General features: G+C 60.4%; 43 protein-coding genes (1 of these 43 running past the window's edge). 22 read left to right on the top strand and 21 right to left on the bottom strand.

Annotated elements, in window-relative coordinates; genetic code table 11:
* From ABAC402_RS34665 to ABAC402_RS0120560, 3 genes are all read right to left on the bottom strand, one after another.
* Positions 1–1,033: the 5' portion of a DUF885 family protein gene (locus tag ABAC402_RS34665; RefSeq protein ID WP_023450461.1), read on the bottom strand. 794 nt of this gene lie to the left of the window's left edge; only the first 1,033 of its 1,827 coding nucleotides appear in the window; the start codon lies at positions 1,031–1,033; its stop codon lies beyond the left edge, outside the window.
* Positions 1,034–1,116: 83 nt separating this feature from the next.
* Entirely contained in the window at positions 1,117–1,434 is a 318-nt protein-coding gene (locus ABAC402_RS34660; RefSeq protein WP_023450460.1) for a DUF4031 domain-containing protein, read from the bottom strand.
* Positions 1,435–1,690: 256 nt separating this feature from the next.
* On the bottom strand, positions 1,691–3,637 hold the full coding sequence (locus ABAC402_RS0120560; RefSeq protein WP_031235825.1) for a DUF885 family protein: 1,947 nt from the start codon (positions 3,635–3,637) through the stop codon (positions 1,691–1,693).
* A gap of 151 nt (positions 3,638–3,788) precedes the next feature.
* Between ABAC402_RS0120560 and ABAC402_RS34655 the strand changes: the two genes are divergently transcribed.
* From ABAC402_RS34655 to ABAC402_RS34645, 3 genes are all read left to right on the top strand, one after another.
* The gene (locus ABAC402_RS34655) at positions 3,789–5,384 is read left to right on the top strand and encodes an FMN-binding glutamate synthase family protein (protein ID WP_082179994.1); all 1,596 of its coding nucleotides are present in this window, start codon (positions 3,789–3,791) and stop codon (positions 5,382–5,384) included.
* 112 nt (positions 5,385–5,496) lie between these two features.
* On the top strand, positions 5,497–6,033 hold the full coding sequence (locus ABAC402_RS34650; RefSeq protein ID WP_040410022.1) for a superoxide dismutase family protein: 537 nt from the start codon (positions 5,497–5,499) through the stop codon (positions 6,031–6,033).
* 279 nt (positions 6,034–6,312) lie between these two features.
* The gene (locus tag ABAC402_RS34645) at positions 6,313–6,720 is read left to right on the top strand and encodes a hypothetical protein (protein WP_023450455.1); all 408 of its coding nucleotides are present in this window, start codon (positions 6,313–6,315) and stop codon (positions 6,718–6,720) included.
* 367 nt (positions 6,721–7,087) lie between these two features.
* Here the strand turns inward: ABAC402_RS34645 and ABAC402_RS34640 are convergent, their stop codons facing one another.
* On the bottom strand, positions 7,088–8,089 hold the full coding sequence (locus tag ABAC402_RS34640) for a glycoside hydrolase family 5 protein (protein WP_023450454.1): 1,002 nt from the start codon (positions 8,087–8,089) through the stop codon (positions 7,088–7,090).
* 236 nt (positions 8,090–8,325) lie between these two features.
* Here ABAC402_RS34640 and ABAC402_RS39355 point away from each other — a divergent pair, with 236 nt between their 5' ends.
* A complete protein-coding gene (locus ABAC402_RS39355; protein ID WP_023450453.1) occupies positions 8,326–8,730 on the top strand; it encodes a hypothetical protein in 405 nt (134 codons plus the stop codon).
* On the opposite strand, the gene ABAC402_RS34635 is transcribed toward ABAC402_RS39355, so the two are convergent.
* From ABAC402_RS34635 to uvrB, 3 genes are all read right to left on the bottom strand, one after another.
* On the bottom strand, positions 8,731–9,372 hold the full coding sequence (locus ABAC402_RS34635; protein ID WP_023450452.1) for a DUF3617 family protein: 642 nt from the start codon (positions 9,370–9,372) through the stop codon (positions 8,731–8,733).
* 305 nt (positions 9,373–9,677) lie between these two features.
* Complete coding sequence (locus tag ABAC402_RS34630; RefSeq protein ID WP_235079984.1) at positions 9,678–10,049, bottom strand: hypothetical protein; 372 nt, start codon at positions 10,047–10,049, stop codon at positions 9,678–9,680.
* 331 nt (positions 10,050–10,380) lie between these two features.
* Entirely contained in the window at positions 10,381–12,540 is a 2,160-nt protein-coding gene (gene uvrB / locus ABAC402_RS34625; RefSeq protein ID WP_031235820.1) for an excinuclease ABC subunit UvrB, read from the bottom strand.
* Between the two features lie 601 nt (positions 12,541–13,141).
* Here uvrB and ABAC402_RS0120550 point away from each other — a divergent pair.
* Positions 13,142–14,332, top strand: a complete 1,191-nt coding sequence (locus tag ABAC402_RS0120550) for a cell wall hydrolase (RefSeq protein ID WP_235079983.1) — start codon at positions 13,142–13,144, stop codon at positions 14,330–14,332.
* 217 nt (positions 14,333–14,549) lie between these two features.
* On the opposite strand, the gene ABAC402_RS34620 is transcribed toward ABAC402_RS0120550, so the two are convergent.
* On the bottom strand, positions 14,550–15,314 hold the full coding sequence (locus tag ABAC402_RS34620; protein ID WP_023450448.1) for an AIM24 family protein: 765 nt from the start codon (positions 15,312–15,314) through the stop codon (positions 14,550–14,552).
* A 249-nt stretch (positions 15,315–15,563) separates the two neighbouring features.
* Between ABAC402_RS34620 and ABAC402_RS34615 the strand changes: the two genes are divergently transcribed.
* The 4 genes from ABAC402_RS34615 (at position 15,564) to ABAC402_RS34595 (ending at position 19,908) form a co-directional block, all read left to right on the top strand.
* On the top strand, positions 15,564–17,285 hold the full coding sequence (locus ABAC402_RS34615; RefSeq protein ID WP_023450447.1) for a methyl-accepting chemotaxis protein: 1,722 nt from the start codon (positions 15,564–15,566) through the stop codon (positions 17,283–17,285).
* A gap of 458 nt (positions 17,286–17,743) precedes the next feature.
* Complete coding sequence (locus ABAC402_RS34610; RefSeq protein WP_023450446.1) at positions 17,744–18,133, top strand: hypothetical protein; 390 nt, start codon at positions 17,744–17,746, stop codon at positions 18,131–18,133.
* Between the two features lie 211 nt (positions 18,134–18,344).
* On the top strand, positions 18,345–18,719 hold the full coding sequence (locus tag ABAC402_RS34605; RefSeq protein ID WP_023450445.1) for a hypothetical protein: 375 nt from the start codon (positions 18,345–18,347) through the stop codon (positions 18,717–18,719).
* Between the two features lie 655 nt (positions 18,720–19,374).
* Positions 19,375–19,908 (top strand): TIGR02281 family clan AA aspartic protease, encoded by a 534-nt coding sequence (locus ABAC402_RS34595; protein WP_023450442.1) that lies wholly within the window; start codon positions 19,375–19,377, stop codon positions 19,906–19,908.
* A gap of 118 nt (positions 19,909–20,026) precedes the next feature.
* Here the strand turns inward: ABAC402_RS34595 and dusA are convergent, their stop codons facing one another.
* The 11 genes from dusA to zwf form a co-directional block, all read right to left on the bottom strand.
* A complete protein-coding gene (dusA, locus tag ABAC402_RS34590) occupies positions 20,027–21,040 on the bottom strand; it encodes a tRNA dihydrouridine(20/20a) synthase DusA (protein ID WP_023450441.1) in 1,014 nt (337 codons plus the stop codon).
* On the bottom strand, positions 21,033–22,169 hold the full coding sequence (locus ABAC402_RS34585; RefSeq protein ID WP_023450440.1) for an FAD-dependent oxidoreductase: 1,137 nt from the start codon (positions 22,167–22,169) through the stop codon (positions 21,033–21,035). Before ABAC402_RS34585 ends, dusA begins: the two co-directional genes overlap by 8 nt.
* Positions 22,170–22,495: 326 nt before the next feature.
* Complete coding sequence (locus ABAC402_RS34575) at positions 22,496–23,329, bottom strand: 5'-methylthioadenosine/S-adenosylhomocysteine nucleosidase (RefSeq protein ID WP_023450438.1); 834 nt, start codon at positions 23,327–23,329, stop codon at positions 22,496–22,498.
* Positions 23,330–23,804: 475 nt separating this feature from the next.
* Complete coding sequence (locus ABAC402_RS34570; protein ID WP_235079982.1) at positions 23,805–25,448, bottom strand: sodium/solute symporter; 1,644 nt, start codon at positions 25,446–25,448, stop codon at positions 23,805–23,807.
* Between the two features lie 179 nt (positions 25,449–25,627).
* Positions 25,628–28,273 carry an exo 1,3/1,4-beta-D-glucan glucohydrolase gene (locus ABAC402_RS34565; protein ID WP_235079981.1) on the bottom strand — a complete coding sequence of 882 codons (2,646 nt, stop codon included), beginning with the start codon at positions 28,271–28,273 and terminating at the stop codon, positions 25,628–25,630.
* A 757-nt stretch (positions 28,274–29,030) separates the two neighbouring features.
* Positions 29,031–30,083, bottom strand: coding sequence for a LacI family DNA-binding transcriptional regulator (locus ABAC402_RS34560; protein WP_023450435.1), 1,053 nt, complete (start codon positions 30,081–30,083; stop codon positions 29,031–29,033).
* Positions 30,084–30,235: 152 nt separating this feature from the next.
* Entirely contained in the window at positions 30,236–30,886 is a 651-nt protein-coding gene (locus ABAC402_RS34555) for a bifunctional 4-hydroxy-2-oxoglutarate aldolase/2-dehydro-3-deoxy-phosphogluconate aldolase (RefSeq protein WP_031235813.1), read from the bottom strand.
* A gap of 177 nt (positions 30,887–31,063) precedes the next feature.
* A complete protein-coding gene (locus tag ABAC402_RS34550) occupies positions 31,064–32,095 on the bottom strand; it encodes a glucokinase (protein ID WP_023450433.1) in 1,032 nt (343 codons plus the stop codon).
* A 9-nt stretch (positions 32,096–32,104) separates the two neighbouring features.
* A complete protein-coding gene (gene edd, locus ABAC402_RS34545) occupies positions 32,105–33,946 on the bottom strand; it encodes a phosphogluconate dehydratase (protein ID WP_023450432.1) in 1,842 nt (613 codons plus the stop codon).
* Positions 33,947–33,956: 10 nt separating this feature from the next.
* Positions 33,957–34,727 (bottom strand): 6-phosphogluconolactonase, encoded by a 771-nt coding sequence (gene pgl / locus ABAC402_RS34540; RefSeq protein WP_023450431.1) that lies wholly within the window; start codon positions 34,725–34,727, stop codon positions 33,957–33,959.
* A complete protein-coding gene (gene zwf / locus ABAC402_RS34535) occupies positions 34,720–36,207 on the bottom strand; it encodes a glucose-6-phosphate dehydrogenase (protein WP_023450430.1) in 1,488 nt (495 codons plus the stop codon). The genes pgl and zwf overlap by 8 nt, the downstream gene beginning before the upstream one ends.
* A gap of 340 nt (positions 36,208–36,547) precedes the next feature.
* Between zwf and ABAC402_RS40725 the strand changes: the two genes are divergently transcribed.
* Entirely contained in the window at positions 36,548–36,913 is a 366-nt protein-coding gene (locus ABAC402_RS40725) for a hypothetical protein (protein WP_200862137.1), read from the top strand.
* On the opposite strand, the gene ABAC402_RS34530 is transcribed toward ABAC402_RS40725, so the two are convergent.
* Positions 36,873–37,271, bottom strand: a complete 399-nt coding sequence (locus tag ABAC402_RS34530) for a DUF6855 family protein (protein WP_200862136.1) — start codon at positions 37,269–37,271, stop codon at positions 36,873–36,875. The genes ABAC402_RS40725 and ABAC402_RS34530 overlap by 41 nt on opposite strands.
* A 719-nt stretch (positions 37,272–37,990) precedes the next feature.
* Between ABAC402_RS34530 and ABAC402_RS34525 the strand changes: the two genes are divergently transcribed.
* The 8 genes from ABAC402_RS34525 to ABAC402_RS34495 all read left to right on the top strand — a co-directional run bounded on the left by ABAC402_RS34525 (position 37,991) and on the right by ABAC402_RS34495 (position 47,721).
* Positions 37,991–39,478, top strand: a complete 1,488-nt coding sequence (locus ABAC402_RS34525; protein WP_023450427.1) for a glucoamylase family protein — start codon at positions 37,991–37,993, stop codon at positions 39,476–39,478.
* A gap of 296 nt (positions 39,479–39,774) precedes the next feature.
* Positions 39,775–40,575 (top strand): alpha/beta fold hydrolase, encoded by an 801-nt coding sequence (locus tag ABAC402_RS34520; protein WP_031235810.1) that lies wholly within the window; start codon positions 39,775–39,777, stop codon positions 40,573–40,575.
* Positions 40,576–40,590: 15 nt separating this feature from the next.
* On the top strand, positions 40,591–43,338 hold the full coding sequence (locus ABAC402_RS39350; RefSeq protein WP_023450425.1) for a PAS domain S-box protein: 2,748 nt from the start codon (positions 40,591–40,593) through the stop codon (positions 43,336–43,338).
* Positions 43,339–43,981: 643 nt separating this feature from the next.
* Complete coding sequence (locus ABAC402_RS34515) at positions 43,982–44,413, top strand: fasciclin domain-containing protein (protein ID WP_023450423.1); 432 nt, start codon at positions 43,982–43,984, stop codon at positions 44,411–44,413.
* A 16-nt stretch (positions 44,414–44,429) separates the two neighbouring features.
* Positions 44,430–44,768, top strand: a complete 339-nt coding sequence (locus tag ABAC402_RS40460) for a hypothetical protein (RefSeq protein WP_162148528.1) — start codon at positions 44,430–44,432, stop codon at positions 44,766–44,768.
* A 125-nt stretch (positions 44,769–44,893) separates the two neighbouring features.
* Complete coding sequence (locus ABAC402_RS34505; protein ID WP_023450421.1) at positions 44,894–46,381, top strand: class I SAM-dependent methyltransferase; 1,488 nt, start codon at positions 44,894–44,896, stop codon at positions 46,379–46,381.
* A 666-nt stretch (positions 46,382–47,047) separates the two neighbouring features.
* Positions 47,048–47,305, top strand: a complete 258-nt coding sequence (locus ABAC402_RS34500; protein ID WP_023450420.1) for an antitoxin — start codon at positions 47,048–47,050, stop codon at positions 47,303–47,305.
* Entirely contained in the window at positions 47,302–47,721 is a 420-nt protein-coding gene (locus ABAC402_RS34495; RefSeq protein ID WP_023450419.1) for a type II toxin-antitoxin system VapC family toxin, read from the top strand. The genes ABAC402_RS34500 and ABAC402_RS34495 overlap by 4 nt, the downstream gene beginning before the upstream one ends.
* A 119-nt stretch (positions 47,722–47,840) precedes the next feature.
* On the opposite strand, the gene ppc is transcribed toward ABAC402_RS34495, so the two are convergent.
* The gene (gene ppc, locus ABAC402_RS34490; protein WP_023450418.1) at positions 47,841–50,510 is read right to left on the bottom strand and encodes a phosphoenolpyruvate carboxylase; all 2,670 of its coding nucleotides are present in this window, start codon (positions 50,508–50,510) and stop codon (positions 47,841–47,843) included.
* A gap of 398 nt (positions 50,511–50,908) precedes the next feature.
* On the opposite strand from ppc, the gene ABAC402_RS34485 reads away from it, so the two are divergent.
* The 4 genes from ABAC402_RS34485 (at position 50,909) to ABAC402_RS34470 (ending at position 57,596) form a co-directional block, all read left to right on the top strand.
* On the top strand, positions 50,909–51,457 hold the full coding sequence (locus tag ABAC402_RS34485) for a hypothetical protein (protein ID WP_023450417.1): 549 nt from the start codon (positions 50,909–50,911) through the stop codon (positions 51,455–51,457).
* 70 nt (positions 51,458–51,527) lie between these two features.
* Positions 51,528–54,128 (top strand): aminopeptidase N, encoded by a 2,601-nt coding sequence (pepN, locus tag ABAC402_RS34480; RefSeq protein ID WP_031235806.1) that lies wholly within the window; start codon positions 51,528–51,530, stop codon positions 54,126–54,128.
* A 167-nt stretch (positions 54,129–54,295) separates the two neighbouring features.
* Positions 54,296–54,859, top strand: a complete 564-nt coding sequence (locus tag ABAC402_RS34475) for a response regulator (RefSeq protein ID WP_023450415.1) — start codon at positions 54,296–54,298, stop codon at positions 54,857–54,859.
* Between the two features lie 142 nt (positions 54,860–55,001).
* Entirely contained in the window at positions 55,002–57,596 is a 2,595-nt protein-coding gene (locus ABAC402_RS34470) for a PAS domain-containing sensor histidine kinase (RefSeq protein WP_235079980.1), read from the top strand.
* The last annotated feature ends 75 nt before the right edge of the window (positions 57,597–57,671 follow it).

The following is a 57,671-nucleotide window of genomic DNA, read 5'->3' as shown; positions in this document are numbered from 1 at the left end:
GATCGCTGCCCAGGGCGCGCATGCGTTCGCCGACCGTGCCGGTGGTGTAGCCGATTTCCTTCAGCTTGATGTCGGCCTCGGCAGTGATTTCAGCGACCAGGTCGAGGCCGATCTTGTGGATCTCGTCCGGTGTCAGGTTGGTGGTGGTGCCGCCCTTGGCACAGTGGGCGTAGTAGGCGTCGCCGTCCTTGAGGCGCCACACGCCGGCATCGTGGACAGCCTTGGGACGTTCTGCCCTGATGGCGGCGATCTGGCGTTCCAGCGCCTTGGCGACCGGCCCGTCAACCCGCTTGGAGGCTTCCGCCGCCCACGCGCCGGGAATACCGGCCTTGGCCGCCTTTTCGGCCAGAGCCTTGGTCATGCCGCTATAGGGCCCCTTGATAGCGCGCAGGGCTTCCAGCTGGGTAATGGCCTTGTCGAGTGCGAAGTCGGGCGCGATGATACCCTGGCCGGCGTCGATGTTGAACCGGCTTGTCTGCTGGTCGAGGGCGACGGCGAAGGCGTCGATACGCGCCAGGAAGGCCTCAGCATCGGCCTTGGTTTCAATCGAATGCTGGGTGGCCAGGAAGTCCGGCATACTTTGGTAGATGCCGTTCAACTGGCTGAGGATATAGGGTTGCGAACCCCAGGAACCGAACTTGAACGTGTCACCGCCTGTCTTGGCCTGGCTCAGGCTCCACAGCACCGAGTCGTAGTTGATGCGGTCCATACCGCTGAGCTGGTCGCGCGGGATGGCGGCGACGGCGGCGTGGTGGCGGGCGGTGCGCTCGGCTGAGGCCTTTTGTTCATCAAAACTGTAGTCCGATAACTGCGCCTTGGCGGCGGCCTTGTCGCCCTTGTCCAAGCCCAGCGACGTCAGGGATTCCGGAGAATGCTTCAGCCGCTCCTGGTAGATGTCGTCGAACACGACATTGAGCTTGGCGGCGACAGCCGGGTCACCGGCCCAGGCGGCGGTGTTTAAGGCGGCGGAACCCAAGGTGGCGGCGCCCGCCGTGGCGGCAGCCGAGGCGAGAAGATGGCGGCGATTGAGCATCGGGATGTCCCTCGTGAATGATTTGTAACCATGCTTCGCAGGGTAACGGCAGAATGAAAGTTAAATTCTGGTAATGTTTGCAACTATCCGGAACTGCGCAGCCACGCCCTGTACCAGGCCCGGGCTTCGTCGGGGCTTCCGCAGGTGCCTTCGACGACCTTGCGCCGGCGCATGGCGCCAGCCTCCTTGTACGTGATGGCAATGGCGCCGGCCGCGATGGCCCGGTCACGCATCGACAGGGGCACGTCATAGTGATCGCCCTGATAATGTTCGCGCTTCATGCCGATCATCACGGCGAAACGGTGCAGTTCCGGGTCGGTGTCGGCGATCAGATGCGACATATGCATGCCGCGGAACGCGCCGATGCGGTAGCGGTACATATCATCGACAAAGACGGTCATGGGGAATTCGATCGTGCCAGGTATGTCAGGCGCGGTTGCGCCAGAGCGGGATGAGTTTTGATGGAGTCAAAACCCCGCTCTAGGTTTGTTTTGACGCGCAATTTTTCCGAAAACGGGAGCGCCCGTGCGGGGGTGTCCACTTTGTCGGATTGCGCTGACGGAAAAGCCCCTCACCCGATCGCCCTCACTTCGTTCGGCTCTCGTCCTCTCCCCTCAGGAGGGGAGAGGGAAGTTTGACGCGCCTCCCCTTTCCAGCCTAGATGAGCCCCTTGGCCTTGTACAGGTCTTCCAGCACCGCCAGCGGCAATGAGCCGGCGGTCAGGCCGGTGTCATGGAAGGTCTTGTAGCTGAAGGCCCCGCCCTGCTTTTTCTTCATGGAATCGCGTAGTTTCAACCAGGTGATCTTGCCCACCATGTAGCCCAGGGCTTGACCCGGCCAGGCACAGTAGCGCTCGATCTCCAGGGTCGCGCCACCTTCGGAATCACCTGTCGCATCGACCATATAACGGATGGCCTGCTCACGGCTCCAGCCGAGATGATGCATGCCGGTATCGACGACCAGCCGCACCGCCCGGAACAGGGCGTCGTGCAGATAGCCCAGCCGGCCGTAGGGATCGTTGTCGTACATCTTCATCTCGACAGCGGCCAGTTCCTCGGAATAAAGCGCCCAGCCCTCGACATAGGCGTTATAGCTCGCGACCTTGCGAAGTTGGTGCAGCGGCGCTTCCTGCTGGATGGAGATCTGCATGTGGTGGCCCGGCACGGCTTCGTGGTAGGTCAGGGTCGGCAAACTCCATTTCGGATTGTCAGCCATGCTGTGCAGGTTGATATTGTAAACCCCGGCGCGCGAACCATCCAGCGCCGCCGGTTGGTAATAGCTGGGCTGGCCTAGCTCATTGGCCACCGGCACGCGGCGGATGCTGGCCTTGGTCCTGGCCAGGACGCCGAAATACTGCGGGATCTTGGCCGTCACGGCGTCGACCTTGCCATTGAGATCGCTCAGCAGCAGGGCGCGGCCTTCGTCGCTGTCCGGATAGACCTGCGACGGGTCTTTGCTCAGGGCCTGGTAACGGTCGGCATTGCTGCCCATAGTCATCCCCAGCGCCCGGAACCGGCTGTCGATCTCGGCCGACAGTTCGGCGACCTTCTGCAGGCCGATGGTGTGGATCTCCTTGGGCGTCAGATCGGTCGACGTGCCGACACGCGCGCAATAGGCATAATAGGCGCTGCCGTTGGGCAGGTTGCGCACGCCGGCATTGTTGGCCGCCTTGCCCAACAGGGCTTCGAGCGCCGTGATCTGACGCGTCAGGGCGGGCTGAACGGCATCGGTTACCTTTGCCGAGGCCCGGGCGGTCCAGTCACCGGCTATGCCCTTCTCTACGGTGCGTCGGGTGATCGACGTGACCATAATCGACTGATCGACAGGCGTATCGCGCAGATTGGTGATTGAGAGCGCCGCCTTTTTCAGGATGAAATCCGGCGGGATGATGCCGCGCTGGGCTTCGGCGACGAGCCGGACGGTTTCCTGGTCCAGGCCGGCGGCCAGGGCATCAAGGCGCTGGATATAGGCTTCGGCATCGGCGGTGGTGTTGATCGTGTGCTGGCCGTCGAGGAAGTCCGGCGCCACGTTCCAGAGGCCGCTGAGCTGGCTGACGATATAGGGCGTCGGCGCGTAAAAGGTAATATTCATCGGCGTGGCGTTTTCGCCGAACGTCCAGGTCTGGGCGCCTTCGAGTTGCAGCGCCAGATCCCAGCGGACAGCGTCGTAATCGATGCGATCGATGGCCGACAGCTGGCTGCGGTCGATGGCGGCCAGGGTCTGGACCGCCTTGCGCAGACGCGTGACATTGGTGTTCAGGCTGGCAGCGCTGCGATCGTCCAGGCGCGACTTGAGATAGGCGAGGTCGCCCTTGTCCAGACCGAGATTGGTGGCCGTCATTGGCGACTGTACCAGCAGGTCGCGCAAAATGCTGTCGAAAGCGGCGTCGAGCTTTGCCTTGACCTCAGGTGCGGTCACCTCGGGTACGGGCGGTGGGGGCGGCGCCTTGGGAGCTGCCTTCTTCGACGGCTTCTTGCCCTTCTTCGAGGTCGTTTTTTTCTTCCTGGCCGGCGCCTTCTTCTTTTTCTTAGTGGCTGCCAGGGCGTCGGTCGCCGTAAAGGCGAGACCCGACAGGGCGGCTAACAGAAAACGGCGATCCAGCATGGACATCTCGCGCATGTGCAAAAAAACAAACCTAGGCGGAACAAGGCCTCGGGCGCAACCGGTTGCACATGAAATTGTTGTAATCTTGGCCGCTTTATCAAACCGTCGCACATCTGTCATACCCTGAGCCCGTAACATTTAGGGGCTGATTGTGATTTCGCGTTTTTTCGTAATGCAGATGGTTTGGCTGGCGTCTCTGGCGGCGGTGGCCCTGGGCTTCTTTGTCAACCATGCGGTCTGGTGGGCCCTGGTGGTCCTGGCGCCACTCTGCGTCATCAGTCTGCTGGACCTGATCCAGACCCAGCATTCGATCCTGCGCAACTATCCCATCATCGGCCACTTCCGTTTCTGGATTGAAGCTATTCGTCCGGAAATCCGGCAATATCTGATCGAAGACGATCGAGACCCGGTGCCGTTTTCGCGCGAACAGCGCGCCCTGGTCTATCGCCGCGCCAAGAATGCGCCCGACCAACTTCCTTTCGGCACGATCCGCGACGTCAATGCCATAGGCTATGGCTGGATCTCGCATTCCATGGCGCCCCTGAAACTGTCCGATCACGATTTCCGCATCGCCATTGGCGGCAAGGCCTGTTTGAAACCCTACCAGGCCTCGGTCATGAACATATCAGGCACCAGCTTCGGGTCGCTCAGCAGCAATGCCATCCTGGCCCTGAACAAGGGCGCGCACAAAGGCGGGTTCGCCCAGAATACGGGTGAAGGCTCGATCAGCCGCTACCATGTCAAGGGTGGCGGCGACCTGATCTGGCAGATCGCGTCGGGTTATTTCGGCTGCCGGACAAAGGAGGGGCGCTTTGATCCCGACCTGTTCGCCAGGGCGGCCGGCGCCGACCAGGTCAAGATGATCGAGATCAAGCTGAGCCAGGGCGCCAAACCTGGCCATGGCGGCGTCCTGCCCAGGGCCAAGATCACCGCCGAAATCGCCCGCACGCGCCTGATCGACCGCACCCGCGACTGTGTTTCGCCCGCGCGGCACCCGGAGTTTTCGACACCGCTGGAACTGATGGCGTTCATTTCCAGACTGCGCGAATTGTCGGGCGGAAAGCCGGTCGGCCTCAAGCTGTGCGTCGGTCATCGTTTTGAGTTCCTGGCCCTGATCAAGGCGATGCTGGAAAGCGGCGTGACGCCGGACTTTATCGTTATCGATGGTGGCGAAGGCGGCACGGGCGCGGCACCGGTGGAACTGTCCAATCATGTCGGTCTGCCGCTGATTGAAGGTCTGTCCTTCGTCCATAATGCGCTCGTCGGCGCCGGGCTGCGCAGCGAAATCCGGCTGGGCGCCTCGGGCAAGGTGGTGTCGGCCTTCGACTTCTGCCGCATCCATGCCCTGGGCGCCGACTATGTCATGTCGGCGCGGGCCTTCATGTTCGCGCTCGGCTGTGTCCAGGCCCGGGCTTGCCACACCAACCACTGCCCGTCTGGCGTAGCCACCCAGGATCCCGGCCGGGCGCAGGCCCTGGTCGTGTCGGACAAGTTCAAACGGGTCTATACCTACCACCGCAACACTATGCGCGCCCTGGCCGAGATGCTGGGGGCCGCAGGCCTGAAGCACCCGTCGGACCTGAAGCCGTGGCACCTGCATATCCGCGCGGCGACCGGCGAAGTGGTGCGTGGCGATGTTGCCTACACCCACCTCGAGCCCGGCGCGCTGCTGTCAAACGAGATCGACCCCCGGCTGAAGCGCGAATGGGACCGGGCCCAGGCGCAAAGTTTCGAACCGGCCTTCTGAAAAAAAAGCCATATTGCCCTTTTATGGCGCGGAGACGACAGGTAATGCGCATCTCTCGCGTTTGATGCTTTTGAACCGGAACAAGGATCCCCGCATGCGTCTCCTCCCCACTGTGATCGCCCTCCTCGTTGCGCCGGCCCTGGCCTTAGCTCAGGCAACGCCGCCTGCCAACGCCACGACCACCCCCCAGGCACCGGCGACGCACGGCGGCAGCTTCAGGAGCCCGGACGGCGCCGATCGCGGCACCCTGACCCTGACGGCGGCACCTGACGGCGTGCTGCTGCGGATCGATGTCAAGGGGCTGACGCCCGGCTGGCACGCCCTGCACTTCCACGAAAAAGGCGCCTGCGCCGATGAGAAATTCGCCTCGGCCGGCGGCCACGTCCATGGCGCAAACCCGGTAATTCATGGCCTGTTGTCGGTAGGGCATAACGATGCCGGCGACCTCCCCAACGTCTATGTCGCCGCCGATGGCAGCGGCGCCGCCGAAGTCTATTCCAACCTGATTACCGCCCAGCTCAGGGACAAACGCCCGGCCATCTTCGACGCCGATGGCACAGCCGTCGTCATCCACGCCATGGCCGACGACTATATCAGCCAGCCGATCGGCAATGCCGGTCCCCGTGTCGCCTGCGCGGTCATTCGGTAAAGCCCCGGCCGCGACCACGTTCGTCGCTCAGCTGGCGGCTTCGCGCCTGACCGGTTGGCAAAAGTGACATCGTCAATTGCCAACCGGAGCGTCATCCGGGTCGGGCAAAATGTTGAATTTTTTATCGTTTGGGCAGAAGAACTTTTTTTGTTGACACTTATCCACAATTGGAACAAAATAGGAACATAGGTTTTTTGTTTGGCGCGCATTACTATACAAAGACGGGACCGCGCGTGCGGTACATCACCCGTTTTGGGATGCGCTTTAGGATGTTCTGTCATGGCCTTTATCTGTCAGCCGCAACTTAAGGACCTGCCGCGCGGCAGCCGGATCGACGTGACCTGCCAGACCTGCGGCAAGCACTGGCCGGAGAGTGTGCGCGACATGGTCGAGACCCGCCGCCTGGGCGCGCAGTTCGTGGATCTGCTTGAGTTCGAAACGCGTTGCAATGACGCCTTCTGCGGCGGAACGGTCGCATTTGATTATGACGGCAAGCCCGAGGTTGCGCCCTATGCCGCCAGGGTGGTGACCCTGCCCCGGCCGAAGGTCGAGCGGACACCTTTTCCGCTCAAGGCGGTCGTCCGGCCACGGCAGCACGCGCTGCCGCCGCAGTATGATTTACCGATGGCCATGCCACCGATTCGTCCGACTGTGCCTGGCGGCATCGTGTCATGCCAGCGGTCATGAAGACTGAGCTCTGGCGGGCCTTCTTCAGATTTAGACAGGGATGTGTTTTGATGGACTCAAAACGCATCTCCTCTAAATTTTTGTTTTTACGCGCATCTTATACCAAACCTCATAAAGAATGACGCTTGGTATTCGCATTTTTTCAGCTCAAACGCCGGACTAGGCGCCCCCCCATGGCTCCTCGCAAAAGCTCGGGCGGCCAGTCGGCCTTGCCAACCCGCGATGAGTCAAGAATTTCGCGGGTTGGTATTAATCCAAAAACGGGAACGCCCGAGCGGTGCGTCACACTTTTTGGGATGCGCTCTGGTTTTTTGTTTTTACGCGCATCTTGATCCAAAAAGGTGCGTCACACTTTTTGGGATGCGCTCTAGTCGCCGTTGCAGGACGTTGAGGCGTTTTTCAGGATATCACGGACCAGAAGACCCGACGGTGTCAGGTCTGTGTCAGTCCACGGTCCGGTCGCCGACGCGCCCGGCTTGAACAGAGACGCGCCCTCCTTCTTGTCGCTGACCGACCAGTTGGCCTGGCTGAGGCAATTGGCTTGCATCCAGGTCTGCCAGCGGGTGGTTTCGGCAGCATCGGCGTCGCCGTCACCATTGGCATTGACCGTGCCCCATTCGGACACAAACAACGAGGCGCCCATCTTCAGCGCCGCGTCGCCCTTATCGCGCAGGTCCTGTTTGTGACTTCCGGCATAAAAGTGCAGAGTGTAGGTGATATTGCCGCCTGTCACCGGATCAGCGGCGGCGATATCAACATCCTGGGACCAGGTCGGTGAACCGACAACGATCAAATTGTCGGGATCGATCGCACGGATGGCGTTGATGACGGTCTGCGAATACGGCTTGACCGTCGTTTTCCAGTCCGCCTCGCGCAGCGGTTCGTTATAAATCTCATAGATGACGTTAGGCGTGTGGCCATACTTTCTGGCCATGGCGGTGAAGAAGTCGACGGCCAATTGCGGATCCGTCTCGGCGTGGTGCGAATGCCAGTCGATGATGACATAGACGTCATTGGCGATTGCTGCGTCGACGATCGCTTCCGCGCGGGTCCGGCCGGCCACCGGGTCTTCCTTGTAGCCGCCGGAACCGTCGATCCCGATGGCAGCGCGGACCACCGACACGTTCCAGTCCCTGGCAAAGGTGGCGACAGCGGCTGAATTGTAGAATTTTTCCTGGCCCCAGCCCGTATTCGACCAAAAGAAACTGACGCCGTTCAGTTTCACCGGCTTGTCATGGCTGTCGACAATGCGGTTGCCTGTGACCTTCAACGCACCGTGATCGCCAACAGGGGTTGAAGCCCAGGCAGCCGTGGCAAAAAGCAGCGGAGCGGCCATGACCAGCATGGCGCGCGCGATTCGAAGGGGCATGTGGTATCCTCTCAATCCGGCTATTTTTGTGGTCAGGCTGACGTCTGATCCGTTCCGGTGCCTACCGCTACCATGTTTGCGGTGATTCGGCCTGTAACAAAGACCGTGAAATTCGCCTTCTCAGAGCAAGAACCGACACGAACGTCAAGAATCTATACCGCCGACGGATCGCTCGAGAACAGATTTTGCTTTGCAGCATGATTGCGCCGTACTAGGCTTGCGGCGAAGGAGCCCCAATGACCCAGCCCCCCGCCCAAACCAGCGAGTTGAAGACCTTCCTTGCCGACGGCCGCGGCATGGCCATGCTCATTTACAGCCTGTTGTTCTTCATGACACTGACCCTGGGTCTGACGGGTATCCTCGCGCTGATCATTGCCACTTTTGCCGACAGTGACAAAACGCCGCCCTGGATCAAGACCCACTATCAATTCCAGGTCCGGACCTTCTGGATTGGCATCGTGCCGACGTTTTTGACCTTTTTCGCCAGCCAATACCTGATCAAGGTGGTTCAGGTACAGCCAATCTACATGTTTCTGGTCGTGATGCCGGTTCTGGCCTGGGTCGCTGGCCGTTGCGCCATGGGCTTCAACCACCTGCTCTACCGCAGACCCTATCCGAACCCGAAATCCTGGCTGGTCTGATCAATCTCCCGGATGCAACGGGGCGTCGCTGGACGCCGCGCCTGAGCGCTGCATGCCGGCCATGTCGAAAAGGTTAAACTGTACACCGGCATTGATGACGTCGCCGGCGGCCTGGCCGTCGGTACAGTGTCCGTTGCGTTTGGCCGCTACGGTATAGTTGACGACACGGTTGACCTGGGGTGCGCCGACATTGGCAGTCTGGGACCGCAGTTTCATGCTGTAAGCGGTGACATAGTCGCCGGTGATCGCGCCGGAGTATTCGTTGCTGACGCCGTTACCCATGTCGCAGGCGGCCAGAATGTCCCAGCCTTCGCCGCTTTTGCCGACCGTTTTCTGGCATCGGTCACCCGACAGGTCTGTGCCCAATATGCCAAGGCGGCGATCGGTTTCGGCGTCGATGCAGATCTGCTGGACCTGGGGCGGCTCGGCACTGCCTTCCTCAGTAATGGTTAATTCCCAAAGACCAGGCGTGCGTGCCGGCAGGGGCACGGATGGACGCGGTTGCGGAGCGGGCTCGGCCTGAGTTTGGGGGGCAGGATCCGATTTTTTCCCGCAGGCCGATGCCAGACCAACCAGGCCGCCGATGAGCGCGAACGCGACGAGTCGGCCCACCCGGGCCGCCGATCTGCGGATCTGCACCATGGAAAAATCCCCTTCAAGACGCTGAAACTAGGGGAGATCGCGAGTCCGCGCCAGCATCATATTGTAACAGCCAACATATATTTTCGTGATCTGGGTCTGCTGTCCCTACCCACCAAGCCCGGCGGGGCGAGCTGTTTTGCGGACACGGCAAGGCAACGCGCCGGCCGTCATCTGCGACCAAGGGCGGCTAGAGGGGTAGGCGTTTTGATGGAATCAAAACCCCGTTCTAACTTTTTGTTTTGCCGCGCAATTTTTCCGAAAACGGGAACGCCCGTGCGGTGGTGTCCACTTTATCGGATTGCGCTCTAATTCTTCTTCGAGATCACTTGCAGGGTTTGCAGCGTACGCGGAAGTTCGTCGGACAGGCGGCGGCAGATTTCGCGGGCGCCAATAGAATAGACCTCCCCGCCGTCGGCAATTTCCAGCGCCATCTTGGCGGTGGCGTCAATCAGCAGTTCGAACTCGGAGATCTGCTCGCGTGCCAGGGCGCGGGCCTCTTCCTGCAGACGGCGTACCCGCGACGTGCGGCTTTCACGCACAACGGGGGCTTCGTCGACGGCGGTGGCCTTGTGGGGGACGTGTGCCGGCAGACTCATCACCTTGTCGCCGTCGATGACCTGACCCAGCGCGACCTCTTTCGAGACGGGCGGCACCACATTCAGTCTTGTCCTACGCATAAAATAAACCCCAGAACTTAGATTCCGTGCCTTAAGTGTCCGCGCACAAGGTTAACAACATGTTTACCTTGTTGCGTCCCGCTCAGCCCGACGGTTGCATGATTAGCATCAACGTCGCGCGATTTGAGATAAAAATCCAGTATGATTGTGGCGAAACGCACCGAAATTGTGCCGGGTGTGTGTGGAAAGAAACGCTTGTCGGTTAACGCAACGGAATTCGCGCGAAAGTCCCAACCACAATATCGCGTGAGGACACGAAAATGCTGCGCAGCAAACGCATATTCGACGCTGTTGCAGCAATTTTTTGAACTACGGATCGACAGAACAAAGCCTAGTCCCCACCGATCATATCCCTGGCGAATTCGAGATCGAGCAGCTTCAGTCGCTTGATCTCGTCGCGCAGGCGCGCCGCGGTTTCGAACTCGAGATTCCCCGCCGCCTCGCGCATCTTGTTCTCCAGGTCCTTCAGTGTTGCCTGGAAATTGGAACCGAGGAAGGGCTTGGAATCCTTTTCGGCCACGCCCATCGGAATCTGGACCCGATCGGCCTTTTCGAACGGCGAATCGAGTATGTCGGAAATGCCGCGCTTGACCGATTCCGGCGTGATGCCGTGTTCGAGGTTATAGGCCAGTTGCTTTTCGCGGCGCCTTGTCGTCTCGGCTAGGGCGCGCTCCATCGAGCCGGTGATCCGGTCAGCGTACAGAATCACCCGGCCGTCGACATTGCGCGCCGCCCGGCCGATGGTCTGGATCAGCGAGGTCTCTGACCGCAGGAAGCCTTCCTTGTCAGCGTCCAGGATCGCAACAAAGCCGCATTCCGGGATATCCAGGCCTTCGCGCAGAAGGTTAATGCCGATAAGCACATCAAACGCCCCGAGACGCAGGTCGCGGATGATTTCGATCCGCTCCAGGGTGTCGATGTCCGAATGCAGGTAACGCACCCGGATTCCCTGTTCGTGCATATAGTCGGTCAGGTTCTCGGCCATCTTCTTGGTCAGGACAGTGACCAGCGAGCGGTAGCCGTGCAGGGCGACGTCGCGGACTTCGGCGATAACGTCGTCGACCTGGCTGAAGCCATCCTTGTGCACGGGACGAATCTCGACCGGGGGGTCGATCAGGCCGGTCGGGCGGATGACCTGTTCGGCAAATACGCCGGCGGTTCGCTCCATCTCCCATTTGCCCGGTGTCGCCGAGACATAGACCGACTGGGGCCGCATGGCGTCCCACTCCTCGAACTTCAGTGGCCGGTTGTCCATGCACGACGGCAGGCGAAAGCCGTATTCGGCCAGGACGGATTTACGCGCGAAGTCGCCGCGGTACATGCCGCCGATCTGCGGCACACTGACGTGGCTTTCATCAACGAACAGCAGGGCATTGTCCGGGAGGTATTCGAAAAAGGTCGGCGGCGGCTCACCGGCGCCCCGGCCGGTCAGGTAGCGGCTGTAGTTTTCGATGCCGGCGCAGGCGCCCGTCGCCTGCATCATTTCCAGGTCAAAGGTCGTGCGCTGCTCCAGGCGCTGGGCCTCCAGAAGCTTGCCCTCGTCGTGAAGCTGGTTCAGGCGCTGTTTCAGCTCGGCCTTGATGCGGTCAATGGCCTGGTTCAGGGTCGGGCGCGGGGTGACATAGTGGCTGGCGGCATAGACCTTCAGATCGCGCAGATCGACGATCTTCCTGCCGGTCAGCGGATCGAACTCCTGGATCGACTCGATCTCGTCGCCGAACATGTTGATGCGCCAGGCACGATCTTCATAGTGGGCCGGGAAGATCTCGATGACATCACCACGACGGCGGAAGGTGCCGCGTTCGAAGGCCGCGTCGTTGCGTTTGTACTGCAGGGCGACCAGATCGGCGCGAAGCTGGCCCTCGTCGATGGACTGGCCAACCTTCAGCTCAAAGGTCATGGCCGTGTAGGTCTCGACCGAGCCGATGCCGTAGATGCACGATACCGAGGCGACGACGATGACATCGTCACGCTCGAGGATCGCCCGCGTCGCCGAGTGGCGCATACGGTCGATCTGCTCGTTCACCGACGAGTCCTTCTCTATATAGGTGTCGGTGCGCGGGACATAGGCTTCGGGCTGGTAGTAGTCGTAATAGGAGACGAAATACTCGACCGCATTGTCCGGGAAGAAGGCCCGAAACTCCGAAAAAAGCTGGGCGGCCAGGGTCTTGTTGTGCGCCAGGATCAGGGCCGGACGCTGGGTCTGCTCGATGATCTTGGCCATGGTATAGGTCTTGCCCGAGCCGGTGACGCCCAGCAGGACCTGATCATGTTCGCGCGCATTGACGCCTTGCACCAGTTCGGCGATCGCGGTTGGCTGGTCGCCGGCGGGCTCATAGGGGGCCGCCAGACGAAAGCGGCGGCCGCCATCGGATTTTTCCGGGCGCGCTGGCCGATGCGGAACCCAGCTCACGGAATGGGCTGGGTTAAAGTCGGCCACAAAGGCGCCCGAATTGTCCGAAAAGCCGGGATTTTGGGGTGAACTATTCATGAACACAACATAGGCCGGAGAAAAAAATATGAAAGGGAGCCGCAAAAACTTTTCCCTTTCGCCTGATTGGGGCGCGCAAGTGATTCTGACGCAGCGCAGCGCAAAAACTTGTCAGCGGCCGTTGTAACGCGCTGTGATTTCTATTGCGATTCCAGCCCTTTAGGGCGCCGCCCCTTCGGATCGCCTGTGCAGGTGCGGCAGAACTACCATTGAAAGCCGCCGCTAACGGATTCTTAAATTAAGTTTTTCTTCGCGAATTCGATACTATAAAGAAGAACCAAATAACAACGAGACAGCGCCCCGTATAATCTAAGTAACCAATACTCAATTTTACCAGTCAATAGACGGGGGTTTAACTTGATGTATAGAGCGTGGTCTGCTTGCGGCAAACCCATGGCTGTCGTCGTTAAACTATGGCTAACGGATCGTTAATCACATATTAACACATTTGCGCCACATTTGCCGCCTAGAAGTTCGCTCCGGCCGAGGCGACTTCGCAGAGAGTACCGGCCTATCTGACGCTGGCATCAGACGTAAAGGAACGTTACGCCGGCTGACTTCCCGGGGGGCAGACAGCCCTCGCCACAGAGGACAGATAGCTTTGAGTTCGACCCCCATCACGCGCTACCGCAAACGCGCCCTTATGGCGGCAAGTTCGGTTGGCCTGCTTATCGGTGCCTCCATCGGTTCGGCCTATCTCGGCGGCGCCCTTGTCCATGAGTCCACCGCGCGCCACACGGCGACCCGCATTACGCAACTGGCTTCGTTCAGCGAAGACGGAAAAATCGACGAGGCGGAACTGAACCGACTTGACGCGATGGCGAGCAGCGCCCCGGTCAGTCGCACAGCCATGAACATCGCCATGCGGTTTACGGACTATGCCGGTACGGGCGAAGCGCCCAACACCCTGCGGGCCCAAAACCTGACCACCATCCGCACCTTTAACGACCAGGGCTATCAAGGCGCCCAGGTGCTCCGCGCCAGTGTCGTCACCCCCGCCGAGCCGGCCGCCCCTTCAGCGGAGACGCGCGCCGCTGCGGCCTTCGGCTTCAAGGGTCACACCCAGAACGACCTCGATTGCCTGACCCAGGGCGTCTATTACGAGGCCCGCGGCGAGGGCATTGACGGCATGCGCGCCGTCGCCCAGGTCATTCTGAACCGCGTTCGCCACCCGGCCTATCCCAAGTCGGTGTGTAGTGTGGTCTATCAGGGCGCCCATCTTCGTACCTCGTGTCAGTTCAGCTTCACCTGTAACGGTGCACTGGGCCGTCCCCTTGAAAAGTGGGCCTGGCGACGGGCCGGAGAGGTCGCCCAGGCGGCCTTGGGCGGCTATGTCATGCCCGCCGTCGGCACAGCGACCAGCTTCCATACGACCGGCGTCAGGCCGCGCTGGTCTGGTACCATGGAGCGCGTCACCCAGGTTGGCACGCATATCTTTTATCAGTTCCGCGGCCGTGGATCGCGCATGGGTGGCGACGGTGTTGTCGTGCCGTCGGATTCGGCGCCCCAGATCCTCCAGGCGGGCGTCACCAACGCGCCCATGGCAAGCGATAGCCTGAACCAGGCCCAGACTGATGCAGCACAGCCGACCGATGCCCTGGCACCCAGTGTCAGCATGGCGCCGAGCACAAAGTCGCCTACCGGCGATGCCAGAACCCAGTTGATCGCGGCTGTCGCCAAGGCTTCGCCGGAGACGGCGCGCGCCGTGCCGGTCAAATCGACAGCATCCGGCAAGTCGGCTAAGGAGATCACCGCCGAGGTGGCCATGAACCCGTCCGGCGTGTCTCAGTAAAGCTGGATACGACCTCCCATGAACGAGGCCCCGCGGGCAACCGCGGGGCCTCGCCTTTTGTGGCTTCGCTAATCAGAACTTATACCACCCTGCAAAGACGCTGACACACAAGGTGCAGATTTGCCCTTTCGCAGCTCAAACGCCGCCGCATAAGCGGCCAGTCGGCCTTCCCAACCCGCAATGTGTCAAGATCAAAGTGGGCTGTCGTTAAAGGGCATCACGCCACCCGCGCCGTCGGCATCACCCAGATGCTGCCGGTGCCGCGGAACTTGTAGACCAGCCCCTCGCCCGAGCGCAGGGCGTTGCGCAGTCCCTTGACCAGCGGCCCGATCGACACTTCCAGCGACGCCGAGAACATCAGCATGAAGTCGCCGTCGACCACGGCCTCGCCGTTGTTGAGCTCGATGACATCGATTTCTTCGACCGGCACCGGGCTTTCGACGACGAAGGCGCCGCGCCCGGACAGCTTGGGCTGCATGAAGCCATTGCCCGACAGGATGCCGGTGACCGAGGTATGGCGGTGGGTGGACAGGCTGATACCACCGGTACAGGCGTAAAAGGCGCGATCGTCCAGCAGCAGGTCGTCGCCAACATCCATATTGGCCAGGATGAAGTGCTTGCGGCTGGGCTCGGCCCACAAGGTGCCCGTGCCGGTAAACTTAGTGGCGAAGGCGGACTCCCCGGTCCCGGCGGAGGCCACAGCGCGCGACAGGAAGCCCTTGCCCGGTTCGTGGCGCTGGATTTCCGACTGGATGCGGCCGTGGTGATATTGCAACGCGCCCGGCTCAAGAAGCAGGGCCCCGCCCGTTAACTCCACGCCGATCTGGTGAATATGGGTGGCTTCCGAAATCACATGGGTCAACGGCGCACTGCCTGCGGCGGCGCCAGCCGCAATGACCCGGGCCACCTGGCGTTTCTCGACAAAGCGATAGGCGGTGATCTTCACGCCATCGGCGGATACGGACTCAATGGGATGGCGCATAGCGTCCTCGTCTGGCTCAGAAATGTAACGTGCGCAGCTGTACCAACAAAGTCTGCGACCGCAAAGCCTGTGCGAGCCCGACAGCCGCAATTCGTGCGCCGCCAACAATCCCCGGCTTCGTTAGGAATTCAACAACCTTAATCTGACAGTTTGTCCCCAAAGCTCGAATTAACCATGAGTCGCGTCTGCGACCCGGGGTGTTCAGCTTCCCATAAATACAGCCACTTATCCTTAAAGTCAGGGGCCAAAATGACGAAACAAGGTACTAACAACGCCGGCGGGTTCAAGATCTCGAACTGGCCGTTCACGGTGAAATTCATGGCGCCCGCCGCCGTGGCGACCGCCATCCTGGTCGTGCTGACCCTTGGCGCCGTTCATGTTATGAACGGCCAGGGCAAGGCCATCGACGACATCAACACCAAGGCGCTGCCGCAGGTCGTGGAACTGGGCGAGATCAAGTCCGATATCAAGGAGGCCAACGGCGACCTGTTCAACGCCCTGACCAAGAAGGCAACGGATCCGACGGCCAATGCCTCGGCCGCTGTCGCCAAGGTCGTCGAGGATCTCGGCAAGACCGAAGCTCAGGTCAAGGCCAATGCCGAAAAGGCCGCCACGCCCGAGTTGAAGAAGCAGTTCGGTGACCTGGCCAAGGAAATCAAGACCTACAAGGAAGCGGTCGAATTCGCCGGCTCGGTGATGGACGTCGACTTCGCCTCGGTTGGCCCGCTGATGTCGCAATTCGACGATGGTTATGCCAAGATGTCCGAGATCACCGACCAGATGATCGAGGTCAATGTCGCCAAGGCCAAGGCCGCCGCCGCCGACGCCAAGAAGGCCCAGGCCGCCGGCATCACCATGCTGGCCGCTTTCGCCGCCGTCATGGCCGCCCTGTCGATGGGAATCGCTTTCATCTTCTCGCGCGTCACCGTCACCGGGATCAACCGCATCGCCAAGACAACCGAGGAACTGGCGACGGGAAACCTGAATGTCGACATCTCCGCCCTGGCCCGCCGCGACGAGCTGAAAAGCGTCGTCGACAGCCTGAACGTCTTCAAGGCCAATGCCGAGGAAAAGGCCCGCCTGTCGGCCATGGAAGCCGCTACCGCCAAGACCCGCGAAGAACGCGCCCGTCAAATGTCGGAACTGGCCGAACGCTTCCGCCACGAAGCCCAGGACATGCTGGACGCCCTGTCGTCGGCCGCTTCGGACCTGGATGCCAATGGCCGCACCCTGCTGACGATCGCCGGTGAAAACGAGCGCCGGTCGCAATCGGCAGTGTCGTCGATCCGTAACTCCGCCGATAACGTCCAGAATGTCGCCTCGGCGACAACCGAGCTGTCGGCCTCGATCGGCGTTATCGGTGACCAGGCCGTGCGCTCAGTGGAAATCGCCGCTGAGGCCGTTTCGGAAGCTGACCGCACCAACGCCTCGATGGCGGAACTGTCGCGCGCCGCCGACCAGATCGGCGAGGTTGTCGACCTGATCAACGCCATCGCCCAGCAGACGAACCTGCTGGCGCTGAATGCCACCATCGAATCCGCGCGAGCGGGAGAGGCCGGCAAGGGCTTCGCCGTCGTCGCCTCGGAAGTCAAGTCGCTGGCCCAGCAGACCGCCAAGGCGACCGATGAAATCCGCGACCGCATCAAGGATATCCAGTCGGCCGCGCAGAACGGCGTCAATGCTATTCGCGGCATCGGCGAGACCATCAAGCACATGAACGAGATCGCTTCGTCGATCGCCGACTCGGTGCATCAGCAAGGCGACGCCACCAACGAAATCGCCCGCAACGTCAACGAAGCCTCCGACGGTACCACCATGGCGTCCAGCTCAGTGGCGCAATTGTCGGCGTCGGCTGCCGACACCGAAAAGGCTTCGACCGAAATGCTCGGCGCGGCCAATCAACTGACCAAGCGCACCGAAGCCATGAGCGAGAACATCCGCCGCTTCCTGAGCGAACTGACAGCTGCCTAAAGGACTGCTTGTCCCGCATGGCCCTGCGGGACTTGGGACTGACCATCAACGGAGACGCTTCACGGCGTCTCCGTTTTTTTATGCCTGGCATGCGGGTACCCGGTGTCGGGAAAGGAACACGGCAACCCATCGCAAGGAAAGCGAGCGTAATACCAAGCCTCATAAAGAATGACGCTTGGTATTCGCTTTTTTTCAGCTCAAGCGCCGCATGGCTCCTCGCAAAAGCTCGGGCGCCCGAAGTACGTTCTCTGGCGCGCTTGCCAACCCACGATGAGTCAAGATTTTCGCGGGTTGGTATAAAAAGACTACATAACCCTTCGCAGGGTCATATAGATTCACATGAAATTAAATAGCCTTCAGGTAATACTGTATCTGCAACCCTACGTTAAAAGTCAGGTTCTTGCCACCCGCTCTCTCCCGCGCACCTGCCCCGTGCGTTCTTAGTGAAAGTTTGCAAAATGCAGAAAATCGTCCGCCCTCTCCGCCCCACCCTGTTTGCGGCTACCCTGCTCATCTCGGCCGGCCTGGCCGGCCATGCCCTTGCCGAATGTGAAGAAGCCGAGGAAGCCACTGCCGGCAAGGCCGTTGCCACGGCTGCAGCGGCCAAGGTCGCAACGGCTGTCGCGGTGACCGGCAAGCAGATGATCGACGTGACCGAATGCAGTCTCAACGGCGGCGGCGTGCTGGTCATCTTCAAGTACAACGTCCTCGGCGCCGACGGCCTGTACTGGATCCAGGGGAGTGCCAAGGTCAAGGGCGCTGCGGTCATCGACATGAAGGTTTTACAGATGAGCCCCAACCTGTCAGCGGCCTCGGCGGCCAAGGGCGTAAAGCTGGCTTCGAACTAAGAATTTAAGGCGGGAGATGAAAAAATCTCCCGCTATTTTTTATCTGCAACAACGAGAGCTGAGGCGTTAACCTTCGACGCCTTGCCGGCGCGCGATTACCGGGTCTGGCGTTAAACTCTGCTAACAGCCGGTAAATACCGTGTTTTACGGAATGTTTTCCATTTCGTTCTATACCTGACGTCACCCTGAAGAACCTCAAGGAGACACTCAGTTGAAAAAAACCCTCATTCTTTCGGCCATTGCGCTGACAGCCGCAATCGCCGCCCCCGCTTTTGCCGCCCCCTGCTCTGAAGACCAGGAATCCGCCGCCGGCATGCTGGCCGCGGGCGTTGGCAAGGCCACCGTTGCTAAGGTTGTCGCCGTCACCGGCAAGCAGATGGTCAATATCTCGGCCTGCGATTTCCGCGCCGGCAATTACCAGGTCGACTTCAAGTACAACTTCCTGGCGGCTGACGGCCTTTACTGGGTCGAACTGTCGTCGAAGTTCGACGGTACCGGCGGCGGCGCTGCGACCAAGGTATTGAAGTCGAGCCCGAACATGGCAGCGGCTGAAGAGAAGGCCGGCGTCAAGCTGGCATCCAACTAATCCTGGCCAGCAAGCCTAACGCCTTGTGACTTCAGGGTTGCCATCGGCGTAAACCTAAAAAAGACGGCCCTCCGCGTTGGTGGAGGGCCGTCTTCGTTTGTCGGCGAAGTTTTGCCTGTCTTCGTTCAAACGTTCGGACGTCCTGCGGCCGACTGCCTAACTTTCGCATTTTTGGCCGTTCGCTTTTCTGGCCTCTCGTTTTTTTGGCGCGGACTGGCGAACAGACCCCCGAACAGGGCAAACGAGGTCATGGCGTGAGCCTTTTTTTCTTGGTCTTGCATGGTTTGCGTCTCCTTTTCCAAATTGCAGGCGGACAAGAAGACGCGTCGCGGCTCACAGGGGGTTGGTCTGGCCGTAGAGCCTGGCCTCACCCTCACAGTCGTCGTCGCGTCGATCATCAGTATGCCGACGATTTTCTCCAAAAACAAGAACTAATCCGCATACGGAGTATAAAATTGTCACGAATTTCTCTATCTAATTGTTTTTAAACATTTTAATTGCGGTTATCAAATTCATAAAAAGACGACATTCCACTCACTTGACGATTTTCCCCAGGATTCATTTGAAATCAACCCTTCTTGTTTAGGCTTTGGTCAGGCGCAAAAGCGCTGCGTTCCGGCGGGGTGTCCGGAAACGCTCCCGGGAGCGCGTAATCATGTATAAATCGGCCATTATCGTCGGCAGCGCCGTCTTTTGCGCCGTCATGACCGGCATGGGCATCCTGTCGCTGCACGAGCAAAGCCAGCAGACTGCGCCGGCAAACGGAACCGGGTCCCGGGCCGCCGTCGTTCAGACCGCGACCTCTTCCGCAAGCTCGGCCGGGCACTCAACTGCCATCCCCAAGGCCAAGGACGGCCACTTCTGGGCCAATGCTTCGGTCAACAATACCGCCGTGCGCTTCCTGGTCGACACCGGCGCCACCCAGGTGGTGTTGACACCGTCCGACGCCCAGCGCCTGGGTTTCCTGCCCAAGGATCTGGTCTACGACAAGAAGGTGATCACCGCCAACGGCCCGTCCTATGCCGCCCTGGTCAAGCTGAAATCGGTCGGAGTCGGCACCAGCACAGTGCGCGATGTCGACGCCCTGGTGGTTCAGGACGGGCTGAATATCTCGTTGCTGGGCATGAGCTATCTCGGCCGTCTCAGCCGGTTCGAAGCGACCCCGTCGTCGATGATCCTGCACCCCTAGAGCGCAATCCGATAGAGTGGACGCCATCGCACGGGCGCTCCCGTTTTCGGATAAATTGCGCGACACAACAAAAACTTAGAGCGGGGTTTTGATTCCATCAAAACGCATACCACTCTCGTTACGAAGCGAGATACAGGTCCCGGCGCGCCGCGGCCGCGGCCGCGGCATCGCGTACGGCTTCGACGGCGCGATCAATGACGTCGAGACCGGCGCCTGGCGCGATCGAGTCCACTGTCAGAATCCGCCGAAACGCCCGCGCGCCCGGCAGGCCGTGCATCAGGCCCAGGATGTGGCGCGTCAGATGGCTCAGGGGCACACCTTCCTCCAGCCGTGCCTGGATGTAGGGGCGATAGACTTCCAGGGCCGCAAACGGGGCGACATCCTCCTCCCCTGCGAAGAACCGGCGGTCGACCTGTCCCAGGAGAGCGGGCTCATGATAGGCCGCCCGGCCCAGCATGACGCCGTCAACATGGGCCAGATGGACCTGGGCTTCATCGAGGGTGGCGACACCGCCATTGATCGAGATGAACAGGTCCGGGTAGCTGCGCTTCAGCTCATAAACCAGATCGTAGTCGAGCGGCGGGATGTCGCGATTTTCCTTGGGCGACAGGCCCTTCAGCCAGGCCTTGCGGGCATGGACGATGAAGCGGGTAACCCCGGCCTTGCGGCACGCCTCGACCAGGGCAAACAGGGCCTGGCGCGGATCCTGGTCATCGACGCCGATGCGGCATTTGACGGTTGCGGGCAGTTGGGTCGACTCGATCATGGCCTGCATGCCATCGGCGACCAGTTGCGGATCGCGCATGAGGCAGGCGCCGAAGGCGCCGGACTGGACGCGGTCCGAGGGACAGCCGCAGTTGAGATTGACTTCGTCGTAGCCCCAGTCTTCGGCGATCTTTGCGCATTGGGCCAGTTCGGCCGGATCGGAACCGCCCAGTTGCAGGGCGACAGGGTGCTCGAGGTCGGAAAAGCCGATCAACCGATCGCGATCGCCTTGAATGACGGCCTTGGTGGTGACCATTTCGCTGTACAGGAGGGCGCGTCTCGTCAGGGCGCGATGGAACGCCCGGCAATGCCGGTCGGTCCAGTCCATCATCGGAGCGACGGAAAACGTCGCGGCTGCCTTAAGCATAGATACTCTTTAACCTGTCCAGCGCTGCCTGGGCGGCAATGGAGTCCGGCGTCTCATTGTCATCGTTCCAGCCCGACATTTCGCCGCCTGTGGCCTGAACGACAATACCGTCGCGCCGCGCCAATACCAGAAGACCACTGATATACAAACCATAATGCACGTCCGCCTGCGGCACCAGCCAGACGATCTGGCCCCGCACGGGGGTGATGCTTTCGTCCCTGAAAAGGGCCCGGGCGCCATAACCGGTGCAATTGACGACCACCTTTTCCTTCAGCCGCGACAGGTCCGACGGCGTGTGGAATTCCATCGCTTCGAACCGCCCGCCGGCCGCAAGGAAGTCGCTCTCCAACTGGTGGCAATAGGAAGCGACGTTGAAGGTCATGATGGTCCCACGGCGGATCTCGCCGGCGTTAAAGGGATGCACGCCGGTATAGGCGTGGAAACGCGGCACGACATCGCGCAGACGGTCTTCGAGGTAGACAAAGCCGGGATCTTCCGGTTCGACGGCCGGAGGGAGGGACGAGGGCGCCAGTTCCGGAGCCGGCGGCTTACGCAGGACGTACTGATCCATCCATTCAACCGGATTGCCGCCCAGCCCAACGAAGCCACGATGAAGGACCAGGGACGTCCGTGCCATGCGTTCCCAGCGGTCAGCGAAACCGGCATCGACGGCAGCGGTCTTGGCGATGCGCGAATCCGGCGTCCAGCTTCCCGTGGCCCGGGCCGAGCGCACGAAGGGAAAGCGTTCCCTGGCGTAGATGGTGACGTCGGCACCGGCGCGCTGGGCGGTAATGGCGGCGGTCAGACCCAGGGCGCCAGCCCCGATGACGGCGATCTTTTCGGGCGAGGACTGCATAGCCAGCTTGACGGCGGCTTCGGCCGAGCCCCAGGACAGCGACCAGCCGCTGCCGCCGTGGCCATAGTTGTGGACAACAATCTTGCGGCCGACGACTTCGGTCTCGATACGCGGTCCGGCGGCGCGGAACGGCCGCAGACAGACCGTGGTGCGAAAGACATCGGGCGCATTGACACGGATCGGTATGATGGGGGCGTCGGCCCTGACCAGCGTGGGAAGCGCCGACAGACCCGCAGCCGCCAAACCTGTTCTGAAGAGATGCCGCCGGTCCATTCTGTGCCTCCTGATGCGGTATCAGTCTCATGACCGCAAGCCCGGCGCAAGGGTTGTTGGCCGTAAAAGTGGGACCAGAGATTACGCGGATTTCACAGATTAAGACTCTGAATAATCTGTGAAATCTGGGTAATCTGTGAATCGCGAAAACGGCGCCGATAAGGGCGATCAACAGGCCGATACCAGCGACAGGAGCCTTATGGCTTTAGGTACACTCGTTATCTCGCTCCGGGTTTTTGTTTTGTCGCGCAATTTTCCCGAAAACGGAAACGCGCGTGCGGGTGCCCTGGACGGTAAGGCCGAAACACGTGTCGAGAAACTTCAGGTCAGTTCTTTCCGGGCAGGGCCTTAACGAAGGCGACAACGACCGCCGCTGAATTCTCCGACGCCAGGGTCATGAAGGCCGTCATCTGGTTGACATCGGCATCGCCACCAGCCAGGTCCGACAGGGCGCGGAAGGCGATAAACGGCACCTTGTTCGCAAAAGCCACCTGGGCCACGGCGGCCGATTCCATGTCGGTTACCCGCGCCGAAAACGCCGTGTGCAGGTAGGTGCGGTAATCGGCGTTGTCGATGAACGCGGCGGCACTCACCCCCTCCCCACCCACGACGACTTTCGGCGCATGCTCCAGGCACAGGGTGTCCGAGACGCACTGTCTTAGCGCCATCGGTTCGAGTGTGTGGGCGATGGCGATCAGGTCCGGATCAGCCGGAAACTTGTCGTAGTCGGTAGAATCGATGCGGATCTGGCGTGGCATGAAGATCCCGAAGTTCGGTTTCTTCGCCATGCCCCACAGCCAGGCCGGTGGACGATAGCCCTCGGGGGTTTGGCGCGCCGCCAGGGTCTCCATTGGCTGGGACCAGGCGTCGGCAACGACAATATCGCCGATGTTCAGGGCGGGATCGACGCCGCCGGCTATCCCCGACATGACGATGCGCGATACCTTGTAGTGACCCAGCAGGCGCTGGGTGTTCATGGCCGCATTGACCATTGAGACGCCGCTCAAGCCCATGACAACCGGTTCGTCACCGATCGTCCCGGTGACATAGGTAACGCCATCATGGGTCTCGGTTTTCGCCTCGGCAATGTGCGGCACGAGGGCGTCCCATTCGGGGTCGAAGGCCAGGACGATGGCGGTGCGCAGCTTGTCCCTCGCCATAGCGTTTGCCTGACCTGTCACCATCACCCCTGTTACCAGCGCAATCGCCGCCGGAGTTCGCGTGTCTGCCTTACGCAGACAGGCAGTCAAGACGTGGTTGGCGTTTTCGTCAACGGATTATTTTACAGGTGCGAGGGGTTTTTCGGGTGCCAAGTCTTGCAGAGTTGGTTGTTGTAGAGGGAAACACCGGCGGGCCAAATCCCCCACCGTCTCATTTGCTGGCCGCAAATGATCCACGCCACGGGGCGCCCCGCTCCCCGTATAACGGGGAGGTATAAGTTATTTATATTGCTAACTTTTTAAGTAGAAACACGGCCGGAGCGATCCGGCCGCGTCTACCTAATTGCGCTGTAGGACAACCCGCTGCGGTGAGTCGAAAACCGCTAGATGGCGAGAAACGGAGCGGAGCGTACTTGAGTACGTGAGCACCGTATCGCAGCCAGATGGCGGTTTGCAGACCACCGCAGTAGGGTTGTCACCAGAACATGGCGTAGAGGGCGATCAGGATGATGAGCACGCCAACTGCCAGGACATTGAAGACCGGCGTCGTCTTGAAGCTGACGCCTTCCAGGGTGAGAGTCGAGACTTCGCGCTTGTTCGGCACGACCAGCGACACGATCACGCACATGGCCAGCGACAGCCAGAATACCCAGCCAACGCGGTTCATGAACGGCATATCGGGCAGGCTGAGCAGCGCTTCGAGCCCCGGTACCGGCGTCTTGTGGACGTAGGAGACCAGATAGAAGAAGCACGAAGCCAGGAAGCCGCCGGCCACGGCTGCGAAGGCGCCAGCCGTCGAAGCGCGCTTCCAGAACATGCCCAGCGCAAAGATGACCACGATCGCCGGCGTGAAGAAGCCGGTGAAATCCTGGATATACTGGAAGGCCTGGTCCAGCTTACCCAGCAGCGGTTCTGCGGTTGCGATGGCGATGGCGACAGCGACGACCGAAGTGATACGGCCGACGTTCACCAGCTTGTCGTCCGGCAAGGACTTGTTGAGCGGGGCAATGATGTCGATGGTGAAGATGGTGGCAATCGAGTTGATCTTCGACGCCGTCGAGGCGATGACCGCCGCGACCAGGGCGGCGAACACCAGACCCAGCAGACCGGCCGGGAGCAGCTTCATCATTTCCGGATAGGCCTTGTCGGCCGGTTCCAGGCCCGGCGACAGGATCAGGGCGGCGATGCCCGGCAGGACGACGATCACCGGCATCAGCAGCTTCAGATAGGCGGCGAAGGCGATACCCTTCTGCGCTTCCGCAAGGTCCTTGGCGGCCAGGGCGCGCTGGATGATGTACTGGTTGAAACCCCAATAGGAGATGTTCATGATCCACATGCCGCCGATCAGGACGGCGATACCCGGCAGGTCCTTATAGAAGGGACTGTCCTTTGACAGGATCATGTCGAAATGCTCGGGGAAGCGTTCGTAGACTGTCACCAGGCCGCCGACCATACCAGCGTCGCCACCGATCTTGGAATAGGTGATGAAGACGATGATCAGGCCGCCCATGATCAGCAGGCCGACCTGAACGATGTCGGTCAGGGCCACGGCTCTCAGGCCGCCGTACAATTGATAGGCCAGGGCGAAGACACCGAGGAAAATCAACGCCGTCAGCGGCGAAATGCCGGTCACAGTGGTGATCGCCGTCCCGCCCAGCCACAGGATGGTCGTCAGGTTGACGAAGATGTAGAGGATCAGCCAGAAGATCGCCATCAGGTATTTGACGCTGGGCCCGAAGCGCTGCTGCAGGAAGCCCGGCATGGTGGTCACGCCGTTCTTCAGGAATACCGGCAGAAAGTACTTGCCGACAATGATCAGGGTGATCGCCGCCATCCATTCATAGGAGGCGATGGCCAGGCCGATGCGGTAGCCAGACCCCGACATACCGATAATCTGCTCGGCGGAAATATTGGCGGCGATCAGCGAGGCGCCGATAGCCCACCACGGCAACTGGTTGTTGGCCAGGAAGTAGCCCTTGGACGTCGTTTCTTCGCCGGCTTTGCGGCGCGACACCACCTGCGCCAGAACGAAAATCGAAACCACGTAGAACAGTACGATCCAGATATCCAGGCTGGACAAAAAATTGTCGGCCGGCATGAGACTCTTTAAATCAGGCATGGAAGCCCCCTGTGCGACGGCCCGATCGCTTCACGCCGGACCTGGTTAATTATACTACAAATGACACAGCCCGCAGGCTGAATCAATGCGCAAGTCTCAACAGGTGAATGGCGACGATTGGAACTCGCCGCTCTGTGTTTTTATACCTCCCCACATGTGGGGAGGTATAGGACCGGCCTTTACTTCGGACACGTCGCGTCGCCCTCATCCGACGCGAGCATAATACTGGAATAGCTGATCGACAGCGGTGAATCGCTGGTCAAAGAGAAGGGCGCGCCGACCTTGCTGACATCGACGCCGGCAGCGACGAAGCAGTCCAGGGTGATCTTCACCGTTGCCCACGCGCCGACCGGCGCGGTCAGGGCCGAAGCGATGTTAATCGGCCTGGTCGAGACGGCATCGGCGCCCATGCCAAGCAGGACAGGACCCGTCACTGGGGCATCCAGGCGATAGGTAACGCCCAGTGTCATCTTGCCCGTGGTCTGGCGGCTGAGATCGACGGCGTCACCGGAGATCACAGCCTGACCACGGCCCTTGCCGGTAAAGACCAGCGAACGGCCGGCTTCCTGCTGACCGGCATCGACCGCGCTTTGGGCGACTGCCCCGCCAGGGCTGGAGAAAACACCCTGATCGCCCGAGGCGCTGCCCGAGGCATCGACCAGGTTCAGGGTCCACGGCGCCTTGATGCGACCGGCGGCAAAATAGGTGTCGACATTGACAACGGCTTCGTCACCCAGACCCGACTCTTCCGGCAGCACCGGGACATAACCATCGCTGGCATAGGTGAGGCCGTAGCCATAGGCGAACTGCGGATCGTAGCCCATGGTCCCGACGTTCAGCGGCTGCTGGGTGGCGGTCTTGGGCCAGGAGAAGGTCAGCTTGCCACGGAAATCATTGCGCGGCCGCTTGTCGGAGTCACCAACCAGGACGTCGGCAATGCCACCGCCTTCGGTGCCCGGCAGCCAGGCCGCCACAAAGGCGTCCGAGGCATTGATTTCCGGATTGGTCCACATCGGACGGCCCGACAGGAAGACGGTGACCACCGGAATACCGGCGTCTTTAAGTTTCCTGATCAGGGCCAGGTCGGTGGTCTCGCCGGGCTGATAGTCCAGGTTCGGGCGGTCGCCCTGGAACTCGGCATAGGGGTCCTCGCCGATAACCACCACCGCCACGTCGGGCTTTTCCTTGTAGACGCCCCCGTCACTGAGCGAAGCCATGCCACCGAAGCGCTCGGTCGCCTCGGCAATGCCTTCCCAGATTGACTGGCCATTCGGGAAGTCTTCGCGCGAATTCCCCGTACCCTGCCAGGTGATGGTCCAGCCGCCGGACTGCTTGCCGATGTCGTGGGCACCCGAACCCGTAACCAGGATATGGTCGGAGCCACGCAGCGGCAAGACGCGATTGCTGTTCTTCATCAGCACGAGCGACTCGCGCACCGCCTGGCGGGCAATGGCGCGGTGGTCCGCAGAGCCCAGGACGTGCCATTGTCCCGACAGGGCGCGGTCCTTGGGGGCGCCCAGTTCGAACAGGCCACCCTTGATCTTGGCGCGCAGGATGCGGCGAACGGCGTCGTCGAGGCGCGCCATCGGCACCTCACCCGACTTCACGTCAACCAGCAGGTTTTCATAAACGGCCTTCCAGGTATCGGGCGCCATATACATGTCGACGCCGGCATTGATGGCCTGCGGGCAGTCGTCCTGTTCACAGCCCGGGATCTGGCGGTGGGCGTTCCAGTCGGTGACGACGAAGCCGTCAAAGCCCATGCGCTGTTTCAGGGCGCCGGTGATGATCTTCTTGTTGCCAGATATTTTCTGGCCATTCCACGACGAGAAGGAGATCATGACCGACAGGGTGCCGGCCTCGATCGCCGGCGGATAGCCGGCATTGTGGATGCGCGCCAGATCGGCTTCGCTCATCTCGGCGTCGCCCTGGTCCTTGCCACCCGTGGTACCTCCGTCGCCAAGAAAATGTTTGGCGGTCGACATGATGTGGCCCGGCTTGATGCCGGTGCGCGCGCCATCGACACCTTGCAGACCCTCAACCATAATGCCGGAATAGGCAGCGACATCGGCCGGGTTTTCGGAATAGGCCTCGTAGGCGCGGCCCCAGCGCTTGTCGCGGGCTACGGCGACCGTCGGGGCAAAGGTCCAGTCGACCCCGGCCACGGCCATTTCCCGGGCAGTCGCCGCGCCGATGCGGCGGATCAGTTCAGGATTGTCGGCGGCACCCAGCCCAACATTGTGCGGAAAGACGACCGCCCCAACGAGGTTAGAGTGGCCATGGACGGCGTCAATGCCGAACAGCACCGGGATCTTGACCTTGGACGGGTATTCCAGTGAGGCGCGCCAGTAATCGTCTGCCAGTTGCAGCCATTGATCCGGTGTTGCACGTTCGTTCTGACCGGGCGAGGAGTTGCCGCCGGCCAGGATCGAGCCCAGAGGATAGGTCTTCAGTTCTTCCGGAGTTATAAAATTGATGTCGGCCTGGACCGTCTGACCGACCTTTTCCTCGATCGTCATCTGGCTCATGATTTCAGTGATGCGCGCCTCGGTGGCCGCATCGGCGATGCCGGCATCCGGCACGACGGGCCAGGCCGGATCGACCGGGATAATGGCGTCGACCTTGGCCGATCTTGGCGGGGCGGCCTTAGCGGCACCCGTCTTCGGGGCCTTTTTGGCCGCCTTGCGCTTGCTGCTTTTGCGCGTGCTCTTGCGGCTGTTTTTCTTCTTGGCGGCCAGCTTGACGGCGCCTGGCCTGGCCTCGGTCTTGACCTGCGACAGCGCGGTCTCGGCGGCCGCTACACTGCCGGTAATGGACAGAGACAAGGCCAGCCCCATGGCGGCGCCCAATTTGAGGAGGCGCCGGTAATGAGACAAGGGGTTCGACGTCGTGCCAGACTGAGTCCTGATAGACTGGGTCTTGGTAGACTGGGTCCCGATAGACTGGGTCCCGATAGACGGGGTCTTGAGAGCGGGGGTCCTGATAGACGGGGTCTTGAGAGACATGGGGCTCCTTAAAGCGCTTTTCCCAACGGTTTTAATCTTTCTAGCATGGTTAGGCGCCCATAACAAAGCCGTCCGCCGAATGCCCCTCGTCGCGCCTGCCCGTGAGATCCATTTGTGACCGATCCCAGGGTGCTGGCGGCAATTATTGACAGCGCTATCAGCCAAGGTCAAGCGCCCTCAATATGAATTTTAACTCTTGAAACCGATGTAAGTGCCCGATTCATATGAAAAATATAATTGCTTTAATTATTTCATTGACAGCGTTGTCAGTTTGCCATTATATTTAGGCTTCCCTGTTTCCTGACGTGTTTCGGCACATCGGGGTTGTGTTTAAAACCGCTGGCTGACGTTCGGACCTCTTTCCCTTTCTCACGGTCCGGCCGTTATGTGGTTTTAAAGCGCCTTCTTAAATGTGGCATTATTTGGAAGGCACTGGCCTTTAATCCCGGCGGCTCGCAAGATCCGCCGGGTTTTTTTCGTAGGCCACAAGCCTGTTTGAAGGTGAGTCAAGCGCGCGTTTTGTGCGGACTTGTGCGCAGCAAATGGAGCAGGTCGAAACCGGCGGCCGCCGTGATGCTCAAAGCTTTCTGGCCGACTGGCGTTCGATCAATTCGAACGGAAGCAGCCGGGTGTCGCCAGCCTGGCCGGCATCCTCGCCATTGGCCCGCGCCAGCAGCATGTCGGCCGCCTGGTGCGCCAGATCCTCGATCGGCTGGCGGATGGTGGTCAGGTGCGGCCACACCAGCAGCGCCCCCGGCGTATCGTCGAAGCCGACAATGGAGATATCGTCCGGCACGTGGATACCGGTTTGCTGACAATGGGCGATCATGCCAAAGGCCATGGCGTCGTTGCTGGCAAAAACGGCTGTCGGACGATCGCCGCCGGCGAACAGCGAAGCGGCGGCATCGATCCCGGATTCGAAGCTGAAATAGCCCTGTTTGACCCATTCGGCGCGCGGCTCCAGACTCGCAGCGCGCATGGCTTTAACATAGCCTTCGTAACGCAGGTGCGAGGCGCCATGCTCTGGATGGCCCCGCACAAATCCGATATCACGGTGGCCCAGCGTCAGGAGGTGCTCGGTCATCTCGAAGGCCGCGCGGACATCGTCCATGCGCACGGCGGCCGAGCGGCCGGGATAGAGGAAGGGCGCGACGCGGACATAGGGCACGCCGGCAGCCTCGATCGTCTGAAGCACGACCGCCATGTCGCAGAGCGGCGGCGTCAGGATGACCCCGTCCAGGCGGATGGTGGCCAGCAACCCGCCGATGGCGCGTTCCAGGTCCGGGGCATGGGCGTCCTGGGGCTCGGCCATGACGTGATAGCCGCTGCGGCGGCAGCGTTTGATGGCGCCCATCTGCAGGTCGTAGACGTAGGACGGCACCGGGTTGTCGTAGAGCAGGCCGATCATGAAGCTGCGGGCACCCGCCAGAGAACGCGCCAGCAGGTTCGGCCTGTAATGCAGCAGGTTGGCGGCTTCCTTGACCTTGGCGCGGGTTTCGTCACGCACATTGGGTTCGTCGTTCATGACGCGTGAGACGGTCTTGATCGATACGCCGGCCAGGCGCGCAACGTCATTGATGGTCGAGACCGCGTTGGCGGTGTTGGGAAGCGCTCGGGGTGGCTGAGCCAATGACCGTGTCCTGCGTTGTCGGAACGTCACCTGAAAGGGTTATAAGACACCCTTCTGCCTCAATGACAGCTTTGTCAACCGGGGTGTCGCAGAGGAAGGTGACACACGTCTCCTCCCCGTTTCATGGGGAGGAGACAGAAAGGCAATCCAGGTCAGATAACCGCGTCGGCCGTTTTCTTGCCGAAAGTGGCCACGGCCTCGGCGGCCAGGCGCGCAATCTCGTCCCAGTTCCCCTCCTGCATGGCCTTGGCCGGCGCAACCCAGGAGCCGCCGACGCACAGCACATTGTCCAGCGCCAGGAACTGTGCCGCATTGCCCGCATCTATGCCGCCGGTCGGGCAGAACTTGACCTGGGGCAGAGGGCCGCCTATGCCCTTGAGGTAGGGCACGCCACCGGCTGGAACCGCCGGGAAGAACTTCAGGTGGGTAAAGCCCCACTCCATCGCCTTCATCACTTCGGACGAAGTGGCGACGCCCGGCAACAGCGGAGCGGCGTCCTGGTTGGCCAGGGTTTTGGTCAGGCCCGGCGAGATCAGGAATCTGGCGCCAGCCTTGGCGGCCTTTTCGGCGTCCCTGGGCGTCAGCACCGTGCCGGCGCCGACCACGGCGTCGGGGCGTTCCCTGGCTATCAGCTTGATGGCGTCCAAGGCGCAGTCCGTGCGCAGGGTGATCTCCAGGGCACGAATGCCGCCCTTGAGCAGGGCGTCGGCCAGGGGCAGGGCCTGATCGAGGCTGGGGATCACCATCACCGGCAGAACCGGGCCCAGTGTCATGAACGTTTCAATGTCGGGATGGGTAGGCATGATGAATCCTCTTGCTTGGCCGGCGCACGCATACACCGCCGGTTAAAGGCGATCCACAGATTATACAGATTACACAGATTTTAAGGGCGTTTCGCGCCGACGACATGCTCGACCGGTCGCAAAGGTCCAATCAAACCCCTGAAAAATCTGTGAAATCTGTGGATACACTTTTCTCAACTAAGCCGTGATCTGCACGTCGGTCAAAGCATTGGCCGAACCGAGCAGAGCGGCATAGGGATGGATAATAATGCGTGACGGCGTGGCGGCCACGATATGCGCCAGGGGGGCCTTGGCCTCCATGCGGGCGCGGAAACGCAGTTCGTCGATATGTTTGATCAGGCGCGGTGCAACGCCACCGGCAATGAACATGCCCGAAGTGGCGCCATGGGCCAGGGACAGGTCACCGCAGACGCTGGCCAGGATGTCGAGAAAGGCCTCGACCGTGTAGCGCGAACCCGTGGCATCATCCCCGTCCAGGTGTGTAATCTGGGCAGGCGTAAAGTCATGCGCCGGTTCGCCGCGGATGGCCGAAATGGCGTGATACAAATTGACCAGGCCCGGGCCCGACAGCAGCATTTCAACCGTTACGCGGCCGTACTTTTTGCGCAGGATGCGCAGGATTTCGCTTTCGTAGTCATTGACCGGCGCGAACGAGATATGGCCGCTTTCGGTCGACAGGCAGTAGGGCCCAAATTCTCCGCCGACCAGGACCGAAGCGCCGAAACCGGTGCCGGCGCCCATGACGGCGTGAACATTGCCGAAGCCGGTGGTCACCGCGCCGATCCGCTTGGTGTCCTCTTCGGCCAGATGCGGCAGAGCAAAGGCCAGGGCAGCATAGTCATTGATCAGCCGCGCTTTACGCGCCTTGGTGGTCTGGGCCAGCAGGTCCTCGCGCACCAGCCAGTCGAGATTGGTGAACTGAATGGCGCCGTCCTTGACCGGGCCGGCCACGGCGACGCAGGTATAGTCGAGGTCCGGCTTGCCGCCAATCATGGCGAAATAGCCGGTCAGGGCGTCATAGACGTCCTTGTAGTCCTCGCATTCCAGCGATTTGAAATTGGCAAGCGTCGTCTTGCCGGCGACGCGCTCGGCAATGGCAAAGCGCGCATTGGTACCGCCGATATCGCCAACAAGACCTCGCAGGACCGATCCTGAACCTGAAGCCTGCGATGAAGTGCTGACGGACCCCGTCTCAAAATGCGCTGTCATACTGTGTCTTTACCAAAATACTGCACCACCTGCGTCAGCCGGTCCGACCGATCTGCGCATGTGGGCGAAGAGTTCCCGTCCCACGCCATCAACCCCATCATAAGCATTTGGGGGTAGTAAGGCGTTTGCTCTCTGAGCGAACTCGGTAGCATCCCCGAGGTAGTCCATGGTGCCTTTTTCACAGTCGACCCGCAACAGGTCGCCCGTCCTTAACTTCGCGATCGGCCCGCCTTCGACCGCTTCAGGCGTCAGGTGGATGGCCGAGGCCACCTTGCCCGAAGCCCCCGACATGCGGCCGTCCGATACCAGCGCCACCTTGCGACCTGCATCCAGGAACGAGGACAGACCCGGTGTCAGCGAATGCAGTTCCGGCATGCCATTGGCTTTTGGCCCCTGGAAACGGACAACACAAATAAAATCGCCTGGCGGGAGTTGCTGCGCCTTGAAGGCAGCCAAGAAGTCGTCCTGATCGTCGAACACCACGCAGGGTCCTTCGACGACCTGGTGTTCCAGCTTGACCGCCGAGACCTTGGAGACCGCGCGGCCGAGATTGCCCTTGACCTCACGCAGGCCGCCTTCGGGCGAAAAGGGACTGGCGACGCCGCGCAGGATGGTTTCATCGAGGCTCGTCTCCGGCGGATCGCGCCAGGTCAGGACACCGTCGTTCAGATAGGGCTCGCGGGAATAGTCCATCATGCCCTCACCCCAGATGGTGGTGACGTCACCGTGCAGCAGGCCGGCCGACAGCAGTTCGCGGATGACGAAACCGATTCCGCCAGCGGCATGAAAGTGGTTCACATCACCCGCGCCATTGGGATAGATGCGGGCCAGCAGCGGCACAACGCCCGACAGCTTGTCCATGTCTTCCAGCGTCAGGATATAGCCTGCCGCCCGCGCCATGGCCGGCAGGTGAAGGGCATGGTTGGTGGAGCCGCCGGTGGCCAGCAGTCCGATGACGCCGTTGACGATGGCGCGCACGTCGAGAACGTCGGCCAGGCGCTTTGGGTCCCTGGAGTTCTCGGCCGTCTTCGCCGCCCGTTCGACAGCGGCGGCGGTCAGGGCGTCGCGAAGCCCGGTGCCCGGCGACACGAAGGCGGCGCCCGGCACGTGCAGGCCCATCATCTCCATCAGCATCTGGTTGGAGTTGGCGGTGCCGTAAAAGGTGCAGGTGCCGGCGGCGTGATACGACGCCATCTCGGCTTCCAGGAGCTTGTCGCGGCCGACCTGGCCGAGCGCATACATGGTGCGGATCTTGGCCTTTTCCGGATTGGGCAGGCCCGAGGCCATGGGTCCCGACGGCACGAAGATGATCGGCAAGTGGGCAAATGACAGGGCGCCGATGACCAGGCCCGGAACGATCTTGTCGCAGATACCCAGCATCAGGGCGGCGTCGAAAGCATCGTGGCTCAGCGAAATGGCCGTCGACATGGCGATGACGTCGCGCGAGAACAGCGACAGCTCCATGCCGGGACGGCCCTGGGTGACACCATCGCACATGGCGGGCACACCGCCGGCGACCTGGGTAGTCGCCCCGACCTTGCGGGCGAAGGTCCGGATCTTTTCGGGGTAATCGTGATACGGCTGATGCGCCGACAGCATGTCGTTGTAGGAGGTCACGACGCCGATATTGGGCACGGCGTCCAGGGCCTGCTGGAGCTTGTCGGTCTCGGTCGAGGCCGCCACAACGTGCGCATAGTTGGCACAGGACAGTTTCTTGCGACGCGGCTCATCGGACTTGTAACGGTCGGCGCGGCGCATGAACCGTGCGCGCAGGTCCTTCGACCGTTCGGCGATGGCGGCGGTGACTTCGGCGACGATCGGGTTCAAAGGGGGGAGATGCAGTGTGGTCATGATCGGTCTCTCACGCTGCCCAGACGAAGTCGACGGGCGCAGGGCACTGGGCCAGGAAGGCGCCAATCGGCGATTCGTGCGGATCGGTCGACTGGCTGGCTTTGCGGAGCACCTCCAGCTTGGTGTCCCCGGTAATGAAGAAGATGATGCGTCGACTGCGGTTCAATGCCGGCACGCTCAGGGTGATGCGCGGCAGGACGGGTTCGCGGCTGCCGTCGGTCGGCGTGACGGCCATGACCAGCCGGTCGGTGCCGTAGACTTCGGCATTGATAGGATGGTGGGGAAAGATCGAGGCATAGTGCGCATCCGGCCCCATGCCCATAAGGGCTATATCGAACACCGGCGCCCCGCCCTCACCCAACTCCAGGAAACGGGCTTCGGCCTTGTCGGCACAGGCCTGGGCGCTCGACAGGTCCTGAATCAACGTCATGAAGTCCATGTCGTCGAGCACAGGTTCCAGGGCTTCGCGCATCATGCGGGTATTGGAATTGGCGTCATCGACCGGCACGAAACGCTCATCGACCTGGGCCAGTGTGATTCTGTCCCAGTCGAGGTCCAAGGTCGTCAGGCTCTCATAGACCCGCTTCGGCGTGGTCCCGCCGCACCCGATCCACAGGGCCTTGCCGCGGTCCGCAACTGCGGTTTGCAAGGCCCCGGCGATGAGCCCGGCAACATAGGCGCCGGCATCGGCCTTGCTGGTGAAGCTTGAGACGCGGACCTCACCGCCCGGCGCCGGCCAGCGCAGCAAAGTCGGTTCCGGCAGGACAGGGGTCTCAGTCATTCCAGGTGCGGCCTTCATCGCGTTCGATCAGGCGATAGCCGCTGACCGGACCGAAGGTGCCGGCCGGGTACATTTGCGGCTTCATACCGGTCTTGTTCCAGCTGTCGATGATGCCATCGACCCACATCCAGGCCGCTTCGACCTCATCGCGGCGAACGAACTGCGCATTGTTGCCCTGCAGGGCATCGAGGATCAGGCGCTCATAGGCTATGCGGCGACGCGGAGGCTTTTCTCCGTTCCCCTCGAACGCCTTGATCAGCGACAGCGACAGGTCCAGCGATTGCAGGTGGGTGCCTTCGGCGGTCAGGCCGGGTGCCTTGTTCATGACGGTCAGCGAAATGTCTTCGTCGGGCTGGAGGCGGATCAACAGGCGATTGGCCTTGGCCTCGGTGCCGAAGATCGAGTGCGGCAACGGTTTGAACTGGACGACGATCTCGGTCGAACGCGACGGCAGACACTTGCCGGTGCGCAGGTAAAAAGGCGTGCCGGCCCAGCGCCAGTTGGCGATTTCGGCCTTAATGGCGACAAAGGTTTCGGTGTTGGAGGCAGAGCCCTTTTCGGACTCGTAGCCGGCGACGGGGTGGCCATCGGCATAGCCCGGTCCATACTGACCACGCGCGGTGTTGTCCTTGACGTTCTCGGGCGTGATCGGCTTCAAAGACCGCAGCACCTTGACCTTTTCGTCGCGGAGGGCGTCGGACGACAGGGCCGAGGGTGGCTCCATGGCCAGCAGGCAGACCAGCTGGAGCAGGTGGTTCTGCAGCATGTCGCGGATGGCGCCGTATTCGTCGTAATAGCCCAGGCGCTCACCGACTCCGACGGTTTCGGCAATGGTGATCTGGACGTGGTCAACGATCTGGGAATTCCACAGCGGCTCGAACACGACATTGCCGAAGCGCAGGGCAATCAGGTTCTGGACGGTTTCCTTGCCGAGATAGTGGTCGATGCGGAAGGTTCGCGATTCGTCGAAGGCGTGGGCGACCGAATCATTGATCACCCGGGACGTCGCCAGGTCGCGGCCGATCGGCTTTTCGATGATGACGCGGTTGGGCGCCTTGTTCAGTCCGGCGCGCTCGATATGCTCGCAGATCGGCTTGAAGAGCGATGGCGACACCGACAGGAAGAAGACGATGTCGAGACCGTCAATATCGCCCAGTTCAGCCCTCAGCCTGGCGCCCCAGTCGTCCTTGGCGGCGTCGAGCGCGACGTGGACGATGCGCTTGCGAAAACGTGCCAGGGTGCCGGGCTCCAGCGACTCGCCGACCCGTTTGGTGACGGCATTGCCGATGCGGTCGACGCAGACTTCGGTACCGCAATCTTCGCGCGCGACGGAGATAATGCGCAGGCTGTCGGTCAGGAAGCCGTCCTGATCCAGCATGGCCAAAGACGGCCACAGCATCCGCATGGCCAGATCGCCGGTACCGCCGACGAGGACAAAGACCTGTTGCCGGCTACGCGCCGCGACTGTGCTCGAGACCATAAATCGTTGTTTCCTGCTACCAAGACCTGCCTGTTGACTCAGGCTTATCGGTCATACCCTCGGGGTATCCCGTCATGACAACGCTGTCATAGCCCCACTCTTCGGGCAGGTCAATCGTGAATCGGATTTAGCGCCTGGGATGGCGCACACGGCGCCATATAGTCCCAAGAGGTGGGACGTGACAAGCGGGGATAACACGCGGGATACCATGTCTTCAATTTGATTTGAGCTCCACAGCCTTGGCAGGCCTAATGGATAAATTAGGGACTTTGAGAACTTTGCCATAAAGGTCACAGGGACGGAGTTCAGGAACGGCGTCGGCCGGTTTCAGGATGCCGCCATGCGCCAACCTGTCGAAATCATCAGGAATGGCCGTACCCATACGGTTCTGATCTCGGCGGATTGTTATGAGCTTCTGACTCGCGGGCGCATCGTCCGGCGCATCGAGGACATCGACAATAAAACCCTGAAAGCTATCGCCGCCGCGCGCGTGCCGGCGGAATTCATGCAACTCGACGCGACACTGGGTCTAATGGACGCCAAGGGGTTCGCATCGCACGCCCCTTCCCGCGCCCCATCCCGGTTTCTGATGGTTGAGAAAGTAACTCCGACCCCGTTAAATCAATCTCCGCAAAATGACGACTGCCCGGCCGAACAGCGAGTCGTTAAAGCGCGCGCATGCGATTGTTTTTGGCATCGTGCGTGACTTCGGCGAGTCCCAGCACCTCCATCAGCGGAGGCATATAGACGCCAAACCGTCCTCGCAGGCCTTTCTTCATGCCATACCACCCGCCGACCGGATTATCGCCCGATCGGCCCCAGGCTTCGACCGTGCCAGGCTTGGCCTCTTTTTGTTCGTCGGCGCCGCCCAGATCCATCCAGTCGCCATGAAGTTTCAGCATCGTGTGCAGGTCGTCAATGGCACGGGCATCATAAAGAAGGGTCGTTGAGCCCACCACGCAGACGATGACGGGCTTTCCGTCCTTCACATCGCGGTACATCTCATAGGTTGAGGTCCCGGGCGGAGTCGTCAGTTTCCACGGATCGTCTTTACTGCCAGCCATGGTCATCTCCTTTTTCGCGAATTTACGCCAAAGCTGACAATCTCGCCAGAGCCGCTGACAGGCTGATGTCAAACCTGAACTGCAAAAGGCGTCACCACTTCAGTTTGACACCAGCCTTTATTCCGCTTCGCCGGGCAAAACCGGCCGCTGCCCCCCCCTTTTAACTCTCTTCTAAGCGCCTTCGCGTGAGACAACCCTTTGCATTCACCTTCTGCAGACGAAGGGTTGTCCGAGCGTCATTTGGCAGGTTTTCTGGTTGCGATGATCGACCGAAGCGAACTTAGAGCGGGATGAGTTTTGATGGAATCAAAACTCATCCCGCTCTAAGTTTCTGTTTTGTCGCGCAATTTATCCGAAAAGTGCGCCACACTTTATCGGATTGCGCTCTGGCGCAAAAGGGCATGAGCTACCGGGGCTCCTGGTCTGCGTCGTATCACCCGTCAATGCAGTTGGGCCATTTGATTTGTGGTTAGCTTTGATCCGGATGCAAGTATCAGAAAAGACAGACTCCGCCTGACCCGAAAAAAAGTTCGTTAGCCGGCACACGGATTTTTGGTTTAGCCGCATCTACCTCTCTGAGACGCAGGCTAGAGCGGGATGAGTTTTGATGGAATCAAAACCCCGCTCTAACATTTTGTTTTGTCGCGCAATTTTTCCGAAAACGGGGGCGCCCGTGCGGTGGCGTCCACTTTATCGGATTGCGCTCCAGGCTTGAAAAAATGAAAATTGACAGACGTTTCTTCATGGTGGCCGGGTCGACGGGCGCTGTTGCCGGATTGACAATGCCGCAGGGTGAAACCAAGGCCTCAACAAAGATGCCCGCGGTGGATCCTGCGGCTCTGCTCCATGACGTTGAACGTAGGACATTCAATTTCTTTTGGCAGACCGTGAACAAGGCAAACGGGTTGATTCCAGATCGCTGGCCCGGGAAGTCGGCGTGCAACGTGTCGGTCGTCGGTTTTGCGCTCGTCGCCTGGGGCGTCGGCGCTGAGCGGACATGGATCACGCGCGACGAGGCGCGGTCGGTTACGCTCACAACGCTCAAATTCTTCGACTCTCTCCCGATGGGTGAGGACGTCTCTGGTATGGCCGGATACAAGGGCTTCTATTACCACTACCTCGATTTTAACACGGGTCTGCGCGCCGGCGTCTCCGAAATGTCGTCGATCGACGTGGCCCTGCTGCACATGGGCTTCCTGTTCTCCGCCGAGTTCTTCGCGACGGACCATGCAGACGAGGTGGAAATTCGTCGTCTTGCGAAAAAGCTCGTCGATCTTAGCGAATGGAACTGGCTTCAAAAGAACGGCCAGGACGGCCTGATCCCGATGAACTGGACGCCGGAGACAGGCTTCAGCGCGTGGGTCTGGCGCGGCTACTCGGAAGCCAAGTGCATGTACCTGCTTGCCGAGGGTTCAGAAACGCATCCGGTCGAGCCCGGCACCTGGGAAAAGTGGCAAGCCACCTGGCCCAACAACTGGACCCTCGAAGGCGACATGCGCCATATCGGATGTGCGCCCCTGTTCACGCATCAGTACACCGAAATGTGGGTCGATTTCCGGGGCATTCAGGACGACCTGATGCGCCGGGAAGCCCTCGACTACTTCGAGAACAGCCGCCGCGCGACCTATGCTAATCAGGATTACTGTATCCGTAATCCGAAAGGCTGGAAGGGTTACGCGGCGCATGTGTGGGGGCTCACGGCGTGCAATGGTCCGGCAGAGGCGAAGGCGACGTACAACGGGAAAGATGTTCAGTTCTGGCGCTATGCGATGCGCGGGCCGGACACTTCAATTGGCGGTATTGATGACGGCACAATCGCGCCTACCGCGGCCGTGACATCGATCGGACTGACTCCGGAAATCTCAATTCCGTGCATGGTCAAAATGTACGAGGCGTACGGCGGCGCGATCTATGGCGAGTTCGGCTTCGTCCAATCCTTCAATCGCAGCTTTACCTATCCCTTCATCCCGCTGACGGGCGGCGGTCGTCTTCACAAGCGCTTTGGCTGGGTGGACGACGCCATTTTTTCGTTGGAGCATGGTTCGATGATAGGAATGATCGCAAATTACAGGGCGGAAACCGTATGGAAGGCGATGCGGACATCCGCTCACCTGCGCCGGTGTTTAAGGGCCGTAAAGTTCTCAGGCGGATGGCTCTCCCTTTATCGGTCGTCGCGGAATACGGAACACCAGTCCGCGCAAAAGTAACAAACTGTTCAGGCGCGATTTTTTATCGGCTTTCGCGCGCCGTCCGAAAGGGCCAGGAAGACAGACAGGATGACCGGGCACGCGTTCGAGACCGGCGGGACATATTGCTCCTGTCCCCGCATTCTACGCATTCTATTCTCATTGTTGGCCGGAGTCGAAGCGTTGACTACCTATAGTTCGCGACCTGCCAGATCGCCCAATGCGCCAGAGATTTTTAATCGACAGCCGCTATCTTAACCATGATTTGGTGAGTTGGTCACTATCATCCAAGTTCACTTTCCGGCCAAGGCGCAAAAATGTCGATCTCAGAACGATTTGCTATAAACGAAAAGGGTTCTGGCACCAAACCCATGATCTTTGTTCACGGCTATGGGTGCGACCAAAATATGTGGCGGCTCGTCACACCTTACTTTGAGCCCAATTTCCGAGTCATTCTGTACGATCAGATCGGCGCGGGTAATTCTGACGCCTCGGCCTTTGTAAAGTCCAAGTATGCCTCCTTACAAGGCTACGCCGATGATCTCATTTTCATATGCGACTCCCTGGAATTGAGCGGGATTACGGTCGTCGGCCATAGTGTCAGCGGCATGATTTCGCTGCTCGCCGCGAAGAAGCGTCCTGAACTCTTCGAACACCTGATCATGGTTGGCCCTTCGCCCTGCTATCTCAACGACGGGGCCTATCAAGGCGGCTTCACCCGAGACTCTCTGGAAGAACTGCTGGAATTTCTCGAGATCAATCACCGGGGCTGGTCCTCGCAAATGGCACCGGTCATCATGGGCAATCCTGACCGGCCCGAGTTGGCCCTGGAGCTGGAATCCAGTTTTTGCCGTACCGACCCTGAAATAGCCCACCATTTTGCCAGGACGACCTTTCTGTCTGATCACAGGCCTGATCTGGATGGCGTGGTGACGCCAACACTCATTCTACAGTGCGATGAAGACGCTATCGCTCCCGTTGCCGTTGGCGAGTACATGAAGGCATCGATGCCAAATGCCCAACTTGCCTTGCTTCACTCCGAGGGACACTGCCCCCATATCAGTGCGCCAGACCTTGTCGCTGAAACGATTCGAAGTTATCTCAGAGCGCAATCTTAAGAGTTCGTTGTTCCATTGACTAAGCTGGCGGAAGCCCCTTTTCCATATGACGACGCTGAGCTTTTTGATCTGGCGCCCTGTGGTCTGGCTCTCTGTGACGTGGGCGGGCACATCCTGCGCTGCAATGCCGCCTTCGCCGCCATGGCGGGTAAAACCGCGCAAGACCTGACCGGGGTAAGGCTTAGAAAACTTCTGACCCGCCCGTCGGATTTCGTGATGGGATCCCATGTTCTGCCGCCCCTTGCATTGACCGGCAGCGTGCATGAAATTGAACTCGACATTATCGGACCTGAGAGCATTAATGTTCCTGTGACCGCCAGCGCAACGCGGCGGCTCAAGAATGGCGTCAGCATTGACATATTCTCTTTCATGCCGGCCAAGGGCCGAAGGAGCTTCACACAGGAATTTCTTCAGGCGAAGAGCCTGCTGGACCGCCGGCAAGCCTATCTCGATCTCGCCGAGACGTTGGCCAAGGTGGGACACTGGCACGTCGATCTCAAAACCACACTGTCGACCTGGTCGCCGCAGGTTTATGAGATACATGGCTGCGACCCGGCGAGCTATCAACCCAATCTTGACGACGGCATCAGTTTCTACCACCCAGACGACAGATCTGCAGTGGCGGGTGCGATTGCCGAGGCTCTGGAGTCTCGGGCAGGCTTTAATTTCCGAAAGCGCTTGATACGACGCGATACGGGTGAGGTTCGGATCGTCGATGCCGTCGGCGTTGGCGAATTTGACCATGCCGGTCAGGCTGTAGCGATTTTCGGTGTTTTTAAAGATGTCACCGATCTGGTCGCGGCCCGGGTCAAGCTCGAAGAGAGTGAAGCGCAGTATCGTCTTCTGGCAGAGCGATCCAACGATATCGTCGCCCTCTTTGATCTTGAGGGAAGGTTCCAATACCTCTCGCCGTCAATCCAGGAAATTTTGGGATATAGTCCGGACGCGTTTGTTGGCAAGTCAACCCGGGACCTCATTTACGCCGAAGACTATGATCGTACCCTTGCTGTCTTTGCGGCCTATCTTCGTGAGAGAGATTGGAAGCGCCCATTGCGGGTACGCTATCGCGTTCGACATGCCGATGGCGCGTTACATTGGATGGAGGCTAACCCTCGTCCGATTTTCGATGCGGTCAACGACAAGATTACAGGCTTCCAGGATGTCGTCCGCGATGTCACCGAAACGGTTGAAGCCCTGGAGCGCATTCAAGCCAGTGAAACCCGGCACCGACTGCTGGCTGATCATATGCCCGGAATGGTCGCATATTGGGACAACAGGCTGGTATGTCGTTTCGCAAATCGAGCCTATGAAGAATGGTTTGGCCGAACCGCCGAGGAGATGATCGGTCTCGATATGCCCAGCTTGATGGGACCGGAGCTCTTCGCCCGCAATGAACCCTATATTCTCGGCGCATTGGGTGGGGGGCAACAGACCTTCGAAATGACCCTGACCAAGCCAAATGGTGCGACAGGCTATACGTGGGCTCAGTATCTTCCTGATCGCGATGACAACGGTACTGTGCGTGGATTTTACGTCCTGGTTACCGACATCACGGCATTAAAAACTAAGGAACTCGCACTTGAGGAGGCCAATGCCGCATTGATCGTAGCCCGTGAAAAAGCAGAAGTGGCGGCTGAGGCGAAGGCAAATTTCCTGGCAACAATGAGCCATGAAATACGCACACCACTCACCAGCATTATCGGATTTTCGGGTCTGCTGCGAGACTTGAACCCTGAAGAGAGTGAAAATGGTCGATTCAGCCGGAGGATTAATTCCGCAGGTCACAACCTCCTGACGTTGATTAACGGCATTCTTGATCACGCAAAGATGGATGCTGGTCAGCTTCGCCTTGAACCGACGGTGTGCAATGTCGCTTCAATTGTCGACGATGTAACCGGTCTTCTCACCGTCCAGGCCAGAGCAAAATCATTGGATCTCCGCGTCGATGTCACGGGTGACTTGCCGTCGGCCATGTTGCTGGACGAGATCAGGTTCCGTCAAATTCTTCAGAACCTGATTGGTAACGCTATTAAATTCACGGCGAAGGGGCATGTAGAGGTTAAGGCGGAACCCATTACGTCCGCCGAAGGCGCCACCCTACGGATTACTGTCGCTGACAGCGGACCCGGGATTAGCCCTGAGGGCCAGGCCCAATTGTTTAAAAAATTCAGCCAGGTCGATCGCAAAGCGGGGGAGACTCAGACGGGTACAGGACTCGGACTCCTCATTTGCCGGCAACTGGTCGAGTTGATGGACGGGTCAATAAGTGTGGAAAGTGAGGCGGGTCATGGGACGAGCTTCATTGTCGATATCCCTATCAAACAAAATCCAGTGATGGAGCCTATCGAAACCGCTCCCCTCGCGGACAATGCCCAGTTGTCGGCGCATAGCCGGATCCTGGTCGTTGACGACGATGATGCCAGCCGCGAGTTTGTCACGACTGTCTTAAGGTCAGAGGGCTACGACGTGATAACGGCGGACAATGGCGATAAAGCCATGGGGCTCGCCATCCGGCAAACTTTTGACCTGATTTTCATGGATATCAACATGCCAGTGATGGACGGATATCTTGCAACGACAGGTATTCGCATTTCAAATGATCACAACGCTGCAGTCCCGATCGTTGCCCTTACGGCCAATCCGGCCGATGCGCAAAGCAAATCAATCGCTGCTGGGCTGAACGACGTTATTGGAAAGCCGGTCAAGCCTGCAACACTCCTGATAACCGCAGCGCAGTGGCTCGACAAACGCAAAGCTTGCTGACCTTAGCGCCCGGCCCGCCATTCCGCAATTCGTCGCCCAGCCCTTTCGAATAAACGAGATCGCGGTAGGGACCCTCATTGCTGAGCGCCTACCGGGCCACCGGAGGCAGTCGCCCAGCTCTGGTTCCCACAGAAGGTAGCGTCGTGGCCTGATAGGACGGCGTTTGTTTCGCCGACTTGGTTACGGAGCGCTTCGTGTCGTATGCCGCATGGGGAATAATACCAACCCGCGAAAATCTTGACTCATCGAGGATTGGCATTGCAACCTCGGAGATGATGATTGCTGCGCAAGCCAGGCCCACCGGCGCGGTCCTTGTCACGCACGACAAGGCCTTTCAACATATCTCTCCGCATCTGACGGGGCTGGAAAATTGGACCGCCGAAGACAACAGATAAATACGAGCTGGAAGCCCGATTCCTCAGAAATTACTTCGATATTTTTTAAGTTAAATTACAATTTTATGAAATATTTATTTCCTGAATATAACTTTCTTTGTATAATATATACAATAAATATTTTTAGATGGTCATCCGAAAGACAATGAAGTGCGTAGAAGCTGCAACCAAGTTGTTGGTAACATGCCGACATGATGGTCGTGGCGTGCAATTTGCGCGCTTCAATTCTGATTCAAGGACTCTAAGCCATGACCGATCATTCCATTGAACTTCATGATATCGTCGATACGGCTGTTGCAGCCGGCGCGTTCACGACTCTGGTTGCCGCGGTCACCGCTGCCGATCTGGGCGCCGTATTGAAGGGCGAGGGCCCCTTTACCGTGTTCGCACCGTCCGACGATGCGTTCGCCAAACTGCCGGCCGGTACGGTCGAAGATCTTATCAAGCCGGAAAACAAGGCCAAGCTGACGGCGATCCTGACCCTGCACGTTGTTTCGGGCAAGGTCATGGCCGCCGACATTACCCAAGCCATGGACGCTGCCTCGGTCAATGGTGAGGCCCTGCACATCGACCCGACGGATGGCGTCAGCGTCAATGGCGCCAAGGTTACGACGGCCGATATCGACTGCACGAACGGCGTGATCCACGTCATCGACACGGTTATCTTGCCGAAAGCCTAGAGCGGTATGCGTTTTGATGGAATCAAAACCCCGCTCTAAGTTTTTTGTTTTGTCGCGCAATTTATCCGAAAAGTGCGTCACACTTTATCGGATTGCGCTCTACAGCGAACGCCCCTCTCGATTTTCGGACCGTGAGGGGCCATCGTCTTCGCCCGAGTTTATGTCCCCGTGTATTTTTTTTGAAGCCCCCGCGGCTTACGGCATTGATTTCGGCGTACTGGCTACGGGAAAAACCGCACTGATCGAAGCCAGTGAAGGCTATTCACGCGGAGCCTGCCACATCGGCAGTGAAGCCTGTGCCGAACCCATGTTCACGCGTTGGCTGCAGCTCCTTGCGTCGGTGTCCCCTGGCTGAGACCGGAACGTATCCTGTGACCCGTTCTGATCTTTGGCTTGGTATTCGCCGCCATTCCGCTTTCCCTTGAACCCTCACGCGAAGCAGGTTCAAATTGCGCCTGTCATACACACAAGGGATAAACCGTGTCCGATGATACCTGGACCGGCGGCTATGTCGTCGATGTCGAATACACGCACGGCTTCTATCCGGAGCTGGCGCCACTGAATCTGGCCATGGCCGCAAGCCTGGCCGGGCGGCGCGCGGTTGACGTGGACCAAACCTACACCTACCTCGAACTGGGCTGCGGCAACGGCTATTCGACGGCGCTACTGGCGGCGGCCAATCCACACGGCCAGTTCTGGGGCAATGATTTCAACCCGACCCATATCCTGAATGCGCGCGCTACGGCCCAGGCCGCCGGGCTCGACAATGTCACCTTCCTGGAAGCCAGTTTCGAGGACCTGCTCACCAGCGAACTCCCGGAGTTCGATGTCATCACCCTGCACGGTATCTGGTCCTGGGTCAGCGCCGAGAACCGCCACTATATCGTCGAACTGATCCGCCGCCGCCTCAAGTCCGGCGGGCTGGTCTATGTCAGCTACAACTGCCTGCCCGGCTGGTCGCGCATTGCGCCCTTGCGGCGGCTGATGAAGCTGGGTGTGACCAACGCGTCTGCACCGGCGCCGGCGCGGGTCGAACAGGCGCTCAGCTATGCCCGCGCCATCCGTGAGGCGGGATCAGGCTTTTTCGCGTCAACACCGGAAACGAGCGCCCTGTTGGACCAGTTGGCCAAGGAAAGCCCCACCTACCTGGCGCACGAGTACCTCCATGAACAGTGGTGGCTTTTTTACCAGGACGAGGTCGCCGACGCGCTCGGCCCGGCGCGGCTGGCCTATGTGGGACCGGCGCGGTTGATGGACGGATTCGACCAGTTCAATTTAAAGCCGCCGCAGCGCGCCCTTCTTGCCGCCCCCGATGCGCCCGCCGCAACCGAGGTGGTACGCGACTTTCTTCTGGACCGGCGCTTCCGCCGCGATATCTATGGCCGCGGCTGTCCCGCGCTGGCGCCCGCCGAGGTCTCGGCCTGGATGAACGGGCGGCGCTTCGCGCTGGCGCGTCTGCGCAGCCTGTGTCCCCTCAAGTTCCAGCGCCCAGGCGGCGAGTTCAACCTGACCCCGCAGGTCTTCGACGCCGTCCTCGATGGTCTGGTCGCCGGGCCGTCGACAATCGACCAGCTTCGCGCCCTGCCTGCGCTTAAGGCCATCGAAGCCCGGCACATCGAACAGTCGCTGGGCGTGTTGTGCGCCCTCGCCTACGTCCAGCCCGCCTTGCCGGCGCAAGGCGATGCCGCCCGCAAGGTGGTTACCGACCGTTTCAACGCCGCAGCGCTGCAATCGGCGGCGGCGGGCAGACCGGTCGCCGCCCTGGCCTCGCCGGTCACCGGAACGGGCATCCCGCTTCCCGGCCCGGAACAGGCGTTTCTGGCCGCCGTTCTGCGCGGCCAGGCCCCGGAAGCCCTGGCCGAAGCTATGGCGCCCGACTCCGAAGAGCAACGCAACGCCCTGCGCGCCCGGGCACAGACCTTCGCGCGCGAGGGGATAGGTGTGCTCATGGCTTTGCAGGTGATCTAAAGAACTGCAATCTAGAGCGGGGTTTTGATGGAATCAAAACCCCGCTCTAAGTTTTTGTTTTGTCGCGCAATTTCTCCGAAAACGGGCGCGCCCGTGCGGTGGCGTCCACTTTATCGGATTGCACTATAATACCTATCAACGAAAAGATTGACACATTGACAGTAGGTAGACCCCTCCGCCTCGAGCCTCGCCGGCAGGCAGCGCTGCGCCCTTTGGGCTCGCTTGCTCGGCACCTCCCCATTTAAAATGGGGAGGAGAAGAAACCATTGAACATATTCTTTTTTCTCGTCCCCATCCCTTCGATGGGGAGCGGGGTGGCCCGTGCCATGGCGAGCAAGCGGAGATCGAAGATCGTAGCGCGTCGAGACGGAGGGGGCCCCTTGCGGAAAGAATGTCAAAGTCAAAGTGGGTGGATATAATACCAAGCCTCATAAAGAATGACGCTTGGTATTCGCATTCTTTCAGCTCAAACGCCGCCGCAAGGGCGGCCCCGATGGCTCCTCGCAAAAACTGGAGCTCCCCAGAAACGTGCGGTGGCGCGCTTGCCAACCCGCGATGAGTCAAGGTCACGGAGGGACGGCATAACATATGTACTAAAAATATGTACTTATTGCGCTTTCGATATGTCCGTGATACGTTGACTCGACAGGTATCACGAGGTTCGCCGTGGGAATCGCCAAACTCTTCATGACTGGGCAAAGCCAGGCCGTTAGGCTGCCCAAAGCGTTTCGCTTCGAAGGCACAGAAGTCGAAATCCGCCGCGATGACGTAACCGGCGAGGTCATACTGCGGCCTAAACGTCATGACTGGTCCGATTTTTACGCCCTGGCAGACCAGACCAAGATACCGGCTGACTTCCTGGGCCAAGAAGACCGTTTGAAAGATGATCCTTCGGTTGATCCCTTTGCCGGTTTTGACGAATGAGCCAGTATATGCTGGACACCAACATGGTCAGCCACGTCCTGCGCGGCGACATCAAATCGGTCCGTGAACGCCTGGACCAGACGGTGGCCCTTGGTGGCACCATCTCGCTGTCCGTCATCAGTCAGGCTGAGTTGTTTTATGGCTGGGCCCGGCGCGGACATCCGGCGGCGCTAGGCAAACTTATCGGCGGATTTCTTGTCGGGGTCGAGGTTCAGCCCTGGACCGAGGCTGTCGCTCGTTGCTACGGGGATCTTCGGGCTTCGTGTGAAGCGGCGGGTGTGAACCTGACGACCTCGGACATGATGATCGCGGCCCACGCCAAAACCCTGGGCGCCATCTTGGTCTCACGCGACAAGGCGTTTCAACATATCAGGTCTTACCTGGCAGCCTTGGAAGATTGGACGGTCGATATCTAGAGCGGGATGAGTTTTGATGGAATAAAAATCCCGCTCTAAATTTTTGTTTTATAACGCATTTTGTCCGAAAACGGGATCGCCGGCGCGGTGGCGTCCAATTTATCGGATTGCGCTATAGCCTATCCTGTATTGCGCAAAGCGCTGGCCACGCCGCTGACCGTCAGTTGCATGGCCAGCTTGACCAGCTTGTGCTGGTTGCCGGCGCGGCGGACGGCGAACAGATGCGCTTGCAGCCGGTTCAGCGTATCCAGCAGCGGCCGTGAGCGCTCGATCTGGTGGCGCAGCCGTTCATGAGTCGACAGCAGGGTCTCGGCACCACGGATACGCTTGATCAGCGCAACCGTGTCGTCAAACTCGAAACGAATCTGAGAAAAGATGCGCTTCGCCTCTTCCGGTTCGGAAGCCAGCGGCAGGTAAAGGGCGGCGATATCCATATCCGCCTTGGCCAGGGCCATTTCCATATTGGCCAGGAAAACATCGAAGAAGTCCCAACCGACCATTTCGGCAAGAGTCGCGTCGTCGATGCCGGCTTCGCGTACGGCAGCGGCAAAGCCATACCATCCCGGCAGCATCAGGCGCGCCTGCGACCACGAGAACACCCACGGGATGGCGCGCAAATCCTCGATCTTGTCCGATGCCGTCCGCGACGCCGGCCGCGAACCGATCTTCAGGTCGGAAATCTCCGAGATCGGCGTCACCGAGCGGAAAAAGCTGAGGAAGTGCGGGTCGTCATAGACCAGGCCGCGATAAGCCTTGAACGAGGCGTCGCACAGCTTATCCATGACCGGAGCGAACGCCTTTTCCAGCTTGATGTCGGCGTCATGCTCGGTGCCGCGCGGCACGGTCGCCAGGAAGGTGGCGGCCGCGAAGCTGTCCAGAGTCTTATGCGCCGTCGTGACATTGCCGAACTTGCGGGCGATCATTTCGCCCTGCTCCGTCACGCGGATCTGGCCGTTCACCGTACCCTCGGGCTGGGCGAGAATGGCGGCAAAGGCCGGACCACCACCGCGGCCGACCGAGCCGCCGCGACCATGGAACAGGCGCAGCTTGACCCCGGCCTTGTCGCAGACATCCTTGACGGCCTTGGAACCCTTGTGCAGGTTCCAGCGCGACGCCGTGTAACCGCCGTCCTTGTTGGAGTCGGAGTAGCCGAGCATGACTTCCTGAATCGCCGGCCGGCCCATTAGCGATCGGACGGCAAAACTGCCTAGCCACTTCTTCATGATGTCGGGTGCGGCTTCCAGGTCGCCAATGGTTTCGAACAGCGGCGAGATCTTGATCATGGTGTGCGGCTGCGGGCCACCGCGGACCAGGCCGGCCTGTTTAAGCAGGACCAGCGGCTCGAGGATGTCCGAGACCGAGGCCGCCTTGGAGATGACATAGGCGCCGAAGGCCTCGGGGCCGTAGACCTTGATCAGGGCAGCAGCGGCATCGACAATACGCAGTTCCTTGCGCGTCTCGTCGGAGTACTTGGCGAAGTCCCAACGCAGCAGGCGGTCATTGGTCAGTTCGGCGAACAAGAGCGAGCAGCGCTCGCTTTCCGACATGCCGAGATAGTCGACCAGTTCCGACGACTGGGTGAACAGCTCAGCGATAACGCGCTCATGGACGTCGGAATTCTGCCGCAGGTCCAGCGCCAGCAGGTGGAAACCGCACGAGCGGGTTATACGGATCAGGGTCTTCAGCGTGCGGCCGATCATGCGCCGGCCGCCGCGTTCGACCAGGCTGTCGCGGATGATTCGCAGGTCGCTGCTGAAGGCCTCACCGCTATCATAGGCCGGCGCCAGCGAAGCGCCGTTGATTGCCGGCTCGCCCAGGAGCTGGGCGCGTGTGCACGTCAGGCGTTGTTTAATATGGGCGAGGGCGCGGCGATAGGGCTCATCGATGCGGTGGATGTCGGTGTTCATCGACTTACGCGCCAGGTCGTTTACGAAATCGCTGGCCGGGGTCACTTCGTCGGATACAGTAAGTTCACGGGCCAGTTGGTCCAACTGCTGGACGTAGAAGTCAAACATCACAGCCGCCTGGGTCTTGAAGGCGTAGTTGAGCGTGACCTCATCGACGTGGGGGTGGCCGTCGCGGTCGCCGCCGATCCACGAACCCAGCTTGATGATATTGGGCAGTTTGCCGTCATGGGGAATGTCGCGGCCCCATTCATTGTACAGCGTGACCAGAGCGGGCAGGACCGACCGCTTGACGGCGCCGACCAGGTTGTTGATCTCGTCCTGGACGGTGATCCGCTCCGGCCGGTTCAGGCGCGTGTTCCACAGAAGCGACACCGCGCGGTAAAGGTCGTCCTCCAGCTGAGCGCGCTCGGACGGGTTAGTGACCTTTTGGTAGGCCTGCAGCAACTGGCTTATTTCGTATTCGCGCTCGACCACACTGGCGCGGCGCATCTCGGTCGGGTGAGCGGTGAAGACCGGCGAGGCCAGCAGTTCCGACAGGACGGTTTCGACCTCCTCGGCCTCAAGGCCGCCGCGCTGCGCCGAACGGACGGCATTGGCGAGGCTGACCGGCTTGACCTGTCCTTCGGAGTCGATGAAGGTGTCGATCTGCCCCAGTTGCGACACGTCATCAACGATCACCTGCAGCGTCGACTGGCAGGTCAGGATGCGCGCCGCATGGGCAGCCTGCGATTCTGATAGACTGGAAAAATCGAAATCCAGCAGTTTCAGCGCCTCGATCTTATCGAGCACGCCGCCGCGCCCCAGGTCAGTGACGGTTTCATTGAGATAGCCATCCAGAAGGGCGGCATTGTGTCGGACGTGATCGACGACGGTCTCATTCATGGCCTGAAAGCCTTCAAAAAGTTGCTTCTACCCGTCAGGGCGGGATGTGTTTTGATGGAATCAAAACCCCGCTCTGGCTTTTTGTTGTGTCGCGCAATTTTTCCGAAAACGGGAGCGCCCGTGCGGGTGCCACACACTTTATCGAATTGCGCTCCAGATCCTTCACCCGTGGCGGTGCGGATTTTTGTCTTCAACAACAAGCTTAGTGATATTTTTGTGCAGCGCAAGATGACGTAACGCCAACGCAATAGGTTTGGCTTACATGACCAATAACTTCAATAGGTTGCTGGTGAAAAATTTGTGGTTGCAGTCGCAACAAGCCGCGTTCATCCAATTCTTAACGGTTTCGCGATAAGCTTACTATCCAATGAGCCTTAAGAAACTAAGCGGATACATCCATGGCCAAAGCCACCTACCACCGTCATCAGCGCGTCTTTGTTGAGCCCGTCGGCACCTGGGCTGTCATCGACAAGGTCAATCCGGTGTGGGTAAAGGGCTTCGACGAGCCGGTGCGGGTGACCTACGACTGTGGACTGGGCCGCGACTTTGCCGAGGGCGAGCTGATTCCCGAAGCCGAGGCCGAGGCACGCGACAGTGAGATGGGCAACTGGCGCCTCATGCGCGCCCGCAACAAGTGGCAGAGCCCCGAAGAATCGCGCAACCATCCCTTCCCTGGCACCTATCCGGTCGTCGTCACCGATGTGAACGACTGGGGCGGTTGGCGCGTGCCCGGTGCGGAATATGAACGTGATCCGGGCCTGATCGAGATGCAGGCACGGCTGATCGCTGCGGCACCACGTTTGCTGAAACTGATCAAGGACCTGCGCGAATACGCCCGTGACAACAGCGCCGAGATCGACGACGACCTGTTGAAGCTGGCCAAGCGTGCGGAACAGCTGCGCAAAGCCGTTGAGCAAGAAACCAACGATACGAAGGTTGCAGAGTAAGCTTTTTGCGCATTGCCTTCGGCCGGCGACGCCCCATATGGTCCGGGAGCACCTCCATCCGGACCCGATCATGCGCACTGAACAGCCTCCCGTCATTCGCCTCGTCGACTACAGGCGTCCGGATTTCCTGATACCCGCCACCGAACTGACTTTCGAACTGGCGCCGACCGCCACGCGGGTGAAGGCCCGCCTCACCCTGCACCGCCAGGGCGCCGCCGATGCCCCGCTGGTCCTGATGGGCGAGCGGCTGAAATTGATCTCGGTCGCTATCGACGGTCAAACGGTGACGGACTTCACCGTCACGGACCAAACCTTGACGATCGCTTGTGTCGCTGACCAGTTCGTCCTCGAAACCGAGGTCGAGATCAACCCGTCCGACAACAAGACCCTGGAGGGGCTGTACATGTCGTCGGGCCGCTATTGCAGCCAGTGTGAGGCCGAGGGCTTCCGCAAAATCACCTACTATCTCGACCGGCCCGACGCGATGAGCAAGTACCGCGTCCGCATCGAGGCGCCGAAGGCTGGCTTTCCCCATCTGCTGTCCAACGGCAACCTGATCGCGGCGGGCGATGCGGGCGATGATCGCCATTTCGCCCAGTGGGAAGATCCGTTCAACAAGCCCAGCTATCTGTTCGCCCTGGTCGCCGGGGAACTGGATGTGCTGGAGGATGGCTTCACCACGGTTTCCGGTCGTGAAGTCGCCTTGCGGATCTATGTTGACACCGGCATGCGCGATCGCGCCGCCTATGCCATGGACGCCCTGAAACGATCCATGCGCTGGGACGAAAAGGTCTATGGCCGCGAGTACGACCTGGACCTGTTCATGATTGTCGCCGTCCGCGACTTCAACTTCGGCGCCATGGAAAACAAGGGTCTGAACATCTTCAACGCCTCGCTGCTGCTGGCGGATTCGACCACGGCGACCGACCTCGATTATGAACGCATCGAGTCGGTCGTGGCCCACGAGTATTTCCACAACTGGTCGGGCAACCGTGTCACCTGCCGTGACTGGTTCCAATTGTGCCTGAAGGAAGGTTTGACAGTTTATCGCGACCAGGGGTTTTCGGCCGACCAGCGCGGCCACGCCGTCCAGCGCATCAAGGATGTGCGCGCCCTGCGGGCGCGCCAGTTCCCGGAAGATTCCGGCCCCCTCGCCCACCCGGCACGGCCGTCGTCCTACGCCAAGATCGACAATTTCTACACGGCCACCATCTACGAAAAGGGCGCCGAAATCGTCGGCGTACTGCGCACCATCGTGGGTGCCGACACTTACCGCCGCGCGCTGGACCACTATTTCGCGACGAACGATGGCACCGCGGCAACCCTGGAAGACTTTATCGCCAGTTTCTCGGCCGTCACAGGCGAAGACTATTCTGGCATGCTGAACTGGTATACCCAGGCCGGCACACCACAGCTTCACATCGCCTCCAGCTATGACGCCGCCGCCCAGACACTGACGCTTCGCCTGACCCAGACCACGCGGCCGACACCCGGTCAGCCGACAAAGCAGGCCCTGCCCATCCCGATCCGTCTGGGTCTGCTCAGCGAAGCCGGCGAGACGCTTACCTTCGATAGCGGCCAGACCGAGACCCTGATCGTGCTGCGCGAACCCAGCCGGGACGTCGTGCTGACGGGCGTTGCCGAAACGCCGGTCATCTCGGCCCTGCGCCATTTCTCGGCACCGGTCATACTGAATCTGGACGAAGCGGACAGCCACGCCTTCGCGCGTTTGCGCGGTGATCCCGATCCGTTCAATCGCTGGGAAGCGGCGCAGGGCCTGGCGCGGACCATTCTGCTGAACCCCGAACCGACACAGGCCTCGATCGATGCCTTCGCCGCCGGGCTGAACGCCGCCCTGACCGACGACGCCCTGGAGCCGGCCTTCAAGGCGCTGATCCTGGGCCTGCCAACCGAAAGCGACCTGGCCCAATCGATCCTGCCGGTCGACCCGGCCTTCCTGCACGCCAGCCGCAAGCGGTTCAAGGCCGCCCTGTCTGTGCAGGTAAAGGATACGCTTGAGGCGCTTTACAAGGCTATCGCCACCCCAATAACCTTTTCGCCCGACGCCCGGGCCGCCGGCAACCGCGCCTTCCGCAATGCCCTGCTCGACCTGCTGCTGGCCGGGCATTCAGACGATCCGCAGATGATCGCCCTGGCCGAAAACCACGTCAAGACCGCGACCAATATGACCGACACGGTCGGCGGTTTGATCGCCCTGATGCCTGTTCAGGGCGCGCCCTACCAGGCAGCACTGGACGCCTTTTACGCCCGCTTCCGCCACGAACCCCTGGTCATGGACAAGTGGTTCTCGCTGCAGGCTGCCTGCCCGCATCCCGACACCCTGGCCCGGGTCGAAGCGTTGCAAAACCACCCGGATTTCGACGCCAAAACGCCCAACCGCTGGCGCGCCCTGGTCGGGGGTTTCGCCGCCAACCAGAGTGCCTTCCACCATCGCGAAGGCAAGGGTTACGCGTTCCTGGTCAAACAGGTGCTCACCGTAGACAGTTTCAATCCGATGACCGCCGCAAGGATGATTGAACCGCTGTCGCGATTCCGCAATTATGTCTCGCCCTACAAGGAGGGCATGCAAAAGGCGCTGGAGACCATCCTGGCCCAAACCAACCTGTCGAAAAACGTGGCTGAACTGGCAGGCAAGGCGCTAAACGGATAGGGACGACCGGAGCGCTTTTCAACCCGCGATGAGTCAAGGTCATTGCGGCCAGGTAGGAAACGCGCCTTTACAAAAAGCAAAGATGCTCCAGGGTTGTTAACCAATCCTAAGCCAAATCCTTCGAAAGATCGATTTTGTCCAGTTACGCGTAATTTCAGGAGACAATATTGGCGGGCCTCGAACGTGTTCGGTTCCTGGTGGTGGACGATAACGCCCACATGATCAATATTGTCAAAACCATCCTGCGTGGTTTTGGCGCGACCCAGATATTCGAAGCGCGCGATGCCACCGAGGCCTTCCACCGCCTTAAACACGACTCGATCGACATCGTCATCACCGACTATCAGATGGAGGTGCTGGACGGGGTCGAGTTTATCAAGCTGGTGCGCAACTCGTCTGACAGTGCCAACCGTTATGTCCCGATCATCATGCTGACCGCCCACTCGGAACGCTCGCGGGTGCTGTCGGCGCGCGACGCCGGAACCAATGAGTTCTGCTGCAAACCCGTCACCGCCCAGGAACTGCACCGCAAGGTCGTCGCCATCGTCAATCATCCCCGGCCATTCATCAAGACCGTCGGGTATTTTGGGCCCGACCGCCGCCGCAAGATGGACGCGAAATATATGGGACCAGAACGCCGCGAGGGCTGGAGCCAAGACCACAAACCGCCGGTCAACAAGAAAAGCAACGTGACTCAGGACACCCACGACGCCAACGAGGACGTCGCGTAGCTTTATTCACGCCACACGGCAGCTCAAATCGATATAGAAATAGCGGTTGATAACAGAAATTTAGAAAGACTTAAGACTCTCGACAATAGCTTAACTCAGCGTTTACCCTCTGACTTGCATGCGAATCACGGTGGGATATTAAGTGGCGTCTGGACGTCAACATCAGCGATCGTCCGCCCCCGTGACAGGCGCCGCATCGGTGCGCCGGTCGCGCGACGAAGGCGTGTCGCAACCCCAGCACGGCGGCTTTAAGCAGGCCTTGAAAAGCTCCGCCATGACCATGGCGACCTACCCCGTCGGCAATTCCATGCCCCTGTGGATCCGCCTGGGCGCTCTGGGCCTGACGCTCGGGCTGGTCCTGTTCATGGGGCTGTCCACCCTGCAACTGAACAACAGCGCGTCGGCCGATGAGGACAGCGAAGGCCGCGCCCTGCTGGCGGCGGCGCAACTGACGGCGGCGCGTGCCGAAACGCGTTTGACCGCGGGACGGATGGCGCTGGACGCCGCCGCCCTGCACCTGGCGGCACGGCCCGACGATCCGCTGACCGCCACCGAGCAAGGGCTGAAACTGTCGCGCGGCGCCGCGCTCAGCGTCACCGTCATCAGGGACGGCGCGGTTGCCGCGACCAGCGGCAGCGACGAAGCCAGCCTGGTTCTGCGCGCTGGCCGGGACGGCACCGGCACCGGCCTTGTCACGCTCAACTCACGCCTTACGCCACAACCGCGCCCCTACATCGTCAGCAGGGCCGGCAACCTGGCCGTGGTGGCGCGTCTGAATGGCGAACTTGCATCGCCGGTTGCCAATTGTCTCAGTGTCCTGGTCGACGCCGGCGGCGTCATTGTCGCATCCTCCGAGGAAAAGCTGATCGGCCAGGATATCAAGGATGCCTTGGATGTCAGCTACAACCAGCTTCGCGCCCGCGCCGACAGCCGTGACCTGATCCAGGGCGCGCGCGATGGCGCAGGCTTTGTCAAACTGGCCTCGGCGCCGCAGGGCGACGGCCTGATTGCGGTCGCTGGCCTGCCGACACAACAGTTCTATTCGTCCTCGGCCAACTGGATAAAGGGCCTGATCTTCGTCGGCGGGCCCTTGCTGATCGGCGCCCTGTTCGGCGTTCTGCTGGTCTTTCAGGCGCGCAAGAGTCAGTCCGATGCCCTGCAGTTCCGGGCCAATGAGCAGCGTTACCGCCTGGCGGTCGAGGCGGCGCGCTGCGGCATCTGGGACTGGGACCTGGAACAGGACCTGATCTACATGTCCGACGTCACCGGCGTCATGCTGGGCTGGGGCGGCGGGGGCGTCGCCACGACCGGTGAGTTCGTCAACCGGGTGGCGCCGGAACACCGCGCCGACGTCATGAAGGCCCTGGACACGGCCCGGCTGAAGGGCGCCTTCGATGTCTCCTTTCGCGTCCCCAATGCCGAGGGCAAATCGATCTGGGTCGATGTCCGCGGCCAGTCGGTTGGCGCCCGCACGCAACTGGGGTTCATGCGGCTGAACGGCGTGGCGCTCGACGTCTCCGACGAGCGCATGGCCCAGTCGCGGGCCCAACGCGCCGAGGCCCGCCTGCTCGATGCTATCAATTCGGTCAGCGACGCCTTCGTGCTGTGGGACCGCCGCCATCGCCTGCTGATGTGGAACACGACCTTCGGCGAGACCTTCGGCGTCGATGCGCGGTTCCTGCGCGTCGGCACACCGCGCGAACTGATCGACCAGGTAATGCAGATCGCCATTCGCCGCCATCAGCCGGCGCCGGATGCCCGTGACGGCGTCTATGAAGCCGAGTTAAACAACGGACGCTGGATCCAGATTTCGGAAAGCCGCACCCTGGAAGGCGGCCGTGTTTTGACCGGCACCGACATCACCGCCGTCAAGGTCCAGGAAGAGTTCCGCCGCCGCAACGAGGAGGAACTGCAGGCCCTGGTCCAGAAGCTGGAACAGGCGCGCCAGCAGCAGATGATCCTGGCGCGCAAGTACGAGATGGCCAAGATCCGCGCCGAGGCGGCCAATCATGCCAAGAGCGAATTCCTGGCCAATATGTCGCACGAACTGCGCACGCCGCTGAACGCCATCAACGGCTTCTCGGAAATCATGGCGACCGAGATGTTCGGGCCGCTGGGCCATGCCCGCTACAAGGAATATGCCGGCGACATTCTGGGCTCGGGTCAACACCTGCTCAGCCTGATTAACGACATTCTCGACATGTCGAAGATCGAAGCGGGCAAGATGAGCCTGCGTTTCGAGCCGGTCAGCTTGGACGAGGTGATCGAGGATACCCTGCGCCTGGTGCGCCAGCGGGCGGAAAAGGCCGGGCTGAAGATGCGGGTCCACATGCCGCAGTTGCCCGAGATCGAGGCCGATTTCCGCGCCCTGAAGCAGATCCTGCTGAACCTGCTGACCAATGCCATCAAGTTCACGCCGCAAAACGGAACGGTGACCGTGTCAGCGGCCATGACCGACGCCAATGTCCACATCACCGTGGCCGATACCGGCATCGGCATCGCCGCCCGGGACATGGAGCGCCTGGCCAAGCCGTTCGAGCAGATCGAGAACCAGTTTTCCAAGACCAGGGAGGGTACGGGCCTGGGCCTGGCCCTGACCAAGTCGCTGATCGAGATGCACCACGGCCGGCTGGAGATCGACAGCAGCGAAGGCCAGGGCACGACGGTCAATGTCATTCTCCCGATCCACCAGAACGGCCAGGCTGTCCGGGACGAAGACGACGCAGCGGCGGCGTAGCTGTTACAGCGCAATCCGAAAAGCAGCGTCCACGTTATCGGATTGCGCTCGAATGCGGGCGGTATTTCCCGTCTT

It is taken from the genome of Asticcacaulis sp. AC402 (genome assembly GCF_000495835.1).
GTDB lineage: Bacteria > Pseudomonadota > Alphaproteobacteria > Caulobacterales > Caulobacteraceae > Asticcacaulis.
Note: the sequence above shows the minus strand (reverse complement) of the source record. Positions and strands in the feature narration are given on the sequence as shown.

What these genes read in the sequence shown, in the direction of transcription:
- ABAC402_RS34660 (WP_023450460.1), bottom strand. Translation starts at nt 1,434, where the DNA reads ATGACCGTCTTTGTCGATGATATGTACCGCTACCGCATCGGCGCGTTC.
- ABAC402_RS0120560 (WP_031235825.1), bottom strand. Translation starts at nt 3,637, where the DNA reads ATGCTGGATCGCCGTTTTCTGTTAGCCGCCCTGTCGGGTCTCGCCTTT.
- ABAC402_RS34645 (WP_023450455.1), top strand. Translation starts at nt 6,313, where the DNA reads ATGGCCTTTATCTGTCAGCCGCAACTTAAGGACCTGCCGCGCGGCAGC.
- ABAC402_RS34640 (WP_023450454.1), bottom strand. Translation starts at nt 8,089, where the DNA reads ATGCCCCTTCGAATCGCGCGCGCCATGCTGGTCATGGCCGCTCCGCTG.
- ABAC402_RS39355 (WP_023450453.1), top strand. Translation starts at nt 8,326, where the DNA reads ATGACCCAGCCCCCCGCCCAAACCAGCGAGTTGAAGACCTTCCTTGCC.
- ABAC402_RS34635 (WP_023450452.1), bottom strand. Translation starts at nt 9,372, where the DNA reads ATGGTGCAGATCCGCAGATCGGCGGCCCGGGTGGGCCGACTCGTCGCG.
- ABAC402_RS34630 (WP_235079984.1), bottom strand. Translation starts at nt 10,049, where the DNA reads ATGCGTAGGACAAGACTGAATGTGGTGCCGCCCGTCTCGAAAGAGGTC.
- uvrB (WP_031235820.1), bottom strand. Translation starts at nt 12,540, where the DNA reads ATGAATAGTTCACCCCAAAATCCCGGCTTTTCGGACAATTCGGGCGCC.
- ABAC402_RS34620 (WP_023450448.1), bottom strand. Translation starts at nt 15,314, where the DNA reads ATGCGCCATCCCATTGAGTCCGTATCCGCCGATGGCGTGAAGATCACC.
- ABAC402_RS34615 (WP_023450447.1), top strand. Translation starts at nt 15,564, where the DNA reads ATGACGAAACAAGGTACTAACAACGCCGGCGGGTTCAAGATCTCGAAC.
- ABAC402_RS34610 (WP_023450446.1), top strand. Translation starts at nt 17,744, where the DNA reads ATGCAGAAAATCGTCCGCCCTCTCCGCCCCACCCTGTTTGCGGCTACC.
- ABAC402_RS34595 (WP_023450442.1), top strand. Translation starts at nt 19,375, where the DNA reads ATGTATAAATCGGCCATTATCGTCGGCAGCGCCGTCTTTTGCGCCGTC.
- dusA (WP_023450441.1), bottom strand. Translation starts at nt 21,040, where the DNA reads ATGCTTAAGGCAGCCGCGACGTTTTCCGTCGCTCCGATGATGGACTGG.
- ABAC402_RS34585 (WP_023450440.1), bottom strand. Translation starts at nt 22,169, where the DNA reads ATGGACCGGCGGCATCTCTTCAGAACAGGTTTGGCGGCTGCGGGTCTG.
- ABAC402_RS34575 (WP_023450438.1), bottom strand. Translation starts at nt 23,329, where the DNA reads ATGGCGAGGGACAAGCTGCGCACCGCCATCGTCCTGGCCTTCGACCCC.
- ABAC402_RS34570 (WP_235079982.1), bottom strand. Translation starts at nt 25,448, where the DNA reads ATGCCTGATTTAAAGAGTCTCATGCCGGCCGACAATTTTTTGTCCAGC.
- ABAC402_RS34555 (WP_031235813.1), bottom strand. Translation starts at nt 30,886, where the DNA reads ATGCCTACCCATCCCGACATTGAAACGTTCATGACACTGGGCCCGGTT.
- ABAC402_RS34550 (WP_023450433.1), bottom strand. Translation starts at nt 32,095, where the DNA reads ATGACAGCGCATTTTGAGACGGGGTCCGTCAGCACTTCATCGCAGGCT.
- edd (WP_023450432.1), bottom strand. Translation starts at nt 33,946, where the DNA reads ATGACCACACTGCATCTCCCCCCTTTGAACCCGATCGTCGCCGAAGTC.
- pgl (WP_023450431.1), bottom strand. Translation starts at nt 34,727, where the DNA reads ATGACTGAGACCCCTGTCCTGCCGGAACCGACTTTGCTGCGCTGGCCG.
- zwf (WP_023450430.1), bottom strand. Translation starts at nt 36,207, where the DNA reads ATGGTCTCGAGCACAGTCGCGGCGCGTAGCCGGCAACAGGTCTTTGTC.
- ABAC402_RS40725 (WP_200862137.1), top strand. Translation starts at nt 36,548, where the DNA reads ATGCGCCAACCTGTCGAAATCATCAGGAATGGCCGTACCCATACGGTT.
- ABAC402_RS34530 (WP_200862136.1), bottom strand. Translation starts at nt 37,271, where the DNA reads ATGGCTGGCAGTAAAGACGATCCGTGGAAACTGACGACTCCGCCCGGG.
- ABAC402_RS34525 (WP_023450427.1), top strand. Translation starts at nt 37,991, where the DNA reads ATGAAAATTGACAGACGTTTCTTCATGGTGGCCGGGTCGACGGGCGCT.
- ABAC402_RS34520 (WP_031235810.1), top strand. Translation starts at nt 39,775, where the DNA reads ATGTCGATCTCAGAACGATTTGCTATAAACGAAAAGGGTTCTGGCACC.
- ABAC402_RS34515 (WP_023450423.1), top strand. Translation starts at nt 43,982, where the DNA reads ATGACCGATCATTCCATTGAACTTCATGATATCGTCGATACGGCTGTT.
- ABAC402_RS40460 (WP_162148528.1), top strand. Translation starts at nt 44,430, where the DNA reads ATGGAATCAAAACCCCGCTCTAAGTTTTTTGTTTTGTCGCGCAATTTA.
- ABAC402_RS34495 (WP_023450419.1), top strand. Translation starts at nt 47,302, where the DNA reads ATGAGCCAGTATATGCTGGACACCAACATGGTCAGCCACGTCCTGCGC.
- ppc (WP_023450418.1), bottom strand. Translation starts at nt 50,510, where the DNA reads ATGAATGAGACCGTCGTCGATCACGTCCGACACAATGCCGCCCTTCTG.
- ABAC402_RS34485 (WP_023450417.1), top strand. Translation starts at nt 50,909, where the DNA reads ATGGCCAAAGCCACCTACCACCGTCATCAGCGCGTCTTTGTTGAGCCC.
- pepN (WP_031235806.1), top strand. Translation starts at nt 51,528, where the DNA reads ATGCGCACTGAACAGCCTCCCGTCATTCGCCTCGTCGACTACAGGCGT.